General features: G+C 69.3%; 58 protein-coding genes and 1 pseudogene (1 of these 59 running past the window's edge). 28 read left to right on the top strand and 31 right to left on the bottom strand.

Annotated features, from left to right (window positions below):
- Positions 1-85: 85 nt before the first annotated feature.
- A complete protein-coding gene (locus ACFVTC_RS01995; RefSeq protein WP_390122933.1) occupies positions 86-595 on the bottom strand; it encodes a flavin reductase family protein in 510 nt (169 codons plus the stop codon).
- A gap of 289 nt (positions 596-884) precedes the next feature.
- Positions 885-1,298, bottom strand: coding sequence for a TlpA family protein disulfide reductase (locus ACFVTC_RS01990; protein WP_390123738.1), 414 nt, complete (start codon positions 1,296-1,298; stop codon positions 885-887).
- Between the two features lie 75 nt (positions 1,299-1,373).
- Here ACFVTC_RS01990 and ACFVTC_RS01985 point away from each other — a divergent pair, with 75 nt between their 5' ends.
- Both ACFVTC_RS01985 and ACFVTC_RS01980 read left to right on the top strand, forming a co-directional pair.
- Entirely contained in the window at positions 1,374-1,790 is a 417-nt protein-coding gene (locus tag ACFVTC_RS01985) for a DUF4395 domain-containing protein (RefSeq protein ID WP_168526729.1), read from the top strand.
- 186 nt (positions 1,791-1,976) lie between these two features.
- Complete coding sequence (locus ACFVTC_RS01980; RefSeq protein ID WP_390122931.1) at positions 1,977-2,705, top strand: lysophospholipid acyltransferase family protein; 729 nt, start codon at positions 1,977-1,979, stop codon at positions 2,703-2,705.
- A gap of 4 nt (positions 2,706-2,709) precedes the next feature.
- Here the strand turns inward: ACFVTC_RS01980 and ACFVTC_RS01975 are convergent, their stop codons facing one another.
- From ACFVTC_RS01975 to ACFVTC_RS01955, 5 genes are all read right to left on the bottom strand, one after another.
- Positions 2,710-3,402 (bottom strand): B3/4 domain-containing protein, encoded by a 693-nt coding sequence (locus ACFVTC_RS01975; protein WP_390122929.1) that lies wholly within the window; start codon positions 3,400-3,402, stop codon positions 2,710-2,712.
- Between the two features lie 22 nt (positions 3,403-3,424).
- Positions 3,425-3,997 carry a transglutaminase domain-containing protein gene (locus ACFVTC_RS01970; protein WP_390122927.1) on the bottom strand — a complete coding sequence of 191 codons (573 nt, stop codon included), beginning with the start codon at positions 3,995-3,997 and terminating at the stop codon, positions 3,425-3,427.
- 96 nt (positions 3,998-4,093) lie between these two features.
- Positions 4,094-5,167, bottom strand: coding sequence for a low specificity L-threonine aldolase (locus ACFVTC_RS01965; RefSeq protein ID WP_168526736.1), 1,074 nt, complete (start codon positions 5,165-5,167; stop codon positions 4,094-4,096).
- Entirely contained in the window at positions 5,164-5,910 is a 747-nt protein-coding gene (locus tag ACFVTC_RS01960) for an SDR family NAD(P)-dependent oxidoreductase (RefSeq protein WP_168533373.1), read from the bottom strand. The genes ACFVTC_RS01965 and ACFVTC_RS01960 overlap by 4 nt, the downstream gene beginning before the upstream one ends.
- Before the next feature lie 35 nt (positions 5,911-5,945).
- Complete coding sequence (locus tag ACFVTC_RS01955; protein ID WP_390122924.1) at positions 5,946-7,343, bottom strand: DUF6421 family protein; 1,398 nt, start codon at positions 7,341-7,343, stop codon at positions 5,946-5,948.
- A 432-nt stretch (positions 7,344-7,775) separates the two neighbouring features.
- Between ACFVTC_RS01955 and ACFVTC_RS01950 the strand changes: the two genes are divergently transcribed.
- Entirely contained in the window at positions 7,776-8,459 is a 684-nt protein-coding gene (locus ACFVTC_RS01950; protein WP_390122922.1) for a glycerophosphodiester phosphodiesterase, read from the top strand.
- A gap of 66 nt (positions 8,460-8,525) precedes the next feature.
- On the opposite strand, the gene ACFVTC_RS01945 is transcribed toward ACFVTC_RS01950, so the two are convergent.
- The gene (locus ACFVTC_RS01945) at positions 8,526-9,068 is read right to left on the bottom strand and encodes a GNAT family N-acetyltransferase (protein ID WP_390122920.1); all 543 of its coding nucleotides are present in this window, start codon (positions 9,066-9,068) and stop codon (positions 8,526-8,528) included.
- A 132-nt stretch (positions 9,069-9,200) separates the two neighbouring features.
- Between ACFVTC_RS01945 and ACFVTC_RS01940 the strand changes: the two genes are divergently transcribed.
- Positions 9,201-9,587 carry a VOC family protein gene (locus ACFVTC_RS01940; protein ID WP_390122918.1) on the top strand — a complete coding sequence of 129 codons (387 nt, stop codon included), beginning with the start codon at positions 9,201-9,203 and terminating at the stop codon, positions 9,585-9,587.
- 63 nt (positions 9,588-9,650) lie between these two features.
- Here the strand turns inward: ACFVTC_RS01940 and ACFVTC_RS01935 are convergent, their stop codons facing one another.
- Positions 9,651-9,911, bottom strand: a complete 261-nt coding sequence (locus ACFVTC_RS01935; protein WP_365228079.1) for a GntR family transcriptional regulator — start codon at positions 9,909-9,911, stop codon at positions 9,651-9,653.
- 340 nt (positions 9,912-10,251) lie between these two features.
- Here ACFVTC_RS01935 and ACFVTC_RS01930 point away from each other — a divergent pair, with 340 nt between their 5' ends.
- Positions 10,252-10,452 (top strand): hypothetical protein, encoded by a 201-nt coding sequence (locus tag ACFVTC_RS01930; RefSeq protein WP_390122916.1) that lies wholly within the window; start codon positions 10,252-10,254, stop codon positions 10,450-10,452.
- Between the two features lie 283 nt (positions 10,453-10,735).
- On the opposite strand, the gene ACFVTC_RS01925 is transcribed toward ACFVTC_RS01930, so the two are convergent.
- The 4 genes from ACFVTC_RS01925 to ACFVTC_RS01910 form a co-directional block, all read right to left on the bottom strand.
- Entirely contained in the window at positions 10,736-11,041 is a 306-nt protein-coding gene (locus ACFVTC_RS01925; RefSeq protein WP_390122915.1) for a hypothetical protein, read from the bottom strand.
- A gap of 73 nt (positions 11,042-11,114) precedes the next feature.
- A complete protein-coding gene (locus tag ACFVTC_RS01920) occupies positions 11,115-11,276 on the bottom strand; it encodes a hypothetical protein (RefSeq protein ID WP_365227941.1) in 162 nt (53 codons plus the stop codon).
- A gap of 120 nt (positions 11,277-11,396) precedes the next feature.
- On the bottom strand, positions 11,397-16,037 hold the full coding sequence (locus ACFVTC_RS01915) for a peptidoglycan DD-metalloendopeptidase family protein (RefSeq protein ID WP_390122913.1): 4,641 nt from the start codon (positions 16,035-16,037) through the stop codon (positions 11,397-11,399).
- Entirely contained in the window at positions 16,027-16,296 is a 270-nt protein-coding gene (locus tag ACFVTC_RS01910) for a hypothetical protein (RefSeq protein ID WP_390122911.1), read from the bottom strand. The genes ACFVTC_RS01915 and ACFVTC_RS01910 overlap by 11 nt, the downstream gene beginning before the upstream one ends.
- 1,758 nt (positions 16,297-18,054) lie before the next feature.
- Here ACFVTC_RS01910 and ACFVTC_RS01905 point away from each other — a divergent pair.
- Entirely contained in the window at positions 18,055-18,234 is a 180-nt protein-coding gene (locus ACFVTC_RS01905) for a hypothetical protein (RefSeq protein WP_390122909.1), read from the top strand.
- A 23-nt stretch (positions 18,235-18,257) separates the two neighbouring features.
- Here the strand turns inward: ACFVTC_RS01905 and ACFVTC_RS01900 are convergent, their stop codons facing one another.
- The 5 genes from ACFVTC_RS01900 to ACFVTC_RS01880 all read right to left on the bottom strand — a co-directional run bounded on the left by ACFVTC_RS01900 (position 18,258) and on the right by ACFVTC_RS01880 (position 22,013).
- Positions 18,258-18,614 carry a hypothetical protein gene (locus tag ACFVTC_RS01900; RefSeq protein WP_390122907.1) on the bottom strand — a complete coding sequence of 119 codons (357 nt, stop codon included), beginning with the start codon at positions 18,612-18,614 and terminating at the stop codon, positions 18,258-18,260.
- 8 nt (positions 18,615-18,622) lie between these two features.
- The gene (locus ACFVTC_RS01895) at positions 18,623-19,564 is read right to left on the bottom strand and encodes a hypothetical protein (protein WP_390122906.1); all 942 of its coding nucleotides are present in this window, start codon (positions 19,562-19,564) and stop codon (positions 18,623-18,625) included.
- A gap of 628 nt (positions 19,565-20,192) precedes the next feature.
- On the bottom strand, positions 20,193-20,789 hold the full coding sequence (locus ACFVTC_RS01890) for a hypothetical protein (protein ID WP_390122904.1): 597 nt from the start codon (positions 20,787-20,789) through the stop codon (positions 20,193-20,195).
- Between the two features lie 604 nt (positions 20,790-21,393).
- The gene (locus ACFVTC_RS01885) at positions 21,394-21,612 is read right to left on the bottom strand and encodes a hypothetical protein (protein WP_390122902.1); all 219 of its coding nucleotides are present in this window, start codon (positions 21,610-21,612) and stop codon (positions 21,394-21,396) included.
- Positions 21,609-22,013, bottom strand: a complete 405-nt coding sequence (locus ACFVTC_RS01880) for a hypothetical protein (protein ID WP_390122900.1) — start codon at positions 22,011-22,013, stop codon at positions 21,609-21,611. Before ACFVTC_RS01880 ends, ACFVTC_RS01885 begins: the two co-directional genes overlap by 4 nt.
- Before the next feature lie 164 nt (positions 22,014-22,177).
- On the opposite strand from ACFVTC_RS01880, the gene ACFVTC_RS01875 reads away from it, so the two are divergent.
- Entirely contained in the window at positions 22,178-22,372 is a 195-nt protein-coding gene (locus tag ACFVTC_RS01875) for a hypothetical protein (protein ID WP_390122898.1), read from the top strand.
- A gap of 47 nt (positions 22,373-22,419) precedes the next feature.
- On the opposite strand, the gene ACFVTC_RS01870 is transcribed toward ACFVTC_RS01875, so the two are convergent.
- A complete protein-coding gene (locus ACFVTC_RS01870) occupies positions 22,420-24,045 on the bottom strand; it encodes a recombinase family protein (RefSeq protein ID WP_390122897.1) in 1,626 nt (541 codons plus the stop codon).
- Between the two features lie 28 nt (positions 24,046-24,073).
- Here ACFVTC_RS01870 and ACFVTC_RS01865 point away from each other — a divergent pair.
- A pseudogene (locus tag ACFVTC_RS01865) lies at positions 24,074-24,160 on the top strand (VOC family protein); the annotation flags it as partial.
- 152 nt (positions 24,161-24,312) lie between these two features.
- On the opposite strand, the gene ACFVTC_RS01860 reads toward ACFVTC_RS01865, so the two are convergent.
- Both ACFVTC_RS01860 and ACFVTC_RS01855 read right to left on the bottom strand, forming a co-directional pair.
- A complete protein-coding gene (locus ACFVTC_RS01860; RefSeq protein ID WP_390122895.1) occupies positions 24,313-24,876 on the bottom strand; it encodes a MarR family winged helix-turn-helix transcriptional regulator in 564 nt (187 codons plus the stop codon).
- Positions 24,873-26,552, bottom strand: coding sequence for an FUSC family protein (locus ACFVTC_RS01855; protein ID WP_390122893.1), 1,680 nt, complete (start codon positions 26,550-26,552; stop codon positions 24,873-24,875). The genes ACFVTC_RS01860 and ACFVTC_RS01855 overlap by 4 nt, the downstream gene beginning before the upstream one ends.
- Before the next feature lie 201 nt (positions 26,553-26,753).
- Here ACFVTC_RS01855 and ACFVTC_RS01850 point away from each other — a divergent pair, with 201 nt between their 5' ends.
- The 3 genes from ACFVTC_RS01850 to ACFVTC_RS01840 all read left to right on the top strand — a co-directional run bounded on the left by ACFVTC_RS01850 (position 26,754) and on the right by ACFVTC_RS01840 (position 29,331).
- Complete coding sequence (locus ACFVTC_RS01850; protein ID WP_390122891.1) at positions 26,754-27,344, top strand: DUF5134 domain-containing protein; 591 nt, start codon at positions 26,754-26,756, stop codon at positions 27,342-27,344.
- Between the two features lie 119 nt (positions 27,345-27,463).
- A complete protein-coding gene (locus ACFVTC_RS01845) occupies positions 27,464-28,399 on the top strand; it encodes a M56 family metallopeptidase (protein WP_390122889.1) in 936 nt (311 codons plus the stop codon).
- A 233-nt stretch (positions 28,400-28,632) separates the two neighbouring features.
- Entirely contained in the window at positions 28,633-29,331 is a 699-nt protein-coding gene (locus ACFVTC_RS01840; protein WP_390122887.1) for an HAD family hydrolase, read from the top strand.
- Between the two features lie 20 nt (positions 29,332-29,351).
- Here ACFVTC_RS01840 and ACFVTC_RS01835 read toward each other — a convergent pair whose 3' ends face one another.
- Positions 29,352-29,597: a DUF2630 family protein gene (locus ACFVTC_RS01835; RefSeq protein ID WP_168526749.1), complete on the bottom strand. Its 246-nt coding sequence runs from the start codon at positions 29,595-29,597 to the stop codon at positions 29,352-29,354.
- Between the two features lie 186 nt (positions 29,598-29,783).
- Here ACFVTC_RS01835 and ACFVTC_RS01830 point away from each other — a divergent pair, with 186 nt between their 5' ends.
- Positions 29,784-30,458 carry a TetR/AcrR family transcriptional regulator gene (locus ACFVTC_RS01830; protein WP_390122885.1) on the top strand — a complete coding sequence of 225 codons (675 nt, stop codon included), beginning with the start codon at positions 29,784-29,786 and terminating at the stop codon, positions 30,456-30,458.
- Here the strand turns inward: ACFVTC_RS01830 and ACFVTC_RS01825 are convergent.
- Positions 30,446-31,948, bottom strand: coding sequence for an LVIVD repeat-containing protein (locus tag ACFVTC_RS01825; protein WP_390122883.1), 1,503 nt, complete (start codon positions 31,946-31,948; stop codon positions 30,446-30,448). The genes ACFVTC_RS01830 and ACFVTC_RS01825 overlap by 13 nt on opposite strands.
- 175 nt (positions 31,949-32,123) lie before the next feature.
- Here ACFVTC_RS01825 and ACFVTC_RS01820 point away from each other — a divergent pair, with 175 nt between their 5' ends.
- On the top strand, positions 32,124-32,795 hold the full coding sequence (locus ACFVTC_RS01820) for a DUF305 domain-containing protein (protein ID WP_390122881.1): 672 nt from the start codon (positions 32,124-32,126) through the stop codon (positions 32,793-32,795).
- Positions 32,796-32,833: 38 nt separating this feature from the next.
- Here ACFVTC_RS01820 and ACFVTC_RS01815 read toward each other — a convergent pair whose 3' ends face one another.
- Positions 32,834-33,301: a DUF6214 family protein gene (locus ACFVTC_RS01815; protein WP_390122879.1), complete on the bottom strand. Its 468-nt coding sequence runs from the start codon at positions 33,299-33,301 to the stop codon at positions 32,834-32,836.
- A 207-nt stretch (positions 33,302-33,508) separates the two neighbouring features.
- Between ACFVTC_RS01815 and ACFVTC_RS01810 the strand changes: the two genes are divergently transcribed.
- A complete protein-coding gene (locus ACFVTC_RS01810; protein WP_390122877.1) occupies positions 33,509-34,885 on the top strand; it encodes an FAD-dependent oxidoreductase in 1,377 nt (458 codons plus the stop codon).
- A 177-nt stretch (positions 34,886-35,062) separates the two neighbouring features.
- Positions 35,063-36,418, top strand: coding sequence for a nucleobase:cation symporter-2 family protein (locus tag ACFVTC_RS01805; protein WP_390122875.1), 1,356 nt, complete (start codon positions 35,063-35,065; stop codon positions 36,416-36,418).
- 197 nt (positions 36,419-36,615) lie between these two features.
- Here ACFVTC_RS01805 and ACFVTC_RS01800 read toward each other — a convergent pair whose 3' ends face one another.
- The gene (locus tag ACFVTC_RS01800) at positions 36,616-36,975 is read right to left on the bottom strand and encodes an ArsR/SmtB family transcription factor (protein WP_390122873.1); all 360 of its coding nucleotides are present in this window, start codon (positions 36,973-36,975) and stop codon (positions 36,616-36,618) included.
- A 164-nt stretch (positions 36,976-37,139) separates the two neighbouring features.
- Between ACFVTC_RS01800 and ACFVTC_RS01795 the strand changes: the two genes are divergently transcribed.
- Entirely contained in the window at positions 37,140-38,219 is a 1,080-nt protein-coding gene (locus tag ACFVTC_RS01795) for an NADH:flavin oxidoreductase/NADH oxidase (RefSeq protein ID WP_390122872.1), read from the top strand.
- 57 nt (positions 38,220-38,276) lie between these two features.
- Here ACFVTC_RS01795 and ACFVTC_RS01790 read toward each other — a convergent pair whose 3' ends face one another.
- Positions 38,277-39,281 (bottom strand): alpha/beta hydrolase, encoded by a 1,005-nt coding sequence (locus ACFVTC_RS01790; protein ID WP_390122870.1) that lies wholly within the window; start codon positions 39,279-39,281, stop codon positions 38,277-38,279.
- A 299-nt stretch (positions 39,282-39,580) separates the two neighbouring features.
- On the opposite strand from ACFVTC_RS01790, the gene ACFVTC_RS01785 reads away from it, so the two are divergent.
- Positions 39,581-40,054: a carboxymuconolactone decarboxylase family protein gene (locus ACFVTC_RS01785; RefSeq protein ID WP_168526769.1), complete on the top strand. Its 474-nt coding sequence runs from the start codon at positions 39,581-39,583 to the stop codon at positions 40,052-40,054.
- 212 nt (positions 40,055-40,266) lie between these two features.
- Positions 40,267-41,031, top strand: a complete 765-nt coding sequence (locus tag ACFVTC_RS01780) for an SDR family NAD(P)-dependent oxidoreductase (protein ID WP_390122868.1) — start codon at positions 40,267-40,269, stop codon at positions 41,029-41,031.
- A 79-nt stretch (positions 41,032-41,110) separates the two neighbouring features.
- Here the strand turns inward: ACFVTC_RS01780 and ACFVTC_RS01775 are convergent, their stop codons facing one another.
- The gene (locus tag ACFVTC_RS01775) at positions 41,111-41,848 is read right to left on the bottom strand and encodes an SDR family NAD(P)-dependent oxidoreductase (protein ID WP_390122866.1); all 738 of its coding nucleotides are present in this window, start codon (positions 41,846-41,848) and stop codon (positions 41,111-41,113) included.
- A 170-nt stretch (positions 41,849-42,018) separates the two neighbouring features.
- Between ACFVTC_RS01775 and ACFVTC_RS01770 the strand changes: the two genes are divergently transcribed.
- Both ACFVTC_RS01770 and ACFVTC_RS01765 read left to right on the top strand, forming a co-directional pair.
- On the top strand, positions 42,019-42,642 hold the full coding sequence (locus ACFVTC_RS01770; RefSeq protein ID WP_390122864.1) for a TetR/AcrR family transcriptional regulator: 624 nt from the start codon (positions 42,019-42,021) through the stop codon (positions 42,640-42,642).
- A 110-nt stretch (positions 42,643-42,752) separates the two neighbouring features.
- On the top strand, positions 42,753-43,235 hold the full coding sequence (locus tag ACFVTC_RS01765) for a cupin domain-containing protein (protein ID WP_390122862.1): 483 nt from the start codon (positions 42,753-42,755) through the stop codon (positions 43,233-43,235).
- A gap of 40 nt (positions 43,236-43,275) precedes the next feature.
- On the opposite strand, the gene ACFVTC_RS01760 is transcribed toward ACFVTC_RS01765, so the two are convergent.
- A complete protein-coding gene (locus tag ACFVTC_RS01760) occupies positions 43,276-43,668 on the bottom strand; it encodes a cupin domain-containing protein (protein WP_390123736.1) in 393 nt (130 codons plus the stop codon).
- A 223-nt stretch (positions 43,669-43,891) separates the two neighbouring features.
- Between ACFVTC_RS01760 and ACFVTC_RS01755 the strand changes: the two genes are divergently transcribed.
- The 5 genes from ACFVTC_RS01755 (at position 43,892) to ACFVTC_RS01735 (ending at position 48,152) form a co-directional block, all read left to right on the top strand.
- Positions 43,892-44,788, top strand: coding sequence for an RNA polymerase sigma-70 factor (locus ACFVTC_RS01755; RefSeq protein WP_390122860.1), 897 nt, complete (start codon positions 43,892-43,894; stop codon positions 44,786-44,788).
- Between the two features lie 177 nt (positions 44,789-44,965).
- Entirely contained in the window at positions 44,966-45,433 is a 468-nt protein-coding gene (locus tag ACFVTC_RS01750) for an Ohr family peroxiredoxin (protein WP_390122858.1), read from the top strand.
- Between the two features lie 119 nt (positions 45,434-45,552).
- Positions 45,553-47,253, top strand: coding sequence for an L-aspartate oxidase (locus ACFVTC_RS01745; protein WP_390123734.1), 1,701 nt, complete (start codon positions 45,553-45,555; stop codon positions 47,251-47,253).
- Positions 47,250-47,414, top strand: coding sequence for a hypothetical protein (locus ACFVTC_RS01740; RefSeq protein ID WP_390122857.1), 165 nt, complete (start codon positions 47,250-47,252; stop codon positions 47,412-47,414). Before ACFVTC_RS01745 ends, ACFVTC_RS01740 begins: the two co-directional genes overlap by 4 nt.
- 141 nt (positions 47,415-47,555) lie before the next feature.
- Complete coding sequence (locus tag ACFVTC_RS01735; RefSeq protein ID WP_390122855.1) at positions 47,556-48,152, top strand: YceI family protein; 597 nt, start codon at positions 47,556-47,558, stop codon at positions 48,150-48,152.
- Here ACFVTC_RS01735 and ACFVTC_RS01730 read toward each other — a convergent pair.
- Positions 48,140-49,765 (bottom strand): cytochrome bc complex cytochrome b subunit, encoded by a 1,626-nt coding sequence (locus ACFVTC_RS01730; protein WP_390122853.1) that lies wholly within the window; start codon positions 49,763-49,765, stop codon positions 48,140-48,142. The genes ACFVTC_RS01735 and ACFVTC_RS01730 overlap by 13 nt on opposite strands.
- A gap of 345 nt (positions 49,766-50,110) precedes the next feature.
- Between ACFVTC_RS01730 and ACFVTC_RS01725 the strand changes: the two genes are divergently transcribed.
- Complete coding sequence (locus ACFVTC_RS01725) at positions 50,111-50,851, top strand: RNA polymerase subunit sigma (protein ID WP_390122851.1); 741 nt, start codon at positions 50,111-50,113, stop codon at positions 50,849-50,851.
- Between the two features lie 58 nt (positions 50,852-50,909).
- On the opposite strand, the gene ACFVTC_RS01720 is transcribed toward ACFVTC_RS01725, so the two are convergent.
- Both ACFVTC_RS01720 and ACFVTC_RS01715 read right to left on the bottom strand, forming a co-directional pair.
- Entirely contained in the window at positions 50,910-51,254 is a 345-nt protein-coding gene (locus tag ACFVTC_RS01720; protein WP_390122849.1) for a hypothetical protein, read from the bottom strand.
- Positions 51,255-51,380: 126 nt separating this feature from the next.
- The gene (locus ACFVTC_RS01715) at positions 51,381-52,718 is read right to left on the bottom strand and encodes an NAD(P)/FAD-dependent oxidoreductase (RefSeq protein ID WP_390122847.1); all 1,338 of its coding nucleotides are present in this window, start codon (positions 52,716-52,718) and stop codon (positions 51,381-51,383) included.
- A gap of 219 nt (positions 52,719-52,937) precedes the next feature.
- Here ACFVTC_RS01715 and ACFVTC_RS01710 point away from each other — a divergent pair, with 219 nt between their 5' ends.
- Positions 52,938-53,627: a hypothetical protein gene (locus tag ACFVTC_RS01710; RefSeq protein WP_390122846.1), complete on the top strand. Its 690-nt coding sequence runs from the start codon at positions 52,938-52,940 to the stop codon at positions 53,625-53,627.
- A gap of 300 nt (positions 53,628-53,927) precedes the next feature.
- A protein-coding gene (locus ACFVTC_RS01705; protein ID WP_390122844.1) for a phosphatidylglycerol lysyltransferase domain-containing protein crosses the window boundary here: on the top strand, positions 53,928-54,775 show its 5' portion. It continues 1,027 nt past the right edge of the window; only the first 848 of its 1,875 coding nucleotides appear in the window; it begins with the start codon at positions 53,928-53,930; its stop codon lies beyond the right edge, outside the window.

Raw genomic sequence — 54,775 nt, 5'->3', positions numbered from 1 at the left:
CCAGTTCCTGCCCACTGAGCAAGCGCTTTGCACTGTGACCTTGGCAACGCTGTGTAACCGACGAGTAGGTTCGGAAAGGGCCGGGTCAGTCGCGCAGGCCGTTGAACCGGCCCTGGTGATAAAGGAGCGGGCTCCCGGCGCCCGAGGGGTCGCCGAGGACGACCTCGGCCAGCACGATGCGGTGGTCCCCCGCCGGGACCCGCGCCACGATCCGGCACACGAGCCAGGCCAGCACGTCGTCGAGGACCGGAACGCTCTCGGGCCCCGCGCGCCACCGGGTGGGCGCGCCGAAACGGTCGGCGCCGCTCCTGGCGAAGGTGGCGGCCAACTCCCGCTGATGCTCGCCGAGTATGTGCACGCCGACATGGTCGGACTCGGAGATCGCGGGCCAGCTCGACGCGCCGGAGCCGACACCGAAGGAGATGATCGGGGGTTCCGCGGAGACCGAGGTGAGCGAGGTGGCGGTGAAACCGACCGGGCCCCCGCCACCCTGGGCCGTGATCACGGCGACACCAGCGGCGTGCCGCCGGAAGACGGAGCGCAGCAGTTCGGGCGAGGCGAGCTGGTGGGTGCCGAGGCCGGGCCTGGCCGTCATGGAGTCGTCCTCACTGCGAGAGGTGTCGTGGGCATCCCCCGCCCGGGCGTCGCCGAGGGCGGGAGAGAGTCCGCGGGTGCTCAACAGACCGGACAGCACGCACTTGCGGTGCGGGCCAGGTCCACGTGGACACGCTCGAAGAGAAGGAGTTCCAGGGGCATACGGTCAGGCTGACGATAGGTGGACCGTGCAGTCAAGTGCGGCCCGGCCTTTGGGAGCTGTCTCACCGTCGCCCGACAAAGGGACCCAGTCGGTCCGGGGCCGGCCGGATCCCCGTGGTCCGACGGGGTCACACGGCCTCGCCGAGCGCCGCGATCACATCCGCCTTGCGCGGCTGGCCGGTGGCACGGCGCACGATCCGTCCTTCGGCGTCCAGTACGAGCACGGTCGGCGTCTTGAGGATGTCCAGTTCGCGGACGAGGTCGAGGTGGTCCTCGGCGTCGATCTCGACATGGGACACGCCGGGCACCAGCCCGGCGACCTCGGCGAGCACCCTCCGGGTGGCCCGGCAGGGGGCGCAGAAGGCGCTGGAGAACTGGACGAGCGTGGCCCGTTCGCCGAGCCCCTCCCCCAACTCCGCCGCGCCGAGCCGCTTTCCGCCGTCGCGTCCGCGCACCCTCACCCTCCCGCTCCGCCGCCGATGCAGCAGTCCGTATCCGCTCGCCGCGGCGAGCACCACCACGCACACCACAAGTCCGCTCATCATGTGCACAAGCATTCATGAGACCGCAAAGATTCCCGGGGCCGTGGGCCGCCCCCGCTGCGGAATGCTTGATTCATGGACATCGATGTGAGGGGGCCGCGTTTCGGCGCGGCCGTGACGACCGTCGTACTGGCGGCCGTACTGGTCACCGGCAGCGCCTGGCTACTGGCCTGGCAGACGCTGGCGTTCGCGCTCGGCGCGGCGGGAGGTGTGGCGCGCTCGCCGTACGGTCTGCTGTTCAAGACCGCGGTACGTCCCCGGATCGGGCCGCCGGCGGAGTTCGAGGCCCCGGAGCCACCGCGGTTCGCCCAGGCGGTCGGGCTGGCGTTCGCGGCGGTGGGGCTGATCGGGTACACGGTGGGGCCCGGCTGGCTGGGGCTCGCGGCGACCGGTTGCGCGTTGGCGGCCGCGTTTCTGAATGCGGCGTTCGGGTACTGCCTCGGGTGCGAGATGTACCTGCTCGTACGCCGGTTCTCCGTACGCGTTCAGTAAAGGCGAGTTAAAAGTCCGAGGTGGATCACGGGGACGACGTGACGAGGATCTCGCCGCCGCGAGGCACCAGGACTGGCCACTCGTCCGTTCTTCGGGCACGATCTGCGCAATGCCGTAAACCTACGGCTGCGTAACTTCCCGCCGGGGGGACCCCTTCCCAGGCAGAGAGAAGGGTCCACTCCGTCCATGGCAGAGCTTGTCTACCGTCCCGTCGTCGGTCTCGCCCAAACGCTGTTCAGGGCCTGGGACCTCAAGATCGACTGCAAGGGATCGGAGAACATTCCGCGCTCGGGCGGCGCCGTGCTGGTCAGCAACCACATCAGCTACCTGGACTTCATCTTCGACGGTCTGGCCGCCCTGCCGCAGAAGCGCCTGGTGCGCTTCATGGCGAAGGAGTCGGTATTCCGGCACCGGATCTCCGGCCCCCTGATGCGGGGCATGAAGCACATCCCGGTGGACCGGCAGCAGGGCGAGACCGCTTATCAGCACGCGCTGGAGTCGCTGCGCTCAGGCGAGATCGTCGGAGTCTTCCCCGAGGCGACCATCTCGCAGTCATTCGCGCTGAAGAGCTTCAAGTCCGGTGCCGCGCGCATGGCTCAGGAAGCCGGCGTCCCGCTGATCCCGATGGCGCTGTGGGGCACCCAGCGACTGTGGACCAAGGGCCACCCGCGCAACTTCAAGCGCAGCCACACCCCGATCACGATCCGGGTCGGCGAGCCGGTGGAGGCCCCGCAGGATCAGTACGCGGGCGCCATCACCCGGCGACTGCGCGAGCGTGTCCAGGAGCTCCTGGAGGCCGCGCAGCGCGCCTATCCCGTCCGCCCCAAGGGACCGGACGACACCTGGTGGATGCCCGCGCACCTCGGCGGTACGGCACCGACCCCCGAACAGGTCAAGGCGGCCGAGGCACACTGAGCCATCACTCCGGGGCGTGCACCGTGACGCGTGCCCCGGGGCTGAACTTCTCCAGCAGCTCGGCGAGTTCGGCGGCCGCCGCCTCGATCCCGGCCACCGGCACCGGTGCGAGACCTTCCAGCAGGAAGATCGCCGAGGTGGACTCCTCCGTGAGGCGGGTGCGCGGCCCCTGGCGCCAGTTCCAGCGCCGGCAGGTCACACCGGTCGCGTCGCGCCACACCACTTCGCCCGCGTCCGGGTGCTCGACGGTGTCGGCGCCGCCCGTGACGGTCACGAACTCCTCGTCGCCCGTGGCCCGTACGAGCCGCATCCCGCCGCTGACGTGCTCGATGTCCTCGCCACCGACCGGGATCAGGTGGGCGACGCTGATCGCGTTGTAGAGGTCGACCAGCAGGTTGACCCGGGGCAGTCCGGTGTCCGACAGGGCACGTCTGGCCAGCGCCTCCGCCGAGTTGCGGGTGCGCGAGGGCTTGGACCCGAAGGCCGTGTAGACCTCCCGCCAGGCCGCCATGTGCGGGTCCTCGTGCGGAGCGCGGCCGTCCAGTCGCCCGGCCAGCCGGCGGGCCGCGTCGTCGAGCAGCGCCGAAGTACGCTCGGTGCTCGGCCCGTTGGCCAGTCCGTACGCCTCGACGGCGACGTGGGTGAAACCCGGTGCCAGGGCACGCACCTCGTCGGACACGGTGAGCGTGAGAGTCATGATCCGCGGTGCCTGCCTTGCCTCAGAGTGCGGTGGGGAGCGTCTTCCAGAGGTACGACCGGTCGGGGGCGGCCCTGAGGGCGCTCAGCACGACCGGATGAGGTTCAGCGTACAGGACTGGATAGTCCAGCTCATTGGACTTCGGATCGGGCGTGAAGGCGAGCCGCTCGCCGTCCAGGGAGAACTGCGCGTCCACCCCCGGCTTGTTGCCGCGGGGGTCCTGCCGGTGCCACGCCCCGTGGAACCGGACGGCCACCAGTCCGTGCACCTCGTCGAACTTCTGATAGCAGAACGCCGTCGGAATGTCCTCGACACGCAGCAGCGCGGCCAGGGCGTGGGCCTTCGCGTAGCAGATGCCGGTGCGCCGCTCCAGGACGTCGGAGGCACGCCAGGTCACCCGCGGATCACCGGAGTCGTGCGAGTGCGGGATGGTGTCGCGCACGAATTCGAAGGCCGTCCGCGCATAGGCATACGAGTCGGCGGCTCCCGTCGCGAGCCGGGCAGCCGTCTCCCTGACCAGCGGATGGCGGTGGTCGATCATCTCGTCGTCGGCCAAGTAGGCGGAGAGGTCGGGGTTTTCCTGGACGAACTCCATACCCGCAGAGCATAGGAATACGGTCGACCGCGAGTCAATGACTTTTCGGTCGACCGTATATCTATGCAGCATCCGATGAGAGGGACGCCCGGCACCCTAGTGGTGGGCCATCTCCTCCTTGAGCGCGGCCAGGAACCCGTCGACATCGTCCTCGGTCGTGTCGAAGGAGCACATCCAGCGGACGTCGCCCGCGGCCTCGTCCCAGAAATAGAAGCGGTACCGCTTCTGCAGCCGCTCGCTCACGTCGTGCGGGAGACGGGCGAAGACCGCGTTGGCCTGGACCGGGTGGAGGATCTCCACGCCGTGCACCGAGCGGACGCCCTCCGCCAGCCGCTGGGCCATCCCGTTGGAGTGGCGGGCGTTGCGCAGCCACAGGTCCTTGGCGAGCAGCGCCTCCAACTGCACGGAGACGAAGCGCATCTTGGAAGCCAGCTGCATCGAGAGTTTGCGCAGGTGCTTCATGTGCCGGACGGCGTCCTGGTTGAGGACGACGACCGCCTCCCCGAACAGCGCGCCGTTCTTGGTCCCGCCCAGGCTCAGGATGTCGACGCCGACCGCGTTCGTGAACGTCCGCATCGGGACGTCGAGCGAGGCGGCCGCGTTGGCTATCCGGGACCCGTCCAGGTGCACCTTCATGCCGTGCGCGTGGGCGTGGTCGCAGATGTCACGGATCTCGTCGGGGGTGTAGAGCGTGCCCAGCTCGGTGCTCTGGGTGATCGAGACGACCTGCGGCATGGCGCGGTGTTCGTCGTCCCAGCCGTACGCCTGCCGGTCGATCAGCTCGGGGGTGAGCTTGCCGTCGGGCGTGGGGACGGTGAGCAGTTTGAGGCCGCCCATGCGTTCGGGCGCGCCACCCTCGTCGACGTTGATGTGCGCGCTCTCGGCGCAGATCACCGCGCCCCAGCGGTCGGTGACCGCCTGGAGCGCGACCACGTTGGCGCCGGTGCCGTTGAAGACCGGGAAGGCCTCCGCGGTGGCACCGAAGTGGCTGCGGATGATCTTCTGGAGGTTCGCCGTGTAGTCGTCCTCGCCGTACGCGACCTGGTGTCCGCCGTTGGCCAGCGCCACCGCGGCGAGCACCTCGGGGTGGGCGCCCGCGTAGTTGTCGCTGGCGAAGCCGCGGACGGCCGGGTCGTGGTGACGCCGGGCGTCGGTCTTCGGAGGGTTCACGGCTTCTCGGTCAGCCACAGACGTTTTCCGTTCACTTCACCGGCGGGCAGGTCCCAGACGCCCGCGATGGACTCCGCCAGCGCGTCGACGTCCGTGAAGCCCGCGAACTTCGCGTTCGGGCGCTCGGCGCGCATCGCGTCGTGCACCAGTGCCTTGACCACCAGGATCGCAGCCGCGGAGGTCGGACCCTCCTCGCCCCCCGCCTTGCGGAAGAAGTCGGCCATGGCAAGCGTCCACGCCTCGGCGGCGGCCTTGCCCGCGGCGTAGGCGGCGTTGCTCGCGGTCGGCTTGCTCGCGGCCGCGGCGCTGATCAGGACGTACCGACCGCGGTCGCTGCGCTGCAGTGCCTCGTGGAACGCGAGGGAGGTGTGCTGCACGGTGCGGACGAGCAGCAGCTCGAGGAAGTCCCAGTCGTCCAGAATCGTCTTGGTGAAGGTCTCGCTGCCGCGCCAGCCGCCCACGAGGTGGACCAGACCGTCGACACGGCCGAAGTCCTTCTCGATGCGGGTGGCCCAGTCGCGCGTCGACTGGAGGTCGAGCAGATCGACCGTGTCCCCGACGACGGTGGCGCCGCCGTGCCCGTAGCGGGCCGCGTCCACGGCCGTGGCGAGCCGCTCGGCGTCGTTGTCCGAGCCGACGACGGTCGCGCCCGCGTCGGCGAGCCGGGCCAGCGTCGCGCGCCCGGCGGGTCCACCCGCGCCGGCCACCGCGATCACCGCACCGCTGAGAGCTCCGTTCGCCATCTTCTTCGCCTCCTGAGCATCCTCGGCGCGGGCGCTCACGCGGCGACCCGCTCGGCGCCGGCCGCGGTGATGCCCTTGGTGGAGGCGATCACGTTCTTCAGCTTCTTGGAGAGCGCCTCATAGAACATGCTCAGCGGAAACTCGTCCGGAAGCACGTCGTCCACGAGCTTACGCGGGGGAAGGCTCAGATCCAGGGCGTCCGGGCCCTTGGCCCAGCGCGATCCCGGGTGCGGGGCGAGGTAGGTCGCGACCAGTTCGTACGCCTTGAACCAGTGGACGAGCTTGGGACGGTCGATGCCGGCCCGGTAGAGGTCCTCGATCTCGGCGCACAGCTGGTTGGTGACCTGCCGGGCGCGCTGCCAGTCGATGTGCAGCTTGTTGTCGGTCCAGCGGACGACATCGTGCTTGTGCAGGTAGGCGAAGAGCAGCTGGCCGCCGAGGCCGTCGTAGTTGCGGACGCGGTCGCCGGTGACCGGGAAGCGGAACATCCGGTCGAAAAGCACCGCGTACTGCACGTCACGGCCGTGCTGGTGACCCTCGGCCTCCAGTTTCACGGCCTCCTTGAAGGCGGTGAGGTCGCAGCGCAGCTCTTCGAGGCCGTACATCCAGAACGGCTGCCGCTGCTTGATCATGAAGGGGTCGAAGGGCAGGTCGCCGTGGCTGTGGGTGCGGTCGTGGACCATGTCCCACAGCACGAAGGCCTGCTCGCAGCGCTCCTGGTCGTCCACCATCGCGGCGATGTCCTCGGGCAGCTGGAGGCCCAGGACGTCCACGGCGGCCTCGGTGACGGCGCGGAAGCGGGCGGCCTCGCGGTCGCAGAAGATGCCGCCCCAGCTGAAGCGCGCCGGTGCCTCGCGCACGGCGATGGTCTCCGGGAAGAGAACGGCCGAGTTGGTGTCGTAGCCGGCCGTGAAGTCCTCGAAGGTGATCCCGCAGAACAGCGGGTTGTCGTAGCGGGTGCGCTCCAGCTCGGCCAGCCAGTCCGGCCAGACCATCCGCAGCACGAGCGCCTCGAAGTTGCGGTCCGGGTTGCCGTTCTGCGTGTACATCGGGAAGACGACCAGGTGCTGGAGGCCGTCCTCACGGTTCGCGGCGGGCTGGAAGGCGAGCAGCGAGTCCAGGAAGTCGGGGACCTGGAAGCCCCCGTCGGCCCAGCCGCGCAGATCCTTCACGAGCGCCTCGTGGTACTCCGCGTCGTGCGGCACCAGCGGGGCGAGGCGCTCGATGGCGTCTATCGCCCGGCGTACGGCCAGATCGGCGTCGGCGGCGTCCGGGGCGCCCTCCGCCTCGAAGTCGATCGAGCCGTCCTTGGACTGCCACGGCCGGATCTCCTCCACGGCATCCTTGAGCACGGGCCAAGCCGGGTGCTCCACCACCCTGCCCACGGGAGGAACCCGCTCCTCCGTACCCACCTGCACAAGAATTTCCGTCATGTCTCATCCTCCACGGGAGAACCTCGCGTATGCACACCGTATGTAAATGAGGTTCCTTCTCGCAAGGGGAGACTCGATAGATTATCCTGCGCTACCCCCACCTTCACCGCTCTTTTTCCTGTCGTACACCGCATGGGCGACCACTTCCGTCAAGCGGTATCGAGCGTTCCGGGCGTTCCGGGAGAGGCCGCGAAGGCGGGCGGGACCGCCGCGCGGGCCGGGACCCGGTTGCGTCAACGCGCGCAGGACTCGCCCACCCCCGGGTGATCAGGACCGGCCAGGAGGGGCGTCCCCCGCCCGGCCGGGACACGCCCTGCCTGGCGTACGAGCGGGTACATCGCGGGGCCGGGCCATTAGGCTGCGGCCTTGCCGCGTGGGCGCCGCCGGGACCACGCGCGCGCAGAGCCGCCGTCGACGGAAGCGAGTCGCGTCTTGAACTTCCTCACCATCGGTCATCGCGGAGTGATGGGTGTCGAGCCCGAGAACACCCTTCGTTCCTTCATCGCCGCCCAGAACGCGGGCCTCGACCTGATCGAACTCGATCTGCACCTGAGCAAGGACGGCGCACTCGTCGTCATGCACGACGCGGACGTGGACCGTACGACCGACGGTTCGGGGCCGATCTCCGAGATGACGCTCGCGGAGCTGCGGGCACTGGACGCCGGGTGCGGTGAGCGCGTACCCGTCTTCGAAGAGGTCCTGGACGCCGTCAGGGCGCCGTTGCAGGCCGAGATCAAGGACACGGCCGCGGCACGGGCGCTGGCCGACGTGATGCACCGGCGCGACCTCGTGGGGCGCGTCGAGGTGTCGTCGTTCCACGACGAGGCGATCGCCGAGGTCACCCGGCTCGTGCCGGGCGTCCGCACCGCGCTCATCGCGAGCCGCTACGGCGTGGACGTCGTGGACCGCGCCGTGGAGGCCGGTGCCGCGACCGTCTGTCTGAACATCCGCCGGCTGACCCTGGAGGTCGTCGAGCACGCCCGCAAGTCCGGGCTGAGGATCATCGGGTGGGTGGTGAACACCCAGGACCAGCTGCGGCTGGTGCGCGCACTGGAGCTGGACGGCGCGACCACCGACTACCCGGAGATCAAACGCACCGGCCGTTTCACGGCGTGACGCCCGCGCCGGAGCCCGGACGGGCGCCCGCGACGCGAGCGCTCGCGCCCACGGCCCCGCCGGACGTCAGGCCAGCGGCTTGACCAGCAGCTCGAACCGGAGGTTGTCGCGCTGCGGGACACCGAAGCGCTCGTCGCCGTACGGGAACGGGGTCATCCGTCCCGTACGGCGGTAGCCGCGCCGCTCGTACCAGGCGATGAGGTCGTCGCGTACGGAGATCACGGTCATGTGCATCTCCACGACCCCCCAGGCCTCGCGCGCGTACCGCTCCGCCTCGGTGAGGATCACCTTGCCGAGGCCGCCGCCCTGGAGTGTCGGGCTGACCGCGAACATGCCGAAGTAGGCGTGGTCGCCACGGTGCTCCAACTGGCAGCAGGCGACGACGGAGCCGTCCCTCTCGACGGTCAGCAGCCGGCTGTCGGGCGCCTTGATGACGGCGAGCACGCCCTCCGGGTCGGTCCGCTGCCCCTCGAGGATGTCCGCCTCCGTGGTCCAGCCGGCCCGGCTGGAGTCACCGCGGTACGCGGACTCGATCAGCGCGACGAGGACGTCCACGTCCACGTCGACGGCGTCGCGGAAGGTCAGTCCGTGGGAGGCGGCGGTGTTCATGGAGCGATTCTCCGAATCTCTGGATCTCTGGTGTCTCTGGCGCGGCTCGGGCACCGCCGAGCGTAACGCGCCGGCCAGGGGCCGCGCGGTGATCCACCGGGGATCACGGGACAGCCCCTAGGCTCCGGGGGCATGGTGCATGTACTCAGCAGCCGGACCCTTCTGCGCCCCACCGACCCGGAGCGCTCCCGCGCCTTCTACGGCGGGCAGCTGGGCCTCGCCGTCCACCGGGAGTTCGGTACGGGGCCCGAGCGCGGCACGGTCTATTTCCTCGGCGGCGGTTTCCTGGAGGTCTCCGGCCGTTCCGACGTGCCGCCCTCCCCCGCCCTCAGGCTGTGGCTCCAGGTGGCCGACGCGGCCGCGGCGCACGAGGAACTGGCCGCCGTCGGCGTCGAGGTGCTGCGTCCGCCGGTGAAGGAGCCCTGGGGGCTGATCGAGATGTGGATCGCGGATCCGGACGGCACGGAAATTGTTATCTGCGAAGTACCGGAAGATCACCCCTTGCGGTACCGCCCGTGAAGCCCTGACCTGCGGAACATGAAAGCCCCGCCAACGCCCGCGGCCTAGGGCTGTTGGCGGGGCTTACGACGTGCCGTCGGCCGGCGGAACGGGGTCGACGATGAAGCTTCCACGCGCCCGGACCGTGACGACCAACCCGCGCTCCCGCAGGATGTCCAGGGCGCGCCTGACGGTGCCCGGACCGACCTTGTATTCGTGCGTCATCGTCAGCTCGCCAGGCAAGCGGGTCCCCGGGGCGTACTCCCCCGAGCGAATCTTGCGCTCGATGATCGCGGCTAGCTGCTCGTAGACGTACAGAGTCGAGTCGGGGTTGATCTTGTCCACCCGTCGACCGTATGCGTCCACCATCCACTACGCATTACCTGCCGCTACCGCCCACCACTACCTACTACTACCCACCACCGTCTACTATCTGTAGGTAACAGACGTCCCCGGCAGGCCGGGCAAGGGCCGCGCCGGGGACTGGCCGGCCTCACGCAGGAGATCGACGTGTACGAAGCCTATCGAGCGTCACTTCCCTCTATTTCCAGCCGGGAGAGGGGGTGTGCACATGCCTATCCGACGCGTAGCGTCAGCCGCGCCTAACGGTGGGACGCTGCTCATCTCCTCGTCCGACTCGTCCGGTGTTGCCTCACGGATGGCGGACGAGATTGAACTTCACAGGGTGGACGGAGCGAGCGTCTTCCTGGCGGTGCTGAGTTCGATACTGGAGACGGGCACCATGTCCGACGAAGAGGCCCGGGTGTTCCTGGACATCGCGGCTGGACACCTGAAGGACGTCATTGCAGTCGCGGAGTCCCGCGGTGATCGGCTCGGCATCAACGACGTCCCCGAAGAGGACGAGGACGACGAGGTACCCGAGTAGCCCGTAACGCAAAGAAGCCCCCGCCTTCCCAGATGGGAAGACGGGGGCTTCTGTGTGTCTCACTTCGGCCGACACGTCCAGCACACGGACCGGAGCCCGTCGTGGGTGTTCGCAAGCGAGGGGAACGACGCCAATACCTTGACGCACACGCACTTTGTACAGATCTTGGCGTCCATACCTGCTTCGGACAGCTTCCGGTTGAAGCTTCGTCGGCCGCTGTCAGTCCGGAGGTCTAGCCCTCTATGCCCGCTTCCGGGGCCGGTAACGTCCTCTTGCGAGTAGCTCACGCCGAAGCCCCCGCCATCAGCGGGAAGTCGTCGACGTCAGCGTCTGCGTACTGCTTCGTGAAGTCGATGTACGCCCCGACGTAGTCGCCTGCGTCGTCCAGGACCGCGAACACCTCGAACACCCCGTCGCCCATGGGGGTCGGGGCGACGGTCGCGTACTCGAAGTCGTGCGTGAGGAGGTCGCCGGGGTTGTGCTCGGCGACGTAGGCCACGTGCTCCGTGGACACGGGGTCCACGATGGCGAACGTGCCGGTGTCGACTCCGAGCAACCCGAGGAACCGCAGGTTGGCAGGGTTCAGCATGGTGTCTCTCCTCCGTCGTGTGGGCTTACGACGGGGTTATGGGGGAAACGGCGCCGGATGTGACGCGCGGCCGTCAGATCGGGAACCCGAGCGCGCGCATGCGACGTCGGTAGGTGCGCCCCGCCTCCGGGCTGCAGTAGCGACGGACACGGCCGGCGCCGGACACCTGCTCCAGCTCGGCAGAGCAGTGCGGGCAGGTGACGGTCTGGCTCTTCGCGGGCTTCGTGTAGTCCATGGTCGGTCCTCTCAGAGACGGGAAGCCCCGCGGACCCATGGCGGATCCGCGGGGTACAAGAAAGGCCGACTCCCTGTCGGAGCCGGCCCAAGTGTGCGTGCGTGTGCGTGCGGTGAGCGGTTAGACCCACCTTCCGTTGTCTAGTGCGTTGGCGTTTTCGGCCTCGCGCGCGTCCACTTCGACGCGAACGATGTCCGTGATCTCGCGGTCTCCGACGAAGACGCGCACGTCGGCGTGGACCGTGGTGGGACCGCCTCCGCCCTTGCTGGCGCGGATGTCCTGCCACTGGGAGCCGGTGAATACGGGCTCCGGCTTCCCTGTGCCGTTGGCGACGAGGGAGAGGCCAGGCGGGATCAGGCCGCCGTCGTCGTACCAATGCGGGGAGCGCGAGAGCCACTTCGAGTACGCAGCCGCTGGGGTGCCGTAGTCAGACCGGTGCTTGATGTAGTCCATGCCCCAACGGATCTGCGTCCGCGGGTTCGTCAGCCAGTCAGGACCCTCCGTGCCCATCTTCGACGCGGGGAGTGCCTGCGGGATCCCGTAGGCGCCAGAGCTGGAGTTCTTGGCGTTGTAGCGCCATCCGGACTCGCCCTGCCACAGTTGCTTCAGCGGGCCGAACTGCCCGGGTCCCCAGCCGTAATTGCCAAGAATGCTCTTGGCATACTGCTGAGCTGCGCCCGTAGCGCCGGCCGCAAAACCCCCGCCTCCCGTCAGGTACGGCATGGGGTCGACGGCAGTTCCGTTCCGACGCGCTTCGAGGTGAACGTGCGGGCCGGTGGTGTTGCCGGTTGCGCCCGACTTGCCGATCTCCTGCCCTTGCTTCACGACCGCACCGACTGACGTCAGGATGCGGCTCATGTGCGCGTACAGGGAGGACAAGCCTCCGCCGTGGCTGATCTCGACGTGGTTGCCGTAGGGGCCACCACCCGCGGCGAAGGTGACCTTGCCGTCGTCGACAGCGTTGACCCTCGTCCCGGTGGGTACCGGGAAGTCGAGGCCCGTGTGATGACCGGACGACCACATCTTGCCGGGCACACCGAACCGCGTTCCGAACGCAGCGTTGACAGGCTTGATCCACTGCCCGCCAGTGCCTTCGGAGGCGAAGAGGAGTGATTCCGCGGCCTCCACGATCTTGGACTTCAGTCCGTCGACCATCTTGACCGGGTACTTACCGACGGCCGCACCGAACTTGCCGGCTACGCCGACGCCGTCACCGATGCGGTTCATGATCGGCTTCGTTAGCGCCGTCCAGACCTTCGACGGGTGGACCAGGAGATCCGCGCCCGTCTTTGCCCAGTCGATGCCCTTACCGATGACGTCGCCAACGGTGTCCTTCGTCCAGTCCCACGCTCCCCCGAGCACTCCGCCGGATTCGAGGAGCTGCGTCCCCGCTGCCTGATGGAGCGCGACGGCGCGAGAGCGGTACTTCGGGTCGGTGGGGATGACGAATTCGGGGTAGTTCGGATTTCCCTCACCGACGATTGCCGTCGGCTTGTTCGCCTTCATCGGAACTGCCGGACCCCAGCCGTTTCCGACTGTTCCACCGGCCTCCAGGAGCTTAGGCGCCTTAGGGAGATGCGGCAGGTCGACGAAGTCCGCTACCTGATCCCAGACGGCCTTAATTCCCTTTGTGTACACCCATTCGATAATGAAGTTCACAGGCTTTTTGGCGATGTCGGAGACCTTATTCCAAGCCTTACCGATCAGCGTCTTCGCTGTGTCGAACGCGTCAGCGACGACACCTAGTGCCGACTTCATCTTGTCGAACGCGGGCTTCAGTCCGTGCTCGTACAGCCACGAGGTTTTGTCGGCGATCCACTCCGCCGGGGGCTTCACGCCGTGGTCGTAGAGCCATTTGAATTTGTCGCCTACCCACTTCAACCCGTCCCAGATAAACCGGAGGACGGGGGCTAGCGCCTTGTTCCAAAGCCACGCCGCCTTGTCGGAGATCCATCCGACCGCAGGAAGTACGGCGTGCTGGTAGAGCCAGACGAACTTGTCTCCGAGCCACTTCAGGGCGTCCCAGACAAGCTTGAACGTCGGCTTCAGGATCGTCGTCCACAGCCACGTCGCAATGAGCGCGATTCCCTCGAACGAGGGCTTGAGCCCGTCACGCCACAGCCACATCGCTACGGCGCCGAGAATCTTGATTGCGAAGACGATAGGCGTGATCACTGCGGTGACCAGCACCGCGAAGAGGATCCGGGCTACCAGCCAGATGCCCTTAAAGGCAGGCTCGATGGCGTTCTTCCAGAGCCAGACGGAGGCCGTTCCGATGGCCTTTATCCCGATCCACATTCCGTTGAACGCTGGCTTCAGGACGCTGTTCCAGAGGAATAGCGTTGCAACCTTGATTCCGGTCCAAGCAGCCTCGACGGTGCCACGAAACCATCCGACGTTCTTGAAAGCCCAGATGATCCCTGCGACAAGTGCCGCAATCGCGACGACAATTGCTGTGATCAGTGCGACGAGTTCCGTCCAGCCAATCGCAGACAGCGCAGCCGCGAAACTCCAGGTTTCTAGTGCAGCAATCGCCATCGCCGCGTCGAACAGACCCTGCGCGATAGCCCAAGCCTTCGTGGCGATGGCTACGGCCTTCGACACCACGTACAGGCCCCACATGGTTTGTACGAATCCAGGCATGTTCTCCGACAGCCACTTGACGCCGTCGAGGAGCGGGCCGATAACGGCGAAGACGACGGCCGATGTTGGCGCGATAGCTTGGGAGAACGACAGGAGCGCATCCGCGGCCTTACCGACCACTTCACCGACCTGGGGTGCGGTGTCCTTGACGTACTTCAGGAAGCGCTCAAACGCTGGCGAACCCTTTAGGTTCTTCCCCCAGTTCGCGAACCGTCCAGTGATCCGCTGCATGGTTCGGGAGATTCCGTCCATGTGCGGGAGGAAGGCGTCGACAATGCCCGCCATCCCCGTCAGGATGTTCCCGAACGACTTTCCTAGCCCTACGATCGCAGGCTTTGCACTGCTATTGATGTCGCGCTTGAAGCCTTGCCAGAAGGGCGACTTCAGTTCCTTGGAAGCTGCGTCCATCAGGTCGCCGACAGCATCCGCAGCAGTACGGACCAACGGGGACAGCCCCGGAAGGCTGTTCTTAGCACCGTTGACGCCCCGGACGAACAACGGCAGTACGGCCGGCTGTAGCGACGTCGACCAGTCCTTGAAAGCCTTCGTCAGACCGGTCGGACCCGCTATGGAGTCGTACAACTTCCGCTGGTCCGGAGTGAGCTTCGCGAGTGCCTTGCGGTACTCATTGGCCTTCGTAACGGCCTTCGCCGTGGTGTCGATGTTCGACAGCCGTGCGGACTCCACGCCACGTTCAGCCGCCGCGATTTGCTCCGCGGCCTGAACCTGCGCGTCACGTGCCTTTCGCTGAGCGTCGGCTACGGCGCGCGTCTGGTCTGCGACCTTGCGGTTTGCCTCTGCCAGTCGTTCCGCGGCTTGCTTGACGGAGTCGTTGCCGTCGATGCCCGCCTTCCGTGCGTCCGCCTCCTGCTTCGTGAGGTCGGCGACGGACTTTTTCTGTTCCTTCGCGTTCTGAACGGCTTGGTCGTACGCGAGCTGCGCGCGCTGAACCTGGAGGTCGGTAGCCTTGCCGACGGATGCGTCAGCCTTGACCTTGTTCAGCTCCTGTTGTGCCTCCTGGACGCGGAGGGTCGCGTCCTTTTCGGACAAGGCGCCATCGATCAACTTGTCCTGAAGGTCGGCGAGTTGCTGCGTCGCGTCGCGCCGTGCCTGCGTCAGGTCTAGTTCAGCCTGGCGAGCGGAGCGCTTCGCGTCGGAGAGGGAGCGCTCAGAGTCGCTCACAGCCCGGTTTGCCTGCTCTATCTGCTGCGCAGCCTGCCTATGCGCAGACGTCAGAGCCGATTGCGCAGACGCCATCTGAAGGGCCGATTGCGCAGCCTTCACACCCGCTGCAACGCCGTTACCCGTCGCGCGGGTCGAGTCGTTCTCGGCCGCAGTCTTCGCCTGAATCGCGGACGTGACGCCCTTCAATGCCGGGATTCCGACGAGCGCAAGCGCTCCGAGCCCTGCCCCAGCCGCGACAGCCGCGGACGCAATAGCGCCGATACCCGCCGCTGCAATCGGGACCACGGGGAGAGCCGCCACGATCCCCATAGAGACGACGAGGCGCGCAAGCGCACCCTCTGCCTGCGAGGTGTCGGCCCTAACCTTTACCGTCGCGCTTTGTCGGTCGACTTCGTCAACCTCTGCGCGAATTGCCGCCAACGCTGCACGGGCACGCGTTGTGTCCGCACGGACGTTTACGTCGGCATGGTTGGCACCCAAACGCACGAGTTCCGCGTCGATTGCCTGAATTTCCGTGAGCGCTGCGCCGGCGTCAAGGTCGATGCCCACCGTTTTGCCGGACAACGTCTGAATGCGTGACCGCAAACGGTCGAGGTCGGCGTTAAATCCTGCGTCTCCGAGCCTGACGTCCGCGCGCGGAAGGGACCGGAAAGCAAGCTCTAGCTTTCGCTTTATGGACTGCGCAAGGGATCCACCGATCTGACCTCCCTCGCGCGTAGCGGACGCTCGCGCAGTCCGACCACCTGCAGTGATGGCGTCAGGGATGGACACCGTGATGTGACGCGATATCGCGTCACCCATGCGTCGGCCAGCATCCTCCCCCACCCTGTCGGCGACGGGGAGGACAATAGCCTTCAGCTTCGTGTGGAATTCAGGGGCAATGGGGACAACGTCAACCGCTGCTCCACCGACGATATCCAGATCAGCCGGCATAGAGCGACTCCGAGATTAGCGGTCCGACGCTAAACGGCTCGGAACGGGCGTTCAGGATGCGTTCGAGGGCGTTTAGATCCTGCAGCGCTGCCGCAACGCCCAGCGATGGAGTTGACTCGTTCAGCGCTCGGCGGAGCCATTCGAAATCAGCGCAGGCATCGCCGCAGTAAACGGCCGGCAACGGCGTTTCGCCGATCATCACGATTTCAGGAAGGAAGGAACAGCCATCCCTCGCGCAGACGTTTTCAGTGCTAGTCATCAGAGCTCTTTCCGGAAATAGGAAAGGCCCATAGCGCGTCCGCTACGGGCCTGGAGGTCGGGCTGTGGAGTTGCGGTCAGGCAGCCTTACGGGGATCCTTGAGCGCGCCGGGAATGGTCTGTCCCGGATGTGTTCGGGCGTCGAGCCGGCGGGCAAGCGTCAACAACTCCCGCGCTTCGTCGACGTCGCCGGACTCCACCGCGCGGCGCGCTCTCGTCTCCCAGACGAGGCACGCGTGACTGCAGTGCTTCCGTGGGCGACTCCGGCCGCCTTCGGTGCGGACACCACGGGGCAGCGTGCAGCCGTTGCGCACACACTGGAGTTGGGGCGCATGCATGGGCTCCTCCTGGTTTCAGGTACGACAAAGCCCCGAGGGAATCCCCCGGGGCTGTCACGCTTTTAGGTCTCTGACCTGCGGTTTGTAACGGTAAGTTGTGGATCTTGGCTGTATCGATTGATCATCTGACGCACACGATCCGTCTCGTCCGCTGCCCGCTAGGGGCCCCAACGGGGCGTCAGGGGCCGCTATGGCGGCACCTTGGAGCCTCCAGGGTCGACCTGTAACCGGTTGTCAGACCGCGTCGCCTAGCACCTCTTCGGTGAAAAAGGAGAGCCCGACCGGGCTTACCCCCCTGGGTATGCGCAGGTCAGAGGGGGTGCGAGCGCTCGGCGAGCGTCGGCCGACCCGCAGGGCCGCACGCGGCTGACTCACTGAGGCCAGCCTCCGCAGCGTGTGCCCGTCGTGCGTCTAGCCAGCGTCGCCAGGCGCGTGCGACGAGCGGTGAGTTCATCCCGTCGCGCTCGACGTCGACGGCCTCAGCCGCACTCAGCCAGTCCCACACGACGCAGGGTGTGCGCAGCTCCCGCGGGCACGTGGCGTCGCCTGTAGCGGGCGCCTGTGCTGCCTTACGGGCGAGCATGGCGTCAGTGCGCGCGCTCACGCTGCACCACCAGGCAGCGCGTGCAGCTCACCCGTGCTGACGTTGACCGGCTCCATCTGCCACCCCAGCGTGCGCAATCCGGCTGGGGATAGGCCGAGGTGGTCGGCCAAGTGCCGTGCCTCCTGCGCCAGTCCAGCCGTCGCGCTGCCCCTGAGTGACTGGCACACGATCTGTACGTACATAGCGACGATGGGCACGAACGCGTCGTGCCATTGCGTGGCCTGCGGCGACGCCCAAAGGTCGTCCCACATCGCACGCTCAGCGTCGCTCCACGCACGGCCTGACGGCATGTCAGGCACGGGCAGATCACAGCCCGAGAGCGGGAGGACGATGGGGCCTATACGCGCTCCCTTCGCCTGCCCCCGGTACTCACGGCTGTAAGGGCTACTCGGGTTTCTTCGTGGCCCCGGGGCAACCATGGTTCCTCCTGTGTTAGGGCATGCGCGCTGGGAAGGCTGCTAGCCTGATATCGAGGAGACCGTGATGGGCTCCTGCTGAGACCGTGATGGTCAATGCCGCTACCCAGAGTGCACAAACTGGGACGACCTCACGCAGAGGTCCGCAATGACATTTCGTCCGTGATGGACGGGATCGGTCACACCGTCACTGGTGTGTGGGCTGTACAGGGCAGCGGCTGCATAGCCCGCTGCGTGACCTCTACCCGTTACATGGGCCCCCGCAGGGACCTCAACGACACGCACCCAACGGTGCAGCGCGCTCCACAGCCCGGTGCGCTTCGACAGATGCTCTGTCGTCGTTGAGGCTGCGCACGCTCCTCCACGCGACAGGCGTACACCGTTGCTGAGGAGAGCTTGTCGTGTGGTCCGTGCTGGGTGAACTCGCCATGGCTGCGCCGTGGTTGCTGGCCCTGCTGTTTGGCGTGTTGGCCCTGATCGTGCTGGTGTCGCTGCCGCTGTGTCTGCGTGGCTCCGACGCCAGCGAACGCCCGGAGATCATCAGAGCGCTTGCGGATTTCTGGAGGTTCTGGCGGAAGTGAGACGTCAGCCCTAGCTCATGCTCTTACCACCGTCCGTTCATGGTGTAGGTGTTCTCGGTCAGGGGGCTTCGGCTCGTCCGCGCGGGCCGCTCCCCGTCGACGATGCCGTACCGATCGCGGTAGAGGCTCGCGCCGGCCGCAACTCCCGTCGCGTTGCCGACGTCAGGGCCCTGGGACCCGCCAACGAGGGTCGCGGGAGCGGTGGGAGTGCCGGCGTTCAGCTCCGCGGCGAAGGCCGTAGCGTCCGCCGTCAGCTCCTCGTCAGTGACGCCCTGAAGGCGCGCGCCCTGCGCGATGGTGAGCCCCGCTGCGAGCGCGGCCTTTGCCTTCGCCAGTTCGAGAACTGCGGGGTGCGGCTGCGCTGGGGTGATCTCAGTCATGGGTACTCCTAGAAGTGTTCAAGGGTGGTCGCCTCGCGGTCGCGCATGACCGCGTTGACTTTCGGGGGCGCGGGCACCGGCTGGGACTTGTCCAGGTGCGGCGTAATCGAGTGCGGGTACACCTTCGCCGGCGTCGGAGTGGGGAGCGGAGTCACGCGGGGGCTGTAGTTGGCGGGTCGGCCAGAGTCGGTGTACGAGATCGGCTCCTCCGACGCTGCGACGTTCGCGGCCAAGTCGTCGTATGACGTCGGGACGTACGCGGCCCCCGAGTGCGCAAGCCACACGAGCTGCGCAATGGAGTAGCTCCGACTGCGCATTGCGTCCCTGACGTGCTCGGGAATGTCGTCCAGCCGGACGCCACGGACCTCTCCGTGACCCCGCGCCATCCACGTGCGCATTCGGGCCTGATCGTCCTCGTAGGACACACTGCGCAGGACGTCCCACTGCGCAGCACGCACATTGCGCAGGTCGCTCAGAAGCCCCGTCAGGCGCCTCCAGGCATCGAGAGCGTCGCCACCCGCATCAATGGCGCCTTCGGCTGTCGTGACGTCGCCCAGGGCCGTACTGGCGCCTTTCGCGGCTGTCAGGATCTCCGTCAACCGAGCGTTCAGGTACGCGAGAACGTCAGGTGCCATGGTGTCGCGTGTGTCCTCCGCGGCGAACTTCAGACTGTCCTCCGCGCGTCGAAGGGCGACGGATTCGGCCTGCCAGACGACGGATTCGGCGTGAGCCTTCGCGGCATCCTTCGCGAAGCTGGTCGACCACTTGCCCGTGTCGGTGAGCGTCGCAATGGCAGCGTCCTGAACGGCCGTCAGAGCGACTTCGGGCGTCATCCCGGACCGGAATGCGCGACGCAGCCTGACGGCCTCCTCGTAGCGCTCCTGCGCCTTCGCAACCTCAGGCACCGTCGCCCACGCTGCGGTGAGTTCGGGGTTCCTACTCGTCCTCATGCTTGCCTCTCTATAAACACGAAAGGCCGCTGACCATGTCGGTCAACGGCCCTGATGGCGTGGCGTTGATTGCCACTGGGGACTGTCTTTGAATAGCTCTGCGCGCGTCGCTCGTCGCTCCTTAACACGCTCGCGTATGGCGTCGGACGAGGCTGCGTAGCGTCGACGCTCAGCGGCGTTGACACAGTCACGGCATCGTCTCTTCAGCCCCTGCCTGCCCAGCGCGTCCCGCTGAAAAAAGTCCGCGGTCCGCGGGAGTTGGCGCCGGCACACGGGGCACGGCTCGGGCTGCGAGCGCGAAGGGACGTCGCACATCGACATGGCGTCCTCCGTTCTGTCGGTCTGACGAGGAATGGTCAACAAAAAAGCGCCACCCGTGGGCAGCGCTTCGAAGGAGGGCCCCCGCTCGCGGAATGGGGACGTGGAGCGACACGGCGACGAAGGTGACCGGTGCTCTACACGCTCGAACGCGAGCGGGGGCTCAGTGCGTGCCGTCGGAGGAGAGGACGTCAGCACGCAGCGCGCGGGCCGTCGACGGAAGCACTGTGACTGTCCGGCGGCCTCACGACGCGACGAGGAGAGGGCGACTGCGCGGCGCCCCCTCCAATAGATATACAAAGGTGTGACGCTACGCCGCTTCAGCACTCCGCTGCCGTTGCTTGCGCTCACGAGCACGGTCCCGCTTCCACCCTGCGGAACACACGTCACTGCACAGCGTGCGCCACTTCCGACGCTGTGACGCCGGCCGTCTCTGGACGAAAGGCTCAGAGCACTGCGCACACGGCCCGCTCCATGCCTTCGTCAGACCCTCGACGGTCACAACCCCGCCAGCGGACTCGTACGTCAGCGTCGACGTCGCCTCCGCACGCTGCGCAGCGTGCTTCTCCGCGAAGCGTCGGGCAACCTCCGGATCTACCCGGATGGCCACCTCTCCGACGCTTGGAGGGACGATGTCGACGCCCCGCCCTGACGGCCTGCGCCGCTCCGGGCGCTCCTCCTCGTTCTCGGAGGCGTCGTGCCACTCCTCCCAGTACCGGAGGGTGAACTCGTCGGGGCTCTCGTCGTCAAGCGGGTCGTGCCCCTCCAAGCCCCTCCACGTCGACGCGTGCCCCGGGGAGACGTACGCTCCCCCGTCCTCCAGTTCGCGCACGAAGTGTTCCGCTTCCAGCTCGGCATAGGAACGCCGCGTGGGTCGTCGGGTAGGTCCGCTGAAGTCGTCGGTCATCACACAGTTCCCCTTGTCGTCGGCGAGCCGTGCAAGTGCGCAGGCTCACAGAGGAGTTATGGGGGAACGGGCGGACGATGTGACGCACGGACGCCGACGCGCGTTGGCTACTCTGTGTAACGTCGGACAGTCGCGAGTCCCGTAGCGCTGCGACCAGTAGAGAAGTCCTCAGCGCCCTTCTGGGCATTCCTGCGTCTCCGTGGCCACCAGGGTCACGAACGGCCGCGAGAGGGGCCGTCAGGGGCTACCTCGGGCCTCATCCTCCCCGCACCCTCCGTCAGCCCCGCCCTCGTCGACGTCGACGAGGGTCCACGGGCAGGGTGAAGCCAAAAGGTCAAACTAACTGTCATTTTCACTTCCTCCTTAACGCGTCTAGAGAGAGTTAGAAGTAGGGGGTCAGTTTGACCTTTTGGCACGACGAGCGGCCTGAAGGTAGACGCAGCGTGACGACGAGGCGGAAATCTATTACGCTACGCAACCACCCTTGAATTGCGTGCACCTCTCACGGAGTTTCGGGCTGGCCGCGGAGGACGTCGACGAGGCCACAGGAACGACGCGAGGCCCGTCACCGGGTCTCCCCGGCGCGAGCCATCGTCACGCAATGTTACTTAGCTGCGGCCTCTTCGGCGCGCATTTTCTTGCGGAGGTACTGAGCGTTCCATCCGACGTCGCGCGGATCCTCGTCGAGGGCGCCGCGGATGGTGGTCCGCGCCCACCGGGCACGGTCGACAAGCCGTCGGTCGTCGACGTCGCCACCGGGCACCGTCAGGGCCTCGTGGACAGCTTCCAGGAGCGCCCGCAGGTCGCTCACTTCGGCGCTCACGCCGTGGCCTTCAGAGCGACGAAGCGAGCGTGCGCAGCGACGCACGATGCGTGGACCGACGCCGTCCACATGCCTCCGACGAGTACGGGGGCGGCGTCGCCCTCTTCCCCGCAGTGCCCGCAGGTCTCGTCTATGCCGTACGCGTACAGGTCGTCGGCCGTCAGGCAGAACATGTCAGCCTCCAGCGCCTCCGTGCCGAGAACGGCGCTCGGGACGCTGTTGAGGTAGCTGTCACAGAGGACGACGCCGGCGTACTGCGTGACGTCGTAGTCCATGCCAACCGCGATGCGGGCGGGGAGTCCCAGACGGTCGGCCACGTCCGCGGCGAAGGCGGTGAGGTCTTCGAGGGCGACGGGGGTGGAGGCATTGCCGACGACGAGGATCGCGTTCCGTGCGAGCATGATGTTTCTCCTTCATGGAGACAGAGGGCCCGTCGTCCGCCAAGACTCAGCGGGCCCTCTGCCTTGCTTGCGTCGGGGTGTGGCTACACCTAACCATGGGTGTAGCCACACCCGCAACCCTTGGACGCCGTCGGGTGTGGCTACACCTCTGCTACCGTGCTCCCATGCCCAATCAGCCGAAGACACCGGTCAGCCGCTTCCGCATCGACGCAGAGCTGTGGCAAGCGTTCGACGACGCCGTACCCGACGACACGGACCGCTCAGACGTCCTCCGCCGCTTCGTCGCCTACTACTGCTCACGACCGGAAGCGAAGCTGCCGGAACGCCCTCCCGCAGGACCGTGGAGCAAGGCTCCGTAGACATCAGAGAGCCCCCGTCGACGTGACGGGGGCTCGTGTGTCCGCGGTTAGTCCGACTGCTCCTCTTCCATGATCTCCGCCATGCGCGCGGCCTCCGGATCGTCGAACTGCGCGATGCCAAAGTCGAAGCGAGATTCATCGGCCGCGTACCGGCCTCCGCGTCGCCCCTGCTTGACCGTGACCAGCGCGCCAGCGTCAAGCAGCATCTGCCGGCGTGACGCGCTGTCTCGCGCATGCCAGTCATCGGCGTACGTGCGCCCAGTGCGCACGATTTCCTCTAGGGGCGGGCGTCGGGGAGTCGCTTCTAGCTCTGCGAGACGCGCATCCAACGCGTCGTGCTTCTCCTGCCACAAGCGTCGTCCCGCCTCCGAGCGTGCCCGCCCAGATTGCGCCATGTGCTCCTCAAGCTCAGACGAGACTTCGTTGATCTCCGGTCCGGGGTCGTACCCGGGGATCTTTCGCGTCTCGACGACCTCCCAAGACCCGACGAGCGCGAGGAATTCACGCGTCACGTATTCCTCTAGCCACTCGGCTTTGATGGTCGCAGGCTTCGCACACTTGACACCTTGTGACGCTGCTCGGCACCCGTAGATGTTGGTCGGTCGCTTTCCCGCAGCGCGTGTGTAGTACATCCTCGTTTTGCACTCCTCACAGATCGCCACACGTAGGAGAAGTGCGTTTGTGTCAGAGCGCGTCGCCGGCCGAGTGTTGACCGACCGGGCGGCGAGAAGTTCGCCGATCTGATCGAACTCTTCGCGGGTCAGGATGGGTTCTGTTGACGCCTTCACCGGGCGTCCGCTTGCATCACGCACAGGCGCACCCTTGTGAACCTTCTGGCCCATCAGGGTCTGGGACCTGAGCAGTGCGTTGATTGTTGACGCTCCCCAGGTGAAGCGCTCAACCTTCGTCCCGCGCTCATAACCCGAACCTCCCGTCTTCCCTCCGGTCGGCCGGCCCTGCTTGATTGCCCAGTGGTCACGGGGAGGTGGGACGGGAGGATTCTCTCCATTGAGCCCCAGAGCGATTCCCGTTGGGCTGCTGCCCTCGACGAGTTCGCGAACGATGCGCTCGATTACCTGTACCGCGTCAGGGTCAGGCACGAGCGTCTGCCCCGGGGCGCCTTCAGGCATCGGGCCCGGCATGTAGCCGTATGGCGGGCGCGCACCGCGCCACCGTAGGGGCATGGAGCGGATTGCCTCCGCAGCCCCCTGCACACGTTCGCGGATGGCCTGAGCTTCCATCTGTGCCGCGAACGCAAGCAGCGTGACCATGATCTCTGCGACGGGGTCCAACGGGTTGCGGAAATCTAGCTTGAGCATGCCGCCTGGCCCCTCAGCGAACACCAGCATCTTCCGGTACTGGCGTGCCCACCTGGCTAGCTCATGCATGTCCGCCATGGACCGCACCGCGCGGTCAAGACGCCACCACAGGATGACGTCGAAGCGCGACGGCTCAGCGAGCCACTTACCCAGCTCGGGACGGTCGAACGGAGTCGTCTTCGAGGCTGATACGTCTAGGTCTTCCGCCTCCCCCACGATCCGAGCACCGATGGCCCGCGCTGACCGGTCGTTGGCGTCCCGCTGACGCACTGGTGACGTCGTCTCGTCGGTGCGCACACTGAGTCGGATCACTGACAGAGCTTCTAGCTGCTCGCTGCCCAGCATCACAGTCATGGACACAGTGTGCCTAATAACTGAGTCGCTGTGGTCCGGAGATCCGGACGGCACCGAGATCGTGCTGGTGGAGATCCCGGCGGATCATCCGCTGCGCTACCGGCCCGGTGTCTGAGGGCACCGGGCCGGCCGGAGAGTGGGTCGGATCATCGATGTCGCCGCCGCCCGGCCGGCGAACGGCGCGGTGACGGACCCCGCGCCCGCCCAGCACGGACGCCGGCCCCGAGGTCGAGCCGGGCGGTGTCTCCGGGCGCGGCCCGCCCGCGCTCAGCCCCGCGGGACCCCCAGACGGCCCTCCAGCTGACCGAGCAACTCCCCCAGGAGCGAGGCGAGTTCACGCTGGCGGGTGGGGTCGATACCGGACAGGGCCGTCGTCTCGTACGCGAGCTGCTGGGGCAGGATGCCGTCGACGAGCTCGCGTCCCGCGTCGGTGAGCCGGACGTGCGCGACCCGGCGGTCACGGGTGTCCCCGCGGCGTTCGACCAGGCCGCGCTCGGTCAGCTGCTTGAGGCGCTTGGTGACGGCCGCGCCGGAGGAGAACGTCTCGCGGGCGAGCTCACTGGGGGTCAGTTCGTGCCCGGTACGGCGCAGCGTCCCCAGGACGTCGAACTCGGGACGGGTCAGCCCGGCGCGGCGCAGCGGGGCGTCCTCGGCCTGCTGGAGGAGTGCGGCCGAGCGGTTGATCCGGCCGATGATCTCCATCGGGCCGGTGTCGATGTCGGGACGCACGGCCCGCCATTGCTGCACGACCGCGGCCATCGTGTCGCCGGGCACCACCGCCCGTCCGGCGCCGGTGTCCCCGCCCGCCGCCCGCCCGTTCGCTGCCGTCATGCCTGTGCGCCCTCCACGGAGTGCAGTCCCTGCCGTCGTACCGTCGCCGCGAGCGTACGGTGTCCGGACCGTTCCACCCGCATCACCCGTTCCTCCGGCAGGGCGCGTTGCCACCATTCACCGGCCGCGGCGTCGGCGGTCGCACGCAGTTCGACGACGGCGCCGGCCAGGTCGCGGCGCGCGGACTCCAGGGCGCCGGGCGCGGGACGCTCGGAGCCGAGGAGCCGCACGGCGCGCTCGTCGGCGCGCTCGACCGCGTCGAGGGCGTCCTCGACGCGGTCCCCGGCCCGCCGGTTGGTGACGGCGACCGCCGCGGCGAAACCGACCAGCGCGCCCACCAGGGTGTCCACGACCCGGTCGGTCATCAGCTCGCCCGGCCGCTGGAGGTGGGCGAACTCGGTGATGAGCAGGGCCATGGGGGTGACACAGACGCTGCCGAGCCAGTAGTTGCGCCCGATCAGCGCCTCGGCCCCGAAGTTGAGGGCGAGACAGCACAGCACGAGGGCCGCCTGACCGAGATGGGCGAGCGGGACGAGGGCCGCGAAGGCGAGGACGCCGACGAGATTGCCGACCACGCGCTGCACACCCCGGCTCCAGGTCAGGGTGACATTGGTCTGGTAGAGCGAGGCGGCGGTGACGAGGGCCCAGTAGGGGCGGCCGACACCGAGGGCGAGCGAGACGTAACCGGCCAGCGAGCAGCCGAGCGCCACACGCAACGCGATCGGGGCCAGTGGGCCGAGCCGTCGAGACAACGGCTTCTCTCCCAGGGCGAGTTCGGCCTCCACCCCCAGGAGTTCACCGGCGGCCTCCCCCAGGTCGTCCGGGTGCGGTACGGGGCCGGTGCCGCGCAGGTCGCGAGCCCAGCCGCGCAGCCGCTCGGGCTCCGTGTCGGCGGGCGCTGCGATCGCGACCTCGGCCCGTACGACGAGCCGTTCCAGGGCACGTCGGGGCGCGGAGCGGGCGCCGGTGGACAGCAGCGACTGCCAGGCCCCGTGCACGGCGGCGGCCGCGGCCGCACGGGAACGGGCGGATCCGGCACCGTCGCCCCGCGTCTGGGCGTACGCCGCTGCGGCGTTGAGCGCGTGCGCGGTGGCCCTGCGCTCCGGCCCGTGCGGGCGGAGGAGTCCCGGGGCCATGCCGACGACCCAGGCCCAGACGCCCGCGGCGGCACCCAGCGCGAGATGGCCCGGGACCTCGCCGAGCGTCTGCGGCACGAAGAGGGACGCCGAGCTGATGAAGGAGAGGACCACATGGCCGGGCGGCCCGACCCGGGTGGCGTCGCACAGCACCTTCTGCACGGCGGCGAGCAGGGCGCCGACCGTGACCAGCAGGACGGGGCTCGTGGTGAGGGACGCGGCGGTCAGGGCTACGGCGAGTCCGGCGAGCATGCCGAGCACCACCGCGGCGAGGGTACGGGCCCGGGCGGCGTACGGGCGGTTGTGGGCGTAGAGCGCGCAGAGCGACCCGGCCATGGTGTACATCGCCAGGTCCAGCCTGCCGAGCGCCAGGAGCGCCAGGTTCGGCGGCGCCACCGACACGACCACGCTCAGGGCGGGCTTGAACCAGATGTCGGAGGGCCGGCCGAGGCGGAGCACCCCGGCCAGCGGGAGGCGCCGGGCGCCCGGAAGGGGGCCGGGGCGGGGTGCCCCGGGCGTGCGGGGGGTCGCGGTGCTCATACGGTGAAGAATAGCAGATGTTTTACGAGTAAAACACTAGCGCAATACATCAGGTCCGCCGCGCCTCCCCCTCCCACCTGCGGTGCTCCCCGTACGCTCCCCCGAATGCCCCCTTGCGCCCGGTCCTCACCGGCTTGCGCGCCGCCACGCGCGGGCATGCCCGGTCCGACGTCCGACAGTGTCGAGCGGGGGAGGTGCACGGTGCACGGACCGGCTTCGCCCGGCTGGCTGCTCGTCGCGCTGTGCGCGGCGACCGGGGCCTACTGCCTGCTGCGGATGCGCAGCACGATCGAGGAACAGCGCCGCACGGCCGGCGGCGAGGCGCTCATGGGGTTCGGCATGGCGGCGATGGCCGTGCCCGCGGCCGTGGTCGCTCCACCCCACTGGGCCTGGCTCGGGTACGCCGCGGTGTTCGGCGCGGCCGCCCTGCGCGCCCTGTGGTCGGCCCGCGGCGGCGGGCATCATCTGCACCACGTGGTCGGCGCCTGCGCGATGGTCTACATGGCGGTGGTGATGGCCGTCTCCCCCGGGCACCACCACGTCCACGGGGGTTCCGGGGTCCCGCTGGTGACCGGGGCACTCCTTCTCTACTTCACCGCGTACGTGCTGCTGTCCGGGGTCCGGTTGCTGCCGGTCGCGGCCGTCACCGGCAGCACCGGGGACACCGGAGGCACCGGGGCGATGCCGCCCGGCCCCGCCCGGACCCCCGGCTGGGGCGATCGGCCAGAGCTGTCCCGGGCGTGCCGGCTGTCGATGGGGATCGCGATGCTCGCCATGCTGGTCACGCTCTGACACGCGCGCCCGCCGCACCGGCGGGACCGCTCCCGCCAAGCCCCGCGAAACCGTGGTGTACGTCACTTTGCCGTCGCGGCCGGTATCCCTCGGCGACGCTCCGCTCATAGGCTTCACCCATGATGGTCCCCGCGGCACTGTTGCTGCTCGGCGCCCTGGCCGCCGTGGTCGCTCCACGGCTGCTCGCCCGAGCGGACTGGCCGGACCGCGAACCTGTGGTCGCCCTGTGGGTGTGGCAGTGCGTGGTGGCGGCCGTCCTGCTGTGCTGTGCGCTGTCGATGACGCTGAGTGCGGCCGCCGCCTGGGTGGCGGTGCGCGGCCATGTGTTCGCCCCCGCGCCCCACTCGGTCGTCAACGCCTACGCGTTGAGCACCGGAGGCACATGGGCCGCGACGACCGCGGTGGCGCTCGCGTGCGGCGGCGCCTGGACCGCGGCCATGCTGGTCCGCGAGGTGCTGGGCGCGCGGGCCCGCCTTCGCCACAGCCGCGCCGAACTGCGCCTGCGCGCACCTCTGTTGCCCGGCGAGGAGCCGGGCAGCGATCGGCTGGTGGTGCTGGAGGGCGAGCGTCCGGACGCCTGGTTCCTGCCCGGCCCCGCACCCCGACTCGTCATCACCACGGCCGCGTTGCGCCGCCTCGAGGGTCGTCGTCTGGATGCCGTGCTCGCCCATGAGCAGGGGCACGCGCGGGCCCGGCACGACTGGCTGCTGCACTGCTCGGTCGCGCTCGCCGTCGGCTTCCCTCAGGTCCCGGTCTTCGCCGCGTTCCGCGACGAGATGCACCGGCTGGTCGAACTGGCCGCCGACGACATGGCATCACGCCGTTTCGGCCGTCTCACGATCGCCCTCGCGCTGGTGGAACTCAACGAGGACCGGGGTGTGTTCGGCCCTTGCCCGACCCCGCAGGCCCATCTCCCGGCGCGGGTTCGCCGCCTCCTCACCCCCCAGGACCGGCTGACGCCGTCGCGACGGCTGCGCCTGACTGCGGCGGCCACCCTGGTGCCTGTCGTCCCGCTGCTGGTGACGTTCGTACCGGCGCTGCGGGCACTCGGCTGAGGCGTGCGCCGCAGATGGGCCGTCAGCAGGTCGGCGGGGTGGTATCGAGTGGTGCCGAGACGACTGACCGGCTGCCGCTCGGTTTTGCGCCGCGCCCTCGGACGGCCTCGGCGGGAGGGGCGCCCGTGCCCCCGCGAGAGCACGGGCGGCGCCGGCCGGGAGCCCGGCAGGGAATCCGGTACGGCCCAGTGCGCCCTTGACCCGCACGGGCCGCGCCCCGAAGGATCGCCCTCATGACGATCAAGTGCGTGCTCTTCGACTTCTCCGGAACGCTGTTCCGTGTCGAGTCCACCGGGTCCTGGCTGCGTGCCGTGCTGGCGGAGTCCGAAGTATCCCTTCCCGAGGCGGAGTTGACGCGTAAGGCCGCCGACCTGGAGGCCGTCGGCGCGCTTGCCGGCGGTGCCGCCCCCGCACGGCCGCTGCCGACGGGACTCGCCGAGGTGTGGCGGCGGCGCGACGAGAGCGCCGCGTCGCACAGGGCCGCGTACACCGGCGCGTCCCGGCTGGTGCCGCTGCCCGATCCCGCGCTGCACGAAGCGCTGTACGACCGCCACATGAGGCCCGCCGCCTGGCACCCCTATCCCGACGCGGCGGAGGTGCTCGCCGCCCTGCGCGGACGCGGGATCGCGGTGGGCGTGGTCAGCAACATCGGCTGGGATCTGCGGCCCGTCTTCCGCGAGCACGGCCTCGACCCGTACGTCGACGCCTACGTCCTGTCGTACGAGCACGGCATCCAGAAGCCGGACGTCCGGCTGTTCGCGACCGCCTGTGAGGCGCTGGGGGCGGCACCCGAGGACACCTTGATGGTCGGTGACGACCGCCGTGCCGACGGAGGCGCAGCGGCGCTGGGCTGCGCGGTGCACTTCGTGGACCACCTGCCGGCCGCGGCCCGGCCCGACGGACTGCGGCCGGTGCTCGACCTGCTCGACTGACCGCCGCCCTGCCCCGCCTCTCAGCTCTGGTAGCCCTCGACCTGCGAGGACGGCCGCACGTGGGCCTCGTCCGGGTTCTCCCCGAACTCGGTCTTCGCGCGCCGCTGACGCAGCAGGTCCCAGCACTGGTCGAGCTCGCGCTCGAGCTGTCCGAGCCGCTGATGTTCGGTGTCGGAGTCGATCTGCCCCGACGACAGGGCGTCGCGGAGCTGTCGCTCGTCGTCCACCATCGCCGTGATCTTCGCCAGGATCTGCTCTTGGTTCATGTCCGTAAGCCTCCTCGGGCCTCGTGCCCACTGTAAGGAGATCCTCCCCCGCACCGCACGTCCGCCTGAGACGTTCCCCCGCGACGCCCCAGACGGACGGCAGCCCGAAGCGGACCCCTGCAGGGGTCGCGACCCGGACGACCTGAGTATAGTTGGCTGGCAGCCAGTCAACACAGGAGTTACAGGATGTCCCCGCGCAGCCAATCGGTCAACGAAGAGCTGCGGCGGCGTTCCCGGGAGCGGCTTCTTCAGGCCGCGCTGGAGCTGGTGAGCGAGCGCGGATACGACGCGACGACGCTCGGGGACATAGCGGATCGCGCGGGATCGGCGCGCGGCCTGGTGTCGTACTACTTCCCCGGCAAGCGCCAGCTCGTCCAGTCCGCGGTGCACCGGCTGATGCACCGCACGCTGGAGGAGGGACTGGAGCGCGAGCCGCGCACCGCCGACGGCCGGGAACGGATGGCGCGGGCCATCGACGCGGTCCTCGGTCTGGCCCGGGACAGGCCGGTCCTCATGCGTCAGCACATGGCCGGGATCCTGCAGGGCGAGGGGTTCGTGCAGTGCCCCGAGCAGCAGCGGCTGGCGCAGCTCCTGCGCGAGACCGTCGCCGGACGCGGCTCGCCGGACGCGGCCACCGACTACCCGATGCTGCGCGCGCTGCTGATGGGCGCGGTGTACGCGGCCCTGGTGCCGGGCGCGCCGATGGCGGTGCCGACGCTGCGGGCGGAGCTGTTCGAGCGCTACGACCTCGACTGGGAGATGGGGGTCCCGCCGGACACCGAGGTGCCCGGCGGGACGTACGGGGCGGATCTGTCACGGTTCTTCGCGACCGGCCGCCTGCCGGACGATCAGTCGAAGTAGTCCGGCTGGGTCTGGACGTTGAGCTCGCGCAGATGGACCCGCTCGGCCGGGTCGGTGCGCCGGTCGCTGAGCTTCAGGACGTCGAAGCCCTTGGCGATGTCGTTCGAGTAGATGTAGCCGTTGTAGTAGTACGCCGACCAGGAGCCGCCGACCTGGAGCGTGTCGGTGCTCAGCGGGCCGCGCTCGAAGTAGGCGATCTCCTTCGGGTGGACGGAGTCGGTGAAGTCCCAGACGGAGACACCGCCCTGGTACCAGGCCTGGACCATGAGGTCCTTGCCCTTGACGGGGATCAGCGAGCCGTTGTGGGCCACGCAGTTCTCGGTGTCCGCCTGATGGCGCGGGATCTTGTAGTAGCTCCGGAAGACCAGCTTGCGCCGGTCGCCCTTGCCGACGATGTCGTAGATGCCGTCCGCGCCGCGGTTCGGACCGATGGCCGCGTTGCAGGTGGCCGCGCCTCCGCCGCCCAGCTCATCGGTGAACACGACCTTGTCGGCCTTCTGGTTGAAGGTCGCCGAGTGCCAGAACGCGAAGTTGACGTTGTCCTCGACCTGGTCGATGACCTTGGGGTGTTCGGGGTCCTTGATGGAGAACAGGATGCCGTCGCCCATGCAGGCGCCCGCCGCGAGGTCCTTGGAGGGCAGCACGGTGATGTCGTGGCAGCCGGTGGTCTTGGAGACGCCCGGGTTGGTGGGCGAGCCCGGGTTGCCGCCGCCGTCGGGTCCCTCACCGGGGAAGAGCACCGGGAAGTTCACCACCGCGGCCTTCTCGGGTGCGTGGCGCGGCACCTTGATGACCGAGATGCCGTCGTGCGGGGGCCGGCAGTCGGGGAACGTGGCGCTCGGCGAGTACGAGGACACGTAGATGTAGACGTTCTTGCGCTCCGGCACCAGTGAGTGGGTGTGCGAGCCGCAGGCGGTCTCGACGGCGGCGACGTACTTCGGGTTCGCCTTGTCGGTGATGTCGAAGACCTTCATGCCCTCCCACGAGGACTTCTCGGTCGCGGGCTGCGTGGTGCTGTTGCACGAGTTGTCGCTGCGCGAGGAGTCGGTGGAGAGGAAGAGCAGGTTGCCGGAGACGGAGATGTCGTTCTGCGATCCCGGGCACAGCACCTGGGAGACCGTCTTCGGGGCCTTCGGGTTGCTGATGTCGAGGATGCGGAAGCCGTCGTAGTTGCCGGCGAAGGCGTACTTGCCCTGGAAGGCGAGGTCCGAATTGATGCCGGGCAGGGCGTCCTTGGGGATGTTGGTGAGGTGCTGGACGTTGTCGGAGTGGACGATCTCGTCCTGTCCGGGTATCTCGCCGCTCGCCACCGCCGCCCTCACCTCGGCGGCGTCGCTCCGGGAGACCTGCTCCCGTGCTGCGGGACCGTCCCCGGGGTCGGGGGTCGCGGCCGCCGGGCCGGCCGTGAGCAGTGCGGCCAGGAGCCCGGCCGCGACGGCGGCAACTCCCAGGCGTCTGTGCCGCGTTCGGGGGTCGTTCAACAGGGTCACTGCGTCCTCCCTTGTAGCCGTTCGCAGAGGAACGGTTCACGGACCCCAGAAGTATCGTCCGTCCCATGCGCTGATCAACAGATGGCAACGTACTCGTAATGAGAGTTTTTGATCGGGCACGTTCGGAAGCGTGCTAGGACGGTCATGAACACCCGTGAGGTGTAAGCCGATCCGTGTGTCCCAGGAGGTCGCCGTGCTCTTCCGCCGTTCACCCCGTGCTTTCCTGGTCACGGCGTCACTGGTGGTCGCCGTACTCGCGCTCGGGGCGTGCGACGACTCCGCCGCTCCGGTCAAGTCCGGTAAGGCGGACGGACCTTCGGTGATCGCGCCCGGCAGGCCCGGCGAGGCGGCCGAGACACTCTCCGCCGACGACGCCGCGCGACAACGCAGCGAGGACGACTCCCCCAACTCGGCGGACTTCGCCTACGCCCGGATGATGATCGAACACCACACCCAGGCACTGGAGATGACCCGGCTCGCCCCTCGGCGGGCCGAGTCCGGCCGGGTGAAGGCACTCGCGGCACGCATCGCGGCCTCGCAGGGACCCGAGATCAGCACGATGAAGGGCTGGCTCGACACACACGACGGCGACGGGCACGCCACGGGACACCGGCACGAGGCGATGCCCGGTATGGCGACCGACGCCCAGCTCAAGGCGTTGCGCGTGGCCCGGGGCAAGGTCTTCGACCGGCTCTTCCTGAGACTGATGATCACGCACCACGACGGGGCGGTCTCGATGGCCACGGACGTGAAGGCCGAGGGCAACAACATCCAGATCGAGGAGATGGCCGACGACGTGATCGCCCAGCAGACCAGCGAGATCAGCAGGATGCGCGCGATGTCGTGACGGTCCGCGGCCTTCGCGGGCACTCGCCGCCGGCCCGTTCAGCGACGTACATGACGGGGGGTCAGGAATCCCTCGTCGCGCGCACCGGCGATCAGCCGCAGTGACCTGCGCCGGCTGTGACCGGTGGCGCACATGACCGCCAGGACCGGATCCGCCCCGTCCCGCTGCGCGGCCCGGTACTCCTCGGCGACCAGCCGCCGCCCCTCGACGCCACGCGGCCACGCACCGCGGACACGACCGGGCAGCGGTCCCGCGGGGCTCCCCGGGCGCGGCGCGGCACTCCCGCCGCACGCCTCGGCGAGGGGCTCCTCGATCCAGTCCGCGAGCGCCATGAGGTAGTCCAGGGAGAGCGGCGGCCGGGCTTGGACGTCCTCGATGGAGACCCCCTGACCGGCCGTCACCGCGAGTACGTCGACCCGGGCGCCGTCCGCGAAGTCGATGCGGACGGCGAACCACCGCGTGACACTGTCGCGCTCCCGCACCTCCCACGCGGGTCGCACGGACACCGAGCCCTCCGGCCGATCACGATCAGAACGACTGAGAAAGGATGCTTCCAGCACTCGCAGAACGTAACCGCATGATCACACTCCATACGAACGGACACGCACACGTGTGCCGCGCGCCGCACCCTGTCAGCGGGCCAAGAGTGGTGCGATGCTGGAGCCATCAGCGATCTCCTCGGGCTGTTCGGGTTTCGGGTTGGGAGTTCCGCCGTGCTGCATGTCGCCGTTGTCGGCTCGGGACCCAGCGGGGTCTACACCGCCCAGAGCCTCGTCCAGAGCGGGCTGCCCGATGTCAGGGTGGACGTCCTCGACCGGCTGCCGTGCCCCTACGGCCTGGTCCGCTACGGCGTGGCCCCCGACCACGAGAAGATCAAGTCGCTCCAGAACAACCTGCGCAGCGTCCTGGTGGACGAACGTGTGCGGTTCCTCGGCGGTGTCCAGGTGGGCCCCGGCGGCGTACCGGCCGCACGGCTGCGCGAGCTGTACCACGCGGTGGTGTACTGCGTGGGAGCCGCCACCGACCGTCACCTCGCCGTGCCCGGCGAGGAGCTGTCCGGCAGCTGGTCGGCGACCGAGTTCGTGTCCTGGTACAGCGCGCACCCGGACTCCGTGGCCGACGGAGCCGCGGGATTCGTGCACGGCACCCGTTCGGCCGTGGTCATCGGCGTCGGCAACGTCGCGGTCGACGTGACCCGGATCCTGGCGCGCGGCGCGGCCGAGCTGAGCCCCACCGACATGCCGCAGGCCGCGCTCACCGCGCTGGCCGCGAGCACGGTGACGGAGATCAGCATGGTCGGGCGGCGCGGTCCGTCGCAGGCCCGCTTCACCACCAAGGAACTGCGCGAGCTGGGCGGACTGCCGGACACCGACGTCGTGGTGGACCCCGAGGAGCTTGCGCTCGATCCGCAGTATGCCGACCCGTCGGCACTGCCGGCCGCCCAGCGCCGCAACGTCGAGGTACTGCGCGGGTGGGCCGCCGCTCCGGCGCGGGGCCGTCCGCGTCGGATCCGGCTCCGTTTCTTCCTGCGCCCCGTCGCGCTGCTCCCCCGCGACGGCGACCCCGACGGCGCCGGCGGCCGGGTGGGTGCCGTGCGCTTCGAACGGACGGTGCCCGACGGGCAGGGCGGGGTGACGGGCACGGGTCGCCACGAGGACATCGCGGCGCAGCTGGTGCTGCGTTCGGTGGGCTATCGCGGGGTGCCGCTCGAAGGGCTGCCGTTCGACGCGGAGCACGGCACGGTGCCGCATCTCGCGGGGCGGGTGCTGCGGGACGGCGCGGTCGCTCCGGGCGAGTACGTGGCGGGCTGGATCAAGCGTGGCCCGACGGGTGTCATCGGCACCAACCGGCCGTGCGCGAAGGAGACGGTGACCTCGCTGCTGGAGGACGCGCCCGGTCTCGCACGGCGCGAGGTGACCGACGATCCGCTCGCGGCGCTGCGGGCGGACGGCCTCGCACCGGTCGAATGGGCCGGCTGGGAGGCGATCGAGCGGGCGGAGGCGGCCCTCGGGGCCTCCCTGGGGCGGGGTGTCGTGAAGCTGCCCGACTGGACGTCACTGCTGGCGGCGGCGCGGACGGCGACTTCCTGAGGGCTCGTCCGTGATCGCCTCGGGGTACGGCGGAGTCGCTCGGGGTTCCGTGGGCATGACACACAGCGGCAACAGACCGGACATCAACAAACTGTTCAAGCCCTCTACGGTCTCGTGCTGGTCGGAGGTGCCCCCTGGCCTCCGGCGCCCCGATCCGCCGCCGCCCCTGGAGTGCCCATGGCAACCACCGCACCCGTGCATCCCGTCGACGAGGTCCCGCCCGTACGCGGCCTGGCCGCCTTCGGGCTGCAGCACGTGCTCGCGATGTACGCGGGAGCCGTGGCCGTTCCGCTGATCGTGGGCGGCGCGATGAAGCTCTCGCCGGCCGATCTGGCCTATCTGATCACGGCCGACCTGCTGGTCTGCGGTGTCGCGACCCTCATCCAGTGCGTGGGATTCTGGCGCTTCGGCGTGCGGCTGCCGATCATGCAAGGCTGCACGTTCGCGGCGGTCTCACCGATGGTGCTCATCGGGACGACCGGCGGCGGCCTGCCCGCGATCTACGGGTCGGTGATCGTCGCGGGCCTCGCGATCATGCTGTTGGCGCCGGTCTTCGGCCGGCTGCTGCGCTTCTTCCCGCCGCTCGTCACGGGCACCGTCATCTTGATCATCGGGGTCTCGCTGCTGCCGGTGGCGGGCAACTGGGCCGCCGGCGGCGTGGGCGCCAAGGACTTCGGCGAGCCGAAGAACCTGGCGCTCGCGGGCTTCGTGCTGGCCGTCGTCCTGGGGGTGCAGCGGTTCGCGCCGCCCTTCCTGAGCCGGATCGCGGTGCTGATCGGCATCGCGGTGGGCGTCGTGGTGGCGGTGCCCTTCGGCTTCACGGACTTCGGCGGGGTCGATGACGCCGACTGGCTGGGGATCAGCACGCCCTTCCACTTCGGCGGCCCCGCCTTCCACGCCTCCGCGATCGTCTCGATGCTGGTGGTGGCGCTGGTGACGATGACGGAGACGACGGGCGACCTCATCGCGGTGGGTGAGATGACCGATCGCAGGGTCGAACCGCGCACGCTGGCCGACGGGCTGCGCGCCGACGGCCTCTCCACGGTCCTCGGCGGTGTCTTCAACACCTTCCCGTACACGGCGTTCGCGCAGAACGTGGGTCTTGTCGGCATGACCCGGGTGCGCAGCCGCTGGGTGGTCGCCGCCGCGGGCGGCATCCTCGTACTCCTCGGTCTGCTGCCCAAGCTGGGCGCGGTGGTCGCGGCGGTGCCCGCGCCGGTGCTGGGCGGCGCGGGTCTGGTGATGTTCGGGACGGTCGCCGCGAGCGGGCTGCGCACCCTGGCCGAGGTGGACTTCAAGGGCAACGACAACCTCACCGTCGTGGCCGTATCGGTCGCCGTGGGCTTCCTGCCGGTAGGGGTCCCCACGGTCTACGAGAAGTTCCCCGACTGGTTCCAGACGGTGATGAACAGCGGGATCAGCGCAGGTTGTCTGACGGCGATCGTCCTGAACCTGATCTTCAACCATCTGCCGGGCAGGCCGGGTGCGCAGGACGGCGCCGCCGATCCGGGTGCGCCCGCGGTCAGCGCCTGAGGGCTGTCCCGTGATCCCCGGTGGATCGGCGCGCGCCGTCAGATGCGGTGCATCGCAAGGCGGAGGGTCGCCCTCATACCGGCTGCGTTCCGGCGATCCGACAACGCGGCGAGGTGCCGTAGCTGCCGTCGTGCGCCCGCCGGGGATCACGGGACAGCCCCGGGGCGCCCATGGGACCGCACGGGGTGGAGGGGAGCTCAGACCTCGCCCCGCTCCGACTCCTGGCGTGCCGCCGCCGCGAGGACGCAGCCGATGAGTCCCGGGAACAGTGTGTCGAGGTCGTCCGTGCGCAGCCCGTTCATCTTGGCCGTGCCGCGGTAGACCTGCCGGATCACCCCGCTCTCACGGAGCACCCGGAAGTGGTGCGTGGTGGTGGACTTGGTGACCGGCAGGTCGAAGTGCGAACAGGACAGCTCGTCGCCGTCGGCGGCGAGCTCCCGCACGATCCGCAGCCGCATCGGATCGGACAGCGCGTGCAGCACGCCCTCCAGACGGATCTCCGCACACGCGGGGTGGGCGAGATCCCGGCTGCTGCCGGCGGGGGCGGCGGTCGTCACGGCGGCTCCAGTCCTCGGGGCGGGCTCTCGTCCGGCATCGTCTCCGGCCCGCTGGGCTCCACCGGTTCCCATTGTACGAGACCTCTCGTAGTTTGACACTTGCCGTACTACGATGTTTATCGTAGTAGCCGCAGCCCGGTACCCCGCGACGAATGGAGTCCTCCGTGAGCGCGCTCTTCGAGCCCATCACCCTGCGCGATCTGACCATCCCCAACCGGGTGTGGATGCCCCCGATGTGCCAGTACTCGGCCGCGCCGGAAGGACCTTCCACGGGGGCCGCGAACGACTGGCACTTCGCCCACTACGCCGCGCGCGCCACCGGCGGCACGGGCCTGATCGTCGTCGAGGCCACCGCCGTCTCCCCCGAGGGCCGGATCAGCCCGTACGACCTCGGCATCTGGAACGACACGCAGGTGGAGGCGTTCCGTCGCGTCACGGGCTTCCTGCGCGGCCAGGGCACCGTGCCCGGGATCCAGCTCGCGCACGCCGGGCGCAAGGCATCGACCGACCGGACCTGGACGGGCGGCGCGCCGGTCGGTGAGGACGCGTACGGATGGCAGCCACTGGCCCCGAGCGCGCTGGCCTTCGACGAGCGCCATCCGGTGCCGGCCGAACTCACCGTGGACCGGATACGGGAGATCGTCGGCCAGTTCGCGGACGCGGCCCGGCGCGCCCTGGACGCCGGATTCGAGATCGTGGAGATCCACGGTGCCCACGGCTACCTCGTCAACGAGTTCCTCTCCCCGCACTCCAACCGGCGGACCGACGAGTACGGCGGCTCCTACGAGAACCGCATCCGCTTCGCCCTCGAAGTCGTCGACGCCGTCCGTGCGGTCTGGCCGGAGGACAAGCCGCTGTTCTTCCGCGTCTCCGCCACCGACTGGCTGGACGAGGGCGGCTGGAGCGCCGACGACACCGTCCGCCTGGCCTCCCGGCTCCAGGAGCACGGCGTCGACCTGCTGGACGTCTCGACGGGGGGCAACGCCTCGGGCGTACGCATCCCGGTCGGGCCCGGTTACCAGGTCCCCTTCGCCGCACGGGTGAAGGCGGAGACCGGGCTGCCCGTCGCCGCCGTCGGCCTGATCACCGACGCCGAGCAGGCCGAGAAGATCGTCGCCAACGACGAGGCCGACGCGGTGTTGCTGGGCCGCGAACTGCTGCGCAACCCGTCGTTCGCCCGCATCTCGGGACGTGAGCTCGGCGCGGACGTCCATGTGCCCGAGCAGTACCACCGCTCCGTCTGAGTCACGTTCGTCTCCGCCTCTTCCCGGGGGGAGACCGGCCTCCGCATCCTGATCCGGTCACTGCCCCAGCAGTCGGCGCAGCCACCGCAGGCGTGCCGCCTTGGTGTCCTGGGACAGGGCGGCGTGCGGCGCCATCTGGTCGTATCCGTGGAAGCCGCCCGGCCAGACGTGCAGTTCGGCGCGGCCGCCCGCCTGCCACATCCGGGTCGCGTACGCGACGGCCTCGTCACGGAAGGTCTCGGCCGAACCGACGTCGATGAACGCCGGGGGCAGTCCGGTGAGGTCCTCGGCGCGCGCGGGGGCGGCGTAGGGGGAGACGTCCGGGCCACCGCGCGCGTCGCCGAGGAGGGCCGTCCACCCGGTGCTGTTCGCCGTGCGGTCCCACACGCCCAGACCGGCCATCTGGTGGCTGGACGGGCTGTCGTTGCGGTCGTCGAGCATCGGGCAGAGCAGTACCTGCCCCAGCAGCGCCGGGCCGCCGCGGTCCCGGGCGAGCAGGGCGACGGCCGCGGTCAGGCCGCCTCCGGCGCTGCCGCCGGCGACGATGATCCGGTCTGCGTCGAATCCCAGTTCCGCGGCGTGCCCGGCTGTCCACACCAGTCCCGCGTAGCAGTCCTCGACCGGCGCCGGGTGCGGGTTCTCGGGAGCGAGGCGGTACTCCACGGACACCACCCCCGCGCCCAGTTCCCGTGCCCAGTCGAGGATCTCCAGGACCCCGGAGCGGCTGTCACCGACCACCATCCCGCCGCCGTGCGTGTGGTAGATGACCGGCACCGCGGCATCGGTCCCCGTGGGCCTGCAGACGAGCAGGGAGACGTCGGGGGCGCCCCGCGGCCCGGGAACCGCGCGGTCCTCGACCTCGAAGGCACCGTCCCCGGTCAGGTCCGGATCCGCTCCCTCGAACGCCGCCATGCTCTCGCGCAGCGCCGGGATCATCTCGGGGTGCAGGGCGGGCGGCATCTCCTCGGCGACGGCTTCGAGGGCGGCGGCGAGTTCCGGGTCGAACGGCGGGGGCGGCCCCACCCGGAAGCTCTCGTTCCCGGCGGAAGGTACGGAGGTCATCGGCTCTCCCTGCGTCACGGTCACGCCGTTGTGACCACTGTCGTCATCGTGCCCTGGGCCGGCGGTGCGGCGGGCGCGCCGTACGGCGGAGAACCCCGCCGAACGGCGGGCTGCTCCACGGACCACGACGACGGTGTCCGCGCCCCTGGGCATGCCTGGCCGGTGGCGCCGGAGATCAGTGACGCGCGGCCCGCGGAGGCGCGAGATCCAGGTCACCCCGGCTCCCTGTCACACATCACCCCACCACCCCGGTCATACGTGTGTACCCACAACCCGCCGTCAATCGTCAGGAGATCACCGTGGAATCGCGTCTCAACTACTTCGGCCACCCCCTCGCGGGAAAGGTGCTGAAGCACATCAACACGGCCGGCAAGGTGGCTTCGGACACGACGCTGCCGCACGCGGTCCAGGAACTCGTGAAGATCCGCGCGAGCCAGATCAACGGCTGCGGCTTCTGCACCGACATGCACACCAAGGACGCCGTGGCGGCGGGCGAGACCGCGCAGCGGCTCCACCTGGTCGCGGCCTGGCGTGAGGCCACGGTCTTCACCGACGCCGAGCGCGCCGCGCTGGAACTGGCCGAGCAGGGCACCCGCATCGCCGACGCCGCCGGCGGTGTGACCGACGAGGCGTGGGCCGCCGCGGTCAAGCACTACGACGAGGAGCAGCTCGTCGCGCTGATCTCCCTCATCGCCATCATCAACGCCTACAACCGCATCAACGTCATCAACCAGCAGCCCGCCGGGAGCTACCAGCCCGGCCAGTTCGGCTGATCGACGCCCGTCCGCCGGACACGACCGGTCCGTCTCCGCGCCGCCCCGACCCACGGCGAGGGGACGGACCACCGGCGTCGAGCGGTCACCCGGCCGGCGACCGACTTCGCCGCGATGACGACGTCCGGTGCGAACACGCCTTCCCACTCGACGGCACACGCGTCCTCGGACACTCGCCCGCCCTCCTCGCGCACATCGAAAAGGGGAAACCCATGCCCAGTTCAACGAACCCGCGTTTCACGGACCGGGTCGCCATCGTCACAGGGGCGGGGTCGGGCATCGGCCGCGCCACCGCGATCGCCCTCGCCGAGGCGGGGGCACACGTCCTCGGTGTGGGACGCCGGAAGGACGCCCTGGAGGAGACGGCTCGCGCCCACGCCGGCATCGCGGTCCTGCCCCTCGACATCCGCGAGGAGAACGCCGCGGACAGGGTGGTGGCCACCGCCGTGGAGCGGTGGGGCCGGATCGACGTGCTGGTGAACAACGCCGGCGCCACGGCCGTGATGCCGCTCGCGGAGAGCGACCGGTCGGTCATCACCAGCCTGTTCGACCTCAACGTGACTGCGCCGAGCATGCTCGCCCACGCCGCCCTGCCGCACCTGCGGGACTCCTCCGGTTCCATCGTCAACGTATCCAGCACCTACGGGCACCGCCCCCTGGCCGGCGGAGCCCATTACGCCGCCACCAAGAGCGCCCTCGAGCAACTGACCCGGAGCTGGGCCCTCGAACTCGCGCCCGACGGCGTACGGGTGAACGCGATCGCCCCCGGACCCACCAAGACGGACGTCCTCGTCGCGGCGGGCCTCGCGCAGGACACCATCGACGAGCTGCGTGCCTACGAACGCGACCGCATCCCGGTCGGCCGCCTCGGCGACGCGGAGGACGTCGCGGACTGGATCCTGCGCGTCGCCGACCCCAGGAGCACGCACCTGACCGGCCAAGTCCTGACGATCGACGGGGGACTTGAGCTCGTCTGACCACCGGCCGCCCGGCCTCGGACCACCTGGCGAGCCATGCGGTCCGAGGCCGGGCCCGCGGTGCGGGAGGGGGCCCGTCTCAGCGGGTCTGGTCGGTCGGCCGGATCAGGATCTCGTTGACGGCGACGTGCTCGGGCTGGGAGAGCGCGTACACAACGGCGCCGGCGATGTCCTCGGCCCGGAGCGTCCGCATGGAATCGGCCATCGTCTTGGCCATGGCCTGGATGGCCGGGTCGGTGATGTGGCTGGTCAACTCGGTCGCCACGAAACCGGGTTCCACGACGACGACACGAACGCCCTGCTCGGTGACCTCCTGGCGCAACGCCTCGGAGAAGGCGGTGACACCGAACTTGGTGGCCGCGTACACACCGCTCGCGGCCGACGACACCCGCCCCGACGTCGAGGAGATCTGCACCACCGCCCCCTTGCTCCTCAGCAGGTGCGGCAGGGCGGAGTGGACCGCGTACATCGATCCGAGCAGATTGGTCTCGACCATGCGCGTCCACTCCGTGGTGTCCGCGCCCAGGATCTGCCCGCTGAGCATCACGCCCGCGTTGTTCACCAGCACGTCGAGGGCTCCGAACCGCTCGACGGTCGCCTCGACCGCGTCGCGCACCGACTGCGGGTCGGTGACGTCCAGTTCGAGGGCCAGCATCTCGCCGGGGGCGTCCTCGGCGAGCGACCGCACCCGGTCGGCCCGTCGGGCGCCGGCCGCGACCCGGGCTCCCGCCTTCGACAGGGCGATCGCGATGGCCCGTCCGATGCCCGAGGACGCACCGGTGACGAGGACGACTCTGCCTTCCAGAGTGTTGCTCACAAGGTTCTCCAAGAAGTTCGTGGTTCGAAGTACCGGACCCGCCGGGGGCCCCTCGGGGCAGCCGGAACCAGTCGGGACCAGAAGGTGACCGAGTGGTCATGTTGACCGTAGCAGCTAATATGACCCTTCGGTCATGTTGGTGGTAGGCTTCTCGTCGTGAGGAGGCACACATGACCGGGACCACGGCCGTCACCGGCCAGCGGGCGGACATGGTGCGCAACCGACGCCTGCTGCTGGAGGCCGCGACGGCGGCGTTCGCCGAGCACGGGGTCGAGGTGTCGATCGGCGAGATCGCCCGACGCGCCGGCCTCGCCAAGGGCACGGTGTTCCGGCACTTCGCGTCCAAGGAGGAACTGCTCGCCGCGATCACGCTCCAGTTGCTCGACCAGCTCGTCCGCGCGGCGGAGCGACTGCTGGCGGCCGACGACGCGGAAGCGGCGCTACGGGAGTTCATGACCGACGGGGTCGAACTGCTCGCCGCCGACCGCGCGTTCTGCGAAGTGATCGGCCGACCCTCGCTCCAGCATTCCGGGGTGCGGGACACGATCGGCGTTCTCTGCGAGGCGGCCGAGGCACTCACCGCCAGGGCGCGCGAACAGGGCACCGTCCGCGGCGATGTCACGGGAACGGACATCGTGCTGCTCCTCGGTGGCATCCACCAGACCGCGGCACCGCTGCTGGCCACGCAGCCGCAGGTGTGGCGCCGCTACCTCGCACTGGCTCTCGACGGCCTGCGCGCCACCGACGCCGGCACCCTGCCGCACCCGCCGCCCGGCCGCCCGAGCCTCACCTGAACCCCACCGCACCTTCCTGAGCCCGAGCCTGAGGACGTGTCACACACGGCGGTGGTGTCCGGTCTCTTCTGTGGACGGAGCTCAACCAACATGGGAAAGGGATGGTCGGCATGTCGTACCCGAAGCAGGTGTACCTGGGCGATGAGGGCGAGATCAACGCGGACTTCCGGCCGGCGAGCACTCCACCGGACGTCGGCACGGCGGGCGCTGACGCCATCCACTACCTGGCGACCACGGCCACCACGCACGGCGAATTCGGCCTCTACCGAGTCGAGATGCGCCCACACGCTGGTGGGCCCAGAACCCACTTCCACAAGACCATCTCGGAGTCCTTCTTCATCCTCAACGGTTCTGTTCGTCTGTTCGACGGCGGGCAGTGGATCGACGCCCGGCAGGGTGACTTCCTCCATGTGCCCCAGGGCGGACTGCACGCGTTCCGCAACGACTCCGACTCACCCGCCGACATGCTTCTGCTCTTCACGCCCGGAGCACCGCGTGAGGAGTACTTCGAGAAGCTCTCCCAGCTGGCGGACGCGACGGACGAGGAGCGAGCCGAGTTCCTCCTCAAGCACGACTCGTACTTCGTGGAGTAGCCGTAGGAGCGGTCCCCCGGCCATCTCCGCTCCGCCCGGATCAGCCCCCGGGGCGCGGAGCACGCAGGTGAGCCCGGCGCACCAGTTCCTCCTCCTCGACCAGCGTGAGCATCGGCGCGTCCGGTGCGCAGAGCATGGTCACGACGAACCGGCACGGCGCGTCCGCGCGAGCGTTTCCGTCCTGATAGTGGATGACGTCACCGCCCGGCTCCCAGAACGTCTCGCCGGCCTTGACGACCCGTTCCGGTTCGCCTTCGAGCTCGAAGCGCACCTCGCCCTCGAGCACGTAGCCGAAGGCCGGTCCGGAGTGGCGGTGCGGAGGGGTACCGGGGTCACCGGGCGGCCACTGGACGAGGATCGTCATCCCCGAGGCGCCCTCGGGGATGTGGGGCGGTTCGACGTCCTGCAGGACCGTCACCGCCGTCTTCCACACCTCGGAACGGGGCCTGTCCGACGTCTCGCCCGACGAGTCGTTGTTCGACACTGCGACTCCCTCCGTGCTGGTCCGGGCGACGGTGTCCGTCGCTGATCAAGCGTGCACGGGTCCGGTGGGGAGCACAACACGAGGCGTGCCCGGCGGGGCGGGACGCGTGCCCTCACCACGCGTTCCGCGGTGCCGGCCGGTAAAATGGGGGACCCAGACCTGAAGGAGATCCATGTCCGCCGGGGATGACGCAGACGCCCTCGACCGGGCAACGAGGGATTTCGTCGCGGCCCGTCCCCAGCTCTTCGGCATCGCGTACCGCGTGCTCGGCAGCGCCGTGGAAGCCGAGGACATCGTCCAGGAAGCCTGGCTGCGGTGGCAGAACACCGACCGCACCGACATCCGCGAACCCGCCGCGTTCCTGGCCACGATCACCGCCCGCCTCGCCATCAACCTCGCCCAGTCCGCCCGGGTACGGCGTGAGACGTACATCGGACCCTGGCTCCCGGAACCCGTCGACACCAGCGTCGACCCCCAACTGGGCGCGGAACGGGCCGAGGCACTCGACATGGCCGTCCTCTTCCTCCTGGAGAAGCTCAACCCCGTCGAACGGGCCGCCTACGTCCTGCGGGAAGCCTTCGACTACCCCTACGCACAGATCGCGGACATCCTCGAGACCAGCGAACCCAATACACGCCAGCTCGTGAGCCGCGCCCGCAAACACCTCTCGGCGGAGCGCAGGGAACCGGCCGGCCCCGACGCCCACCGCAGACTCCTGGAGGTCTTCCTCGTCGCGGCCCGGACAGGCAGCCTGTCGGCACTCGAGGACGTCCTCAGCGCCGACGTGGTCAGCTACACCGACGGCGGAGGCATCCGCGGCGCATCGAAGATCCCGGTCGTCGGCCGTCCCCACGTGTCCAAATACCTCGTCGCCTTCGCACCGCGCTTCTGGCCCCAGACCGACATCCGCTGGGTCGAGAGCAACGGCGGCCCGGCCGTCCTCGTCTCGTCCCACGGAAACCCGATGGTCCTGCTCACCGTGGACGCGTCGGAACACGGCATCGAACGCATCATGTGGGTCATGAACCCCGACAAACTACACCCCTACGTCGCTTCGTTGAGTGCCTGAAGGTCTCTTCGGCCCGGACTGTGCCACGTCACCCGGCAGGCGTCCGGACACAGGACACCGGGGCCCGTGCCCGCGGCTGTCACAAGCCCGGCCCCGGCTGTCACAAGCGGGGTGGCCGGCCGGTCAACCAGCTGTCCGAGACCCGGGGCTTGCCCACGACACAAAGGCGCGGGACACATGGCACTTGAGGACTTCGACGCGGAGTCCTTCGTTCCGCTCCACCGTACGACGGTGACCGTGAGCGGGGGGAGCGCACGTCACGGGCGGGCCTCGGGGAGGGCTCGCTCGGCCGACGGGGTCCTGGACCTCGGCCTCGGCATGCCGGCCGAGCTGGGAGGAGACGGCCGGGGAACGAATCCCGAGCAGTTGTTCGCCGCAGCGTTCGCCGCCTGCTTCCACGGCGCGCTCAGCCTGGTGGCACGCCATGCGGCGTTCGACCCCGCCGTGATCTCCGTGGAGGCGACGGTCGCGCTCGGGCGGGACCCGGAGGACGTCGGCCACCTGCTGTGCGTCGACCTCGTGGTGCGGTGGCCCGGCGTCGACCCCGAGGCGGCCGCTCCGCTGCTGGCGAAGGCCGATTCGCTGTGCCCCTACGCGAAGATGGCCCGGCGGGGGACGCCGACGACCATCACGCTGTCGTCGTAGCCGGGACACGGGACGGACGACATCAAGGTGTCACAAACTCCGGGACGACCTGGTCGTAGTGATGACAACCCAGGCGATCGGAGCAAACCGTGGTCATCACCGAACGACGTCTCTCCACCATGGTGCTGGTGATCGGCACCGGAGGAGCCGGACTGCGAGCGGCCATCGAACTGGCCGAGGGGGGCGTCGACGTCCTCGCGGTCGGCAAACGGCCCAAGGAGGACGCCCACACGGCACTTGCCGCCGGAGGGATCAACGCGGCGCTGTCCACGATGGATCCCGAGGACAGCTGGCAGCAGCACGCGGCGGACACCCTCAAGGAGAGTTACCTTCTCGCGGACCCCCGGACGACCCGGATCGTCACCCAGGGCGCCGCCCAGGGAATCGACGACCTGGAACGCTACGGCATGGCCTTCGCCAGGGAAGAGGACGGCCGGATCAGCCAGCGCTTCTTCGGCGCCCACAAGTTCCGGCGGACCGCCTTCGCCGGCGACTACACCGGTCTGGAGATCCAGCGCACCCTCATCAGGCGCGCCGACCAGCTCGGCATCCCCGTACTCGACGGCGTCTACATCACCCGGCTTCTGGTCGACGACGGCGCCGTCTTCGGTGCCTACGGATTCGACCTCACCGACGGAACGCGCTACCTGATCCACGCGGACGCCGTCATACTCGCCGCGGGTGGTCACACCCGCATCTGGCGCCGCACGTCGTCACGCCGCGACGAGAACACGGGCGACTCCTTCCGTCTTGCGGTGGAGGCGGGCGCCCGGCTGCGCGACCCCGAGCTGGTCCAGTTCCATCCGTCCGGGATCATCGAGCCGGAGAACGCGGCCGGCACCCTGGTCAGCGAGGCCGCTCGGGGCGAGGGCGGAGTACTGCGCAACGCGCTCGGAGAGCGGTTCATGTCCCGCTACGACCCCGTCCGTATGGAGCTGTCCACCCGCGACCGTGTCGCCCTGGCCTCCTACACGGAGATCAAGGAAGGGCGAGGCACCCCCAGCGGGGGCGTATGGCTCGACGTCTCCCATCTGTCCCGGCAGACGATCATGACGCGGCTCCCCCGTGTCTACCAGACCCTGCTGGATCTGCAGATGCTGGACATCACCCGCGAACCGATCGAGATCGCGCCCACGGCGCACTACTCGATGGGCGGGGTGTGGGTGCGCCCCGAGGACCACAGCACCGACGTCCGTGGCCTGTACGCCATCGGCGAGGCGTCGAGCGGGCTGCACGGCGCGAACCGACTGGGCGGGAACAGTCTCATCGAGCTGCTGGTCTTCGGCCGCATCACGGGCCGGGCGGCCGCCGCCTACTCGCGGTCCCTCACCGCGCACACGCGGTCGGCGTCGGCCACCGCGCAGGCCCGTGCGGAGATCGACGATCTCCTCGCCGCCGACGGGCCGGAGAACGTCCGCGCCCTGCAGCGTGCCATCCGCAACACCATGACCGAGCACGCGGGAGTCGTACGCCACGAGGAGGGCCTGCGCGCCGGGCTGGCGGAACTCGCCGAGATCGAGAAGAGGATGGAGAAGGTGGGCGTCCACCCGGACATCGCCGGCTATCAGGACCTCGCGCACGCCTTCGATCTCCTGTCCGCCGCCCTGGCGGCCCGCGCCACCCTCGAAGCGGCACTGGAGCGTCGCGAGACCCGTGGTTGTCACAACCGCAGCGACTATCCCGACCTCGATCCCGCCCTGCGGGTCAATCTCGTGTGGTCGCCGACGGACGGCATCACCCACGAAGCCATTCCGGCCATTCCTGAGGAGATTTCCTCTCTCATGGAGGATGTCTCCACCGAGGGAAAGCTCGCCGAATGACGGGTGAGGGCCCGGCGGAGGCGCGGGAGGGCGCGTCGGTGGTGATCGACGTGTCCGCCTCGCCCTCGGGCGCCGAGTTCGAGGAGGCCGCGCTTCCGACCGGGTCCGACCCGCACATCGCCGGGACCCTGTCCGACGAACGGGCCGCGCACCAGGGGTGATTCCCCGAGGGCCCCTGTCGACGAGACAGGGGCCCTCCATCCCGGCGGCAGCTCCACCCCCACGGGTAACGGACACCGTGGGGGATCTCCTTTTCCGAATCGCCCCCCTACGAGATTCCCACGCGGAAGAATCGGCTCGACATGTTCCACCCCGAGGAAGCCACCGTTTCCCGTCCCGCTCCCGACGAGGAGTCGACCGGCGTCTACATCATCGACCCGGTCCGCAGTGCGATCGGCTTTTCCGCCCGACGCGCGATGATCGCCGACGTACGCGGGAACTTCACCGATTTCGAGGGGCTGCTCAAACTCGACGGAGCCCGTCCCACCCGGTCCGAGGTCTACCTCAGTGCCCAGACGGGTAGCGCGGACACGGGTTGCCGGGAGCGCGACGCGTACGTCACCGGTCCGGAGTTGCTGGACTCCGCGACGTTTCCCCTCCTGAGTTTCCGTTCCACCGGAGTCCTCGACGCCGGTGACGACCGGCTCCACCTGGCGGGGTTCCTCCGGATCAAGGGCATCGAGCTCCCTGTCCACCTCGGCCTCGAGTTGCGTGCGACGAGCCGGGACGCGTACGGACGCGACCGCGTCGGCTTCGCGGGTACGCTCACCCCGCGGCGGTCCGCCCCTGCCCCCGGCGAGAACCCGGCTCCGGGAGCGGGTGTTCTTCCGACCGGCGACAGGGTGAAGCTGACCCTCGACATCTGCGCCGTGCGGACACGGCCGGGTCAGCCCCGGTGATCACCGGTGAGCGCCTTGTACTCCTGCTCCGTCGGCTTGGTGATCTGCGCGCCCTCGCCGTAGAAACGCCGGCTGAGCCGTGCCCGCAGTCGCTGGGCGGCGCGCGGTACGGGACTCGGGTCTCCCCCGTCGCCCGTGCCGCCGGGACCGATCGGCCGGTACTGCTCGTGCTGGGTGAGAACGTGCAGTCGTTCCTGGCTGAGCGGCTCGTGCACCTCGACGAACTCACCGTGCGGCAGGCGCCTGATCCTGCCGGTCTCGCGCCCGTGCAGGACCGCGTCGCGGTCCGCGCGCTGGAGACCGAGCGCCCACCGACGCGCCACGGCGTAGGCCGCCGGAGGCACGACGAACAGAGCGACGCGCACCGCCCACGTCACTGACTCGACCCCGACGTGCAGGCGAACGGCGATGATGTCGTTCGCGGCTCCGACGAGGGCCACCAGATAGAAACCGATCCATGCCGCACCAAGGCCCACCCGCACCGGCCGGTTGCGTGGCCGGTCGAGAACATGCTGGTCACGACCATCGCCCGTCACCCATGCCTCGATGAACGGGTACGCGCCCATGGCGAGGAAGAGTCCCGCTCCCGCCAGCAGCGGGATCAGGTTGTCGAGGGCCAGTGTGTGGCCCCAGAGGTCGACTTCCCAGCCGGGCATGACGCGCAGGAGTCCGTCCGCCACACCCATGTACCAGTCGGGTTGGGACCCCGCCGAGACCTGGTCGGCGCGGTGAGGCCCGTACTGCCAGACGGGATTGATCTGCGCGAACGCCCCCATGAGAAGGAGGCCGCCGGCTACCAGGAAGAAATATCCCGCGGACTTCACGGCGCGCGCTCGGCGCGGAAGGCCCACGACGTTGCGGTTGTTGCGCCCCGGACCCGGGTACTGCGTGTGCCGGTGGCGGAGGGCCAGCACCACATGCGCGACGACGAGCCCCGCCATGAGGGCAGGGATGATCAGCACGTGCAGGGTGTTGAAACGCGCGACCAGGTCGTCTCCCGGGAACTCGCCCCCGAAAAGGAACATCGAGAGGTACGTGCCGACGATCGGAAGAGAGAGGATGGTTCCGTTCACGACCGCGAGGCCCGTCCCGGACAACAGGTCGTCCGGAAGGTCGTATCCCGTCAGGCCCGCGAACATTCCCAGGACCAACAGCAGGAAACCGAAAACCCAGTTGAGCTCACGCGGCTTTCGGAACGCTCCGGTGAAGAACACCCGCATCATGTGGACCAGCATCGCGGCGACGAAGACCAGCGCCGCCCAGTGGTGGACCTGTCGGATGAGCAGGCCACCCCGTACGTCGAAGGATATGTGCAGGGTCGAATCGAATGCCTCCGACACCAGCTGCCCGCGCAGTGGGGCGTAACTTCCCTGATACGTCACTTCCCTCATCGACGGATGGAAGAACAACGTGAGATACACGCCGGTGACGACGATGACGACAAAGCTGTAGAGGCATATCTCGCCGAGCATGAACGACCAGTGGTCCGGGAACGCTCTTCGCGCTCCCTCCCTGACCCGCCCCCGCAGACCCAGGCGTCCGGAGGCCCAGTCGGCAATCCTCTCTCCCGCGGGACCTCGCCCCACAGGCTGTTCCTGACTCCCGCCGCTCATGCCTTCTACCACCATCCACCATTCGATCAGGGAAATCGCGCTCGACCGGAAGGAACTCGGCCTGCTCCCACCCCTATGACCGGCCCAGAAGCGTGGATGTGACACCCCGAGGCTCATGTCACAAGAGCCGCTCCCGCGCGGTCTGAATGATGGGGCCGAGAAATCGGAAATGGCGTGTCATTCGCCGGGACTTCACCGTCGGCCGCCGAAATCACTGTCCGGGCACGGGCCTGTGCGTACCGGCCCCGTAACGTCGGGCCGGCGACACCGGCCGATGCCTCAGGAACCGCGAGGAGAATTTCTGTACGGCCGTGTGAAACGGCCGTCCGTGAGGGAGAATGCCGTATGGATCGTGCTGCTGCGGTGCCGCTCGCGGAGTTGCTGGACGAGCGCCGCTATCTGCTGGACGTGGCCTGCTGGATGCTGGGCAGTGCCGGGGCCGCGGAGCATGTGGTCGACGAGACGTACCGCCGGTGGTACGGGCTGCCGGACGCGGCGCGGGGCCGTATCGAGGTGCCCCGGTCCTGGCTGGCGAAGACCGCGGGCGGCATCTGTCTCGGCCGGCTCACCGGACCCGGCCGCCTGGACGACACCCCCGGCACCGCGGGTTCGGCGGACCGGCTTCGGAATGCCGGACGTCCCGCGACCACGCTCCTCGTCGACGCTGCGGGTCACGGCGTTCACGTACGACGCCCGCAGCCCGTCACGGCGTACCGGCACGATGTCCTCGCCCGAGCGGTCCGTGACGCCTGTGCGGCGCAGGACGCCGGCCTGCTCGTGTCGCTCCTCGCCCCGGACGCCACGGCGCTCTTCGACGGCGGCGGCAAGGTCCGCGCACTGGCCAGGCCCGTGCACGGCAGGCGGCAGGTCGCGGCGAGCCTGCTGGGCCTCCTGGCCCTGCGCCCGCGCACCACGCTGACCGCCCACTCGGTCAACGGCCGCACGGGCCTGGTCGCCCGTTACGACCACCAGGTCGCCGCCGTCATCAGCCTCACCGTCACCGACCGGCGGATCACCTGTGTCCTGATCGTCCTCAACCCCGACAAGCTCCGGTCCTGGAACCGCGCGCCCGGCTCCCCCCGCTAGGGCGGGCCGTCGGCGCGGAACGACGGCCGCCTGCGACCGTCCGCGGCCCCGTCGGGTCTCAGGCCGACGCACCGACGACCAGCGCGACGCTGACCACGACCATCACCGCGGTGATGAGAGCCATCGCGGCCAGCGTTCCCCTGAGCCACCGCCCGAAGCGGGCGTGGTGCTGCTTCTCCACCACGCTGATGCTGTCGGCGATGTGCTCGGTCACCATCCGGGCGACGTGCTTCTGCTCCTCGACGTACCACTCCTCGATGTCCGTCCTCTGCTGCCGGGACAGGCCGGGTACGCGTGCGGTGAAATCCGCCGCGCGCTGGTGGGCGGCTCGCAGATGGGACTCCCGGTAAAGGAAGTTCTCGATGTCGTTCAGGCCGCGCGCGGCCTCCTCACTCGCGTCCAAGGTGCCCTCCGGAGGGGTAGACGCTTCCCTGCCGCCGGGCACCGGCCGCATGCGCCCCGTTCACATGGCCGTGTGCCCCGATCACGTGACCATGCGCCCCGTTCACATGGCCGTGTGCCCCGTCGCTCACCCGGCTCCTCCACCGGAGCGTCGCGGCTCGCCACTCGCGAGGAACGCGTCCCGTGGGTTCTGGACCGAGGCGAGGGAGACGAGGTCGCGGCCGAACAGCGCGGCGGTGAGCCAGACGGCCAGCACGCGGACCTTCCGCTCCCAGGTGGGCACGGCCAGGACGTGGTACCCCCGGTGCATCAGCCAGGCGGGAAGGCCCTTGATGACGATGCCCTTGTACTGGAAGATTCCGCGTCCCAGACCCAGTGTCGCCACCACCCCCAGACTGCTGTGGCGGTAGTCCCGGACCCTGCCCCCGCGCAGGTCGGCCGCGATGTTCTTCGCGAGGCGCCTGCCCTGCCGCACGGCGTGCTGCGCGTTCGGCACCGTGCGCGCCCCCGGTACCGGCGAGGCCAGGTCCGGGACGGCCGCGTCGTCTCCCGCCGCCCACACGCCCGGCACGGGTTCGTCGGCGGTGCCCACCCGGAGGTCGGGGCGGACCACGACCAGACCCCGCTCGTCGACCGGCAGATCCGTGTGGTTGTGCACGACCGGGTTCGAGGCGTTGCCCGCGGTCCAGACGATCAGCGCAGAATCGAACTCCTCACCGCTGGACAGCACGACGTGCCCGTCCTCGGCGGACACGAGCTGCGTGTTCAGATGGACGTGCGCGCCACGGCGCTCCAGGTCGCGCACGACCCACGCGCCGGGCTTGTCACCCACCTCGGGCAGGATGCGCCCCCGGGCCTCGACCAGGTGGAAGGAGAGATCCTCGAAGCTCAGTTCCGGATACGACCTGAGCATCGCGGTCGCCAGCGACAGCAGCTCGCCGAAGCCCTCGACCCCGGAGAACCCGCCACCCACGAAGGTGACGGTGAGCAGTTTCCGCCGCTCGGCCCCGGGCAGCGTCGACGCCGCCTGGTCGAACGCGGTCATCAGACGGTCGCGAATGGCGACGGCCTCCTCGACGTGCTTCAGGCCGATCGCCTGCTGCGCCAGGCCGGGTATGGGGAAGGTACGGGTCACGGCGCCGGCGGTGACCACGAGGGTGTCGTACCGGAGTTCGCGCTCGGTTCCGTCGGCGGACCGGACGGTGACCGCCCGGTCCGCGTTGCTGATCGCGGTCACGCTCCCGGCGATCAGCCGGGTGCCGCGCAGATGCCGCCGCAACGACACGGCGGCGTGCCGCGCCTCGACCGATCCGGCCGTCACCTCCGGAAGGAACGGCTGGTACGTCATATAGGGACGCGGGTCGACGACCGTCACCCGCGCCTCACCCGTACGTAGGGCCTTCTCCAGGCCCCACGCGGTGTAGAAGCCCGCGTAGCCGCCACCGACGATCACTATCTCGCGCATGATTCCCTCTGTCCGTTGTTCGACATCGGAATAGACCGGGTGGGGCGGGGTGGTGTGACACCCGCGGCAGCGGTAACGAGACAGGGGGCACGTCGTGGTCCGGGGCCCACCCCACGTGGTCCGGGGCCCACGGGCCGTCGGCGAACGCAAACCCTACATACTGTAGGGTTTGCGTCATCATGAGTTCGTCATGAGCCTCTTACGTCTCGGGGGACCCCTGTGAAGGAACGTGGCGCCGATCAGACGGCGACGGGTGACGGCTCCTTCGAGCGGATCCTCGACCGGGCCCTGCGCTCCCCCGAGATCATGGCAGCGATGGAGCGCTCCGGCGCCGCGGACACGCGTGAGCGCCTGCGCGGCGAGGCACTCGAGGCACGCGCCGCCCTCTCCCGGACCGCTGCCGCCGAGTACGGCCGCTACCTCGGCCTGCGGGCCCCGACCGGCCACCCGCCGCACGCGGGTCTGCCTGACAGCCCCTCAGAAACCGTCGTGTGCGCGGAGGAGGGCTCCGCCTCCGTGTCCACGCTTCTCCTGCCCAGCCTCGGCGTCGTCGCCGCGGGCGTCTACGTCCTGAGCGGGTTCGACCTGCACGCCTTGGACGTACGCCCTCATCTCGACGACGGCCTGATCATGGTGGTGGTGATCCTGGCCGCCGTGACGGCGGGGGCGGCGCTGGGTGATCTGGTCTGGTCGCTGGCGACCCGCCGCCGTCCCGCGCCGGAAGACCGTGAACTCGGTGACACCCAGGCGAGACAGGCCCACCTGGCCTGGCAACAGGCGCTGCTGGAACGGGGGTTGATCCCCTTCCTGCTCGGACGCCTGAGCGCGCCGGAGCAGGTGCGGTCCTCCATGACGGAACGGCCGAGCCGGTCCGAGCGGACTTTCACACCGGGCAGCGCGAAGAGGTAGCCGTCCGAGCGCGGTCGAGGCGACGAGGCGGCCGACCGGCGGCTCGTCGATCACGCTTCGATTCTTACCACTCCCTTACCCCACGACACCGCGCGGACCAGGCATTCTTACCGCCCGGGGCAATGTCGGCGGCTGGTCGTCAGGATCCGCGACGCCGATCCTCACCTTGGACACAACTCACCTTTCCTTACGGGATGTAGGGTTTCCCCCGCTCTGCGATTCCCAGGAAACGCACAGGTTCGCCCGGCCCGTCCCCACGGCTCTCTTCCCGACCCCCTCTTCCCAAGGTGATGCTGCACCGTGTCTGCACAACAGCCAGCGCTCGTCCCAGGACAGCGGAACTCGACATCGCGGCGGACCGCTCCCGCCGAAGGGTCCGCCGGCGGCGCGGGGCCACGACTGCGGCTGCGGGCCGCCGCGGCCACCGTCTGGTACCTGCGGCTGCTCGCGGTGCTCAACCTGGTGGCGGTCGTCTCGCTGCCGTTCCGCGAGGAGGTGCACGAGCACAACGCGGGTCAGTTCTTCACTCCGTACCTCGCCACCGCGGGGTTGATCTCGGCAGCCCTGGCCCTGTTCCTCGCCCTGGTGATGAGGCGCCGCAAACGGGCCGCGTGGATCTTCAACATGCTGCTGGCGGGACCGCTCTTCGGGCTGTACGCACTGGCCCTCACCCAGGCCCCGTACCGGCGCCACGGTTTCAACTGGTTCTCGACCCTGTTCACCGGACTGTTCGTGCTCGCGCTGCTGGTCGGGCGCACGGAGTTCCGGGCCGTCGGGGACCGCTCCAACCCCCGGCTGGCGCTGGCCGTCGGCGCCGGCGGTGTCCTCGTGAGCGGGACCCTCGGGACCCTGCTGGTGAGCGCCACCAACAAGGTGTCCGGGGCGCCGCTGGGCGACCGGATCGCGTACACCCTGCTGCGCGGGGTCAGCGTCGGCCCGCTCGCCGACCGCCTCGACTCCGTCGTAGCGCCCCGCTGGGTGGACGCCCTCGTCAACGTCCTGATCGCCGCCACCTTCCTGCTCGTCCTCTACGCGTGCTTCCGCGCCCCGCGCGGCAGTGAACTCCTCGGCGAGGACGACGAGAAGCGTCTGCGCGCACTCCTGGCCAAGCACGGCGAGCGGGACTCGCTGGGCTACTTCTCGCTGCG

This window comes from Streptomyces sp. NPDC057950 (genome assembly GCF_042887295.1).
Classification (GTDB): domain Bacteria; phylum Actinomycetota; class Actinomycetes; order Streptomycetales; family Streptomycetaceae; genus Streptomyces; species Streptomyces kaempferi.
This window is presented reverse-complemented; position numbering and strand designations above follow the sequence as displayed.

Excerpts from the sequence above, each read along its gene's own strand:
- ACFVTC_RS01735 (WP_390122855.1), top strand. The coding sequence starts at position 47,556 with ATGTTCCACCCCGAGGAAGCCACCGTTTCCCGTCCCGCTCCCGACGAG.
- ACFVTC_RS01970 (WP_390122927.1), bottom strand. The coding sequence starts at position 3,997 with ATGGAGTTCGTCCAGGAAAACCCCGACCTCTCCGCCTACTTGGCCGAC.
- ACFVTC_RS01750 (WP_390122858.1), top strand. The coding sequence starts at position 44,966 with ATGGCACTTGAGGACTTCGACGCGGAGTCCTTCGTTCCGCTCCACCGT.
- ACFVTC_RS01910 (WP_390122911.1), bottom strand. The coding sequence starts at position 16,296 with ATGACTAGCACTGAAAACGTCTGCGCGAGGGATGGCTGTTCCTTCCTT.
- ACFVTC_RS01730 (WP_390122853.1), bottom strand. The coding sequence starts at position 49,765 with ATGAGCGGCGGGAGTCAGGAACAGCCTGTGGGGCGAGGTCCCGCGGGA.
- ACFVTC_RS01845 (WP_390122889.1), top strand. The coding sequence starts at position 27,464 with ATGATGGTCCCCGCGGCACTGTTGCTGCTCGGCGCCCTGGCCGCCGTG.
- ACFVTC_RS01740 (WP_390122857.1), top strand. The coding sequence starts at position 47,250 with ATGACGGGTGAGGGCCCGGCGGAGGCGCGGGAGGGCGCGTCGGTGGTG.
- ACFVTC_RS01955 (WP_390122924.1), bottom strand. The coding sequence starts at position 7,343 with ATGACGGAAATTCTTGTGCAGGTGGGTACGGAGGAGCGGGTTCCTCCC.
- ACFVTC_RS01835 (WP_168526749.1), bottom strand. The coding sequence starts at position 29,597 with ATGAACCAAGAGCAGATCCTGGCGAAGATCACGGCGATGGTGGACGAC.
- ACFVTC_RS01840 (WP_390122887.1), top strand. The coding sequence starts at position 28,633 with ATGACGATCAAGTGCGTGCTCTTCGACTTCTCCGGAACGCTGTTCCGT.
- ACFVTC_RS01855 (WP_390122893.1), bottom strand. The coding sequence starts at position 26,552 with ATGAGCACCGCGACCCCCCGCACGCCCGGGGCACCCCGCCCCGGCCCC.
- ACFVTC_RS01870 (WP_390122897.1), bottom strand. The coding sequence starts at position 24,045 with ATGACTGTGATGCTGGGCAGCGAGCAGCTAGAAGCTCTGTCAGTGATC.
- ACFVTC_RS01940 (WP_390122918.1), top strand. The coding sequence starts at position 9,201 with ATGGTGCATGTACTCAGCAGCCGGACCCTTCTGCGCCCCACCGACCCG.
- ACFVTC_RS01765 (WP_390122862.1), top strand. The coding sequence starts at position 42,753 with ATGTCGTACCCGAAGCAGGTGTACCTGGGCGATGAGGGCGAGATCAAC.
- ACFVTC_RS01725 (WP_390122851.1), top strand. The coding sequence starts at position 50,111 with ATGGATCGTGCTGCTGCGGTGCCGCTCGCGGAGTTGCTGGACGAGCGC.
- ACFVTC_RS01755 (WP_390122860.1), top strand. The coding sequence starts at position 43,892 with ATGTCCGCCGGGGATGACGCAGACGCCCTCGACCGGGCAACGAGGGAT.
- ACFVTC_RS01790 (WP_390122870.1), bottom strand. The coding sequence starts at position 39,281 with ATGACCTCCGTACCTTCCGCCGGGAACGAGAGCTTCCGGGTGGGGCCG.
- ACFVTC_RS01745 (WP_390123734.1), top strand. The coding sequence starts at position 45,553 with ATGGTGCTGGTGATCGGCACCGGAGGAGCCGGACTGCGAGCGGCCATC.
- ACFVTC_RS01900 (WP_390122907.1), bottom strand. The coding sequence starts at position 18,614 with ATGACTGAGATCACCCCAGCGCAGCCGCACCCCGCAGTTCTCGAACTG.
- ACFVTC_RS01995 (WP_390122933.1), bottom strand. The coding sequence starts at position 595 with ATGACGGCCAGGCCCGGCCTCGGCACCCACCAGCTCGCCTCGCCCGAA.
- ACFVTC_RS01925 (WP_390122915.1), bottom strand. The coding sequence starts at position 11,041 with ATGCTGAACCCTGCCAACCTGCGGTTCCTCGGGTTGCTCGGAGTCGAC.
- ACFVTC_RS01715 (WP_390122847.1), bottom strand. The coding sequence starts at position 52,718 with ATGCGCGAGATAGTGATCGTCGGTGGCGGCTACGCGGGCTTCTACACC.
- ACFVTC_RS01980 (WP_390122931.1), top strand. The coding sequence starts at position 1,977 with ATGGCAGAGCTTGTCTACCGTCCCGTCGTCGGTCTCGCCCAAACGCTG.
- ACFVTC_RS01780 (WP_390122868.1), top strand. The coding sequence starts at position 40,267 with ATGCCCAGTTCAACGAACCCGCGTTTCACGGACCGGGTCGCCATCGTC.
- ACFVTC_RS01890 (WP_390122904.1), bottom strand. The coding sequence starts at position 20,789 with ATGACCGACGACTTCAGCGGACCTACCCGACGACCCACGCGGCGTTCC.
- ACFVTC_RS01860 (WP_390122895.1), bottom strand. The coding sequence starts at position 24,876 with ATGACGGCAGCGAACGGGCGGGCGGCGGGCGGGGACACCGGCGCCGGA.
- ACFVTC_RS01805 (WP_390122875.1), top strand. The coding sequence starts at position 35,063 with ATGGCAACCACCGCACCCGTGCATCCCGTCGACGAGGTCCCGCCCGTA.
- ACFVTC_RS01915 (WP_390122913.1), bottom strand. The coding sequence starts at position 16,037 with ATGCCGGCTGATCTGGATATCGTCGGTGGAGCAGCGGTTGACGTTGTC.
- ACFVTC_RS01875 (WP_390122898.1), top strand. The coding sequence starts at position 22,178 with ATGCCCAATCAGCCGAAGACACCGGTCAGCCGCTTCCGCATCGACGCA.
- ACFVTC_RS01985 (WP_168526729.1), top strand. The coding sequence starts at position 1,374 with ATGGACATCGATGTGAGGGGGCCGCGTTTCGGCGCGGCCGTGACGACC.
- ACFVTC_RS01830 (WP_390122885.1), top strand. The coding sequence starts at position 29,784 with ATGTCCCCGCGCAGCCAATCGGTCAACGAAGAGCTGCGGCGGCGTTCC.
- ACFVTC_RS01920 (WP_365227941.1), bottom strand. The coding sequence starts at position 11,276 with ATGGACTACACGAAGCCCGCGAAGAGCCAGACCGTCACCTGCCCGCAC.
- ACFVTC_RS01960 (WP_168533373.1), bottom strand. The coding sequence starts at position 5,910 with ATGGCGAACGGAGCTCTCAGCGGTGCGGTGATCGCGGTGGCCGGCGCG.
- ACFVTC_RS01975 (WP_390122929.1), bottom strand. The coding sequence starts at position 3,402 with ATGACTCTCACGCTCACCGTGTCCGACGAGGTGCGTGCCCTGGCACCG.
- ACFVTC_RS01880 (WP_390122900.1), bottom strand. The coding sequence starts at position 22,013 with ATGCTCGCACGGAACGCGATCCTCGTCGTCGGCAATGCCTCCACCCCC.
- ACFVTC_RS01990 (WP_390123738.1), bottom strand. The coding sequence starts at position 1,298 with ATGAGCGGACTTGTGGTGTGCGTGGTGGTGCTCGCCGCGGCGAGCGGA.
- ACFVTC_RS01945 (WP_390122920.1), bottom strand. The coding sequence starts at position 9,068 with ATGAACACCGCCGCCTCCCACGGACTGACCTTCCGCGACGCCGTCGAC.
- ACFVTC_RS01895 (WP_390122906.1), bottom strand. The coding sequence starts at position 19,564 with ATGAGGACGAGTAGGAACCCCGAACTCACCGCAGCGTGGGCGACGGTG.
- ACFVTC_RS01770 (WP_390122864.1), top strand. The coding sequence starts at position 42,019 with ATGACCGGGACCACGGCCGTCACCGGCCAGCGGGCGGACATGGTGCGC.